The 54,651-nt window shown below is 65.4% G+C and carries 54 protein-coding genes and 1 pseudogene (1 of these 55 only partly in view); 30 read left to right on the forward strand and 25 right to left on the reverse strand.

The window, feature by feature from the left end:
- Positions 1-121: 121 nt before the first annotated feature.
- The 4 genes from ACYVH8_RS00570 to ACYVH8_RS00585 form a co-directional block, all read right to left on the reverse strand.
- The gene (locus ACYVH8_RS00570) at positions 122-892 is read right to left on the reverse strand and encodes a hypothetical protein (protein ID WP_460486932.1); all 771 of its coding nucleotides are present in this window, start codon (positions 890-892) and stop codon (positions 122-124) included.
- A gap of 4 nt (positions 893-896) precedes the next feature.
- Positions 897-3,671: a tyrosine-type recombinase/integrase gene (locus tag ACYVH8_RS00575; RefSeq protein WP_460487136.1), complete on the reverse strand. Its 2,775-nt coding sequence runs from the start codon at positions 3,669-3,671 to the stop codon at positions 897-899.
- Positions 3,668-5,698, reverse strand: coding sequence for a hypothetical protein (locus ACYVH8_RS00580; protein WP_460486933.1), 2,031 nt, complete (start codon positions 5,696-5,698; stop codon positions 3,668-3,670). Before ACYVH8_RS00580 ends, ACYVH8_RS00575 begins: the two co-directional genes overlap by 4 nt.
- 568 nt (positions 5,699-6,266) lie before the next feature.
- The gene (locus ACYVH8_RS00585; RefSeq protein ID WP_460486934.1) at positions 6,267-7,046 is read right to left on the reverse strand and encodes a GntR family transcriptional regulator; all 780 of its coding nucleotides are present in this window, start codon (positions 7,044-7,046) and stop codon (positions 6,267-6,269) included.
- Between the two features lie 99 nt (positions 7,047-7,145).
- Here ACYVH8_RS00585 and pruA point away from each other — a divergent pair, with 99 nt between their 5' ends.
- Both pruA and ACYVH8_RS00595 read left to right on the forward strand, forming a co-directional pair.
- Positions 7,146-8,867, forward strand: coding sequence for an L-glutamate gamma-semialdehyde dehydrogenase (gene pruA / locus ACYVH8_RS00590; RefSeq protein WP_460486935.1), 1,722 nt, complete (start codon positions 7,146-7,148; stop codon positions 8,865-8,867).
- The gene (locus ACYVH8_RS00595) at positions 8,864-10,153 is read left to right on the forward strand and encodes a Glu/Leu/Phe/Val family dehydrogenase (RefSeq protein WP_460486936.1); all 1,290 of its coding nucleotides are present in this window, start codon (positions 8,864-8,866) and stop codon (positions 10,151-10,153) included. The genes pruA and ACYVH8_RS00595 overlap by 4 nt, the downstream gene beginning before the upstream one ends.
- Here the strand turns inward: ACYVH8_RS00595 and ACYVH8_RS00600 are convergent.
- Both ACYVH8_RS00600 and rsmI read right to left on the reverse strand, forming a co-directional pair.
- Positions 10,144-10,629 (reverse strand): low molecular weight protein-tyrosine-phosphatase, encoded by a 486-nt coding sequence (locus ACYVH8_RS00600; RefSeq protein ID WP_460486937.1) that lies wholly within the window; start codon positions 10,627-10,629, stop codon positions 10,144-10,146. The two genes, ACYVH8_RS00595 and ACYVH8_RS00600, sit on opposite strands and share 10 nt — an antisense overlap.
- Positions 10,626-11,540 carry a 16S rRNA (cytidine(1402)-2'-O)-methyltransferase gene (gene rsmI / locus ACYVH8_RS00605; RefSeq protein ID WP_460486938.1) on the reverse strand — a complete coding sequence of 305 codons (915 nt, stop codon included), beginning with the start codon at positions 11,538-11,540 and terminating at the stop codon, positions 10,626-10,628. Before rsmI ends, ACYVH8_RS00600 begins: the two co-directional genes overlap by 4 nt.
- Between rsmI and ACYVH8_RS00610 the strand changes: the two genes are divergently transcribed.
- From ACYVH8_RS00610 to ACYVH8_RS00620, 3 genes are read left to right on the forward strand one after another with little or no spacing between them, the layout of a single operon-like run.
- Positions 11,540-11,932, forward strand: coding sequence for a YraN family protein (locus tag ACYVH8_RS00610; RefSeq protein ID WP_460486939.1), 393 nt, complete (start codon positions 11,540-11,542; stop codon positions 11,930-11,932). The genes rsmI and ACYVH8_RS00610 overlap by 1 nt on opposite strands.
- 55 nt (positions 11,933-11,987) lie before the next feature.
- Positions 11,988-12,587 carry a phosphoheptose isomerase gene (locus ACYVH8_RS00615; protein WP_460486940.1) on the forward strand — a complete coding sequence of 200 codons (600 nt, stop codon included), beginning with the start codon at positions 11,988-11,990 and terminating at the stop codon, positions 12,585-12,587.
- Positions 12,584-13,249 (forward strand): BON domain-containing protein, encoded by a 666-nt coding sequence (locus ACYVH8_RS00620; protein WP_460486941.1) that lies wholly within the window; start codon positions 12,584-12,586, stop codon positions 13,247-13,249. The genes ACYVH8_RS00615 and ACYVH8_RS00620 overlap by 4 nt, the downstream gene beginning before the upstream one ends.
- A gap of 35 nt (positions 13,250-13,284) precedes the next feature.
- Here the strand turns inward: ACYVH8_RS00620 and ACYVH8_RS00625 are convergent, their stop codons facing one another.
- The 3 genes from ACYVH8_RS00625 to ACYVH8_RS00635 form a co-directional block, all read right to left on the reverse strand.
- Positions 13,285-14,190, reverse strand: coding sequence for an NAD(P)-dependent oxidoreductase (locus tag ACYVH8_RS00625; protein ID WP_460486942.1), 906 nt, complete (start codon positions 14,188-14,190; stop codon positions 13,285-13,287).
- Between the two features lie 70 nt (positions 14,191-14,260).
- On the reverse strand, positions 14,261-15,397 hold the full coding sequence (locus ACYVH8_RS00630) for a PilT/PilU family type 4a pilus ATPase (protein ID WP_460486943.1): 1,137 nt from the start codon (positions 15,395-15,397) through the stop codon (positions 14,261-14,263).
- 70 nt (positions 15,398-15,467) lie between these two features.
- Positions 15,468-16,511 (reverse strand): type IV pilus twitching motility protein PilT, encoded by a 1,044-nt coding sequence (locus ACYVH8_RS00635; protein WP_460486944.1) that lies wholly within the window; start codon positions 16,509-16,511, stop codon positions 15,468-15,470.
- A 49-nt stretch (positions 16,512-16,560) separates the two neighbouring features.
- On the opposite strand from ACYVH8_RS00635, the gene ACYVH8_RS00640 reads away from it, so the two are divergent.
- The 4 genes from ACYVH8_RS00640 to ACYVH8_RS00655 all read left to right on the forward strand — a co-directional run bounded on the left by ACYVH8_RS00640 (position 16,561) and on the right by ACYVH8_RS00655 (position 21,329).
- Complete coding sequence (locus tag ACYVH8_RS00640; RefSeq protein WP_460486945.1) at positions 16,561-17,265, forward strand: YggS family pyridoxal phosphate-dependent enzyme; 705 nt, start codon at positions 16,561-16,563, stop codon at positions 17,263-17,265.
- 88 nt (positions 17,266-17,353) lie between these two features.
- Positions 17,354-17,836 carry a prepilin-type N-terminal cleavage/methylation domain-containing protein gene (locus ACYVH8_RS00645; RefSeq protein ID WP_460486946.1) on the forward strand — a complete coding sequence of 161 codons (483 nt, stop codon included), beginning with the start codon at positions 17,354-17,356 and terminating at the stop codon, positions 17,834-17,836.
- Between the two features lie 19 nt (positions 17,837-17,855).
- Complete coding sequence (locus ACYVH8_RS00650) at positions 17,856-20,681, forward strand: putative bifunctional diguanylate cyclase/phosphodiesterase (protein WP_460486947.1); 2,826 nt, start codon at positions 17,856-17,858, stop codon at positions 20,679-20,681.
- A 27-nt stretch (positions 20,682-20,708) separates the two neighbouring features.
- Positions 20,709-21,329 carry a phosphoribosyltransferase gene (locus tag ACYVH8_RS00655; RefSeq protein WP_460486948.1) on the forward strand — a complete coding sequence of 207 codons (621 nt, stop codon included), beginning with the start codon at positions 20,709-20,711 and terminating at the stop codon, positions 21,327-21,329.
- Between the two features lie 86 nt (positions 21,330-21,415).
- Here the strand turns inward: ACYVH8_RS00655 and ACYVH8_RS00660 are convergent, their stop codons facing one another.
- Positions 21,416-22,057, reverse strand: a complete 642-nt coding sequence (locus tag ACYVH8_RS00660) for a dienelactone hydrolase family protein (RefSeq protein ID WP_460486949.1) — start codon at positions 22,055-22,057, stop codon at positions 21,416-21,418.
- 149 nt (positions 22,058-22,206) lie between these two features.
- On the opposite strand from ACYVH8_RS00660, the gene ACYVH8_RS00665 reads away from it, so the two are divergent.
- Positions 22,207-24,189: a methyl-accepting chemotaxis protein gene (locus ACYVH8_RS00665; RefSeq protein WP_460486950.1), complete on the forward strand. Its 1,983-nt coding sequence runs from the start codon at positions 22,207-22,209 to the stop codon at positions 24,187-24,189.
- A 406-nt stretch (positions 24,190-24,595) separates the two neighbouring features.
- On the forward strand, positions 24,596-27,622 hold the full coding sequence (locus ACYVH8_RS00670) for a PAS domain-containing protein (RefSeq protein ID WP_460486951.1): 3,027 nt from the start codon (positions 24,596-24,598) through the stop codon (positions 27,620-27,622).
- Here the strand turns inward: ACYVH8_RS00670 and ACYVH8_RS00675 are convergent.
- From ACYVH8_RS00675 to ACYVH8_RS00685, 3 genes are all read right to left on the reverse strand, one after another.
- On the reverse strand, positions 27,619-28,347 hold the full coding sequence (locus ACYVH8_RS00675; RefSeq protein ID WP_460486952.1) for an LrgB family protein: 729 nt from the start codon (positions 28,345-28,347) through the stop codon (positions 27,619-27,621). The genes ACYVH8_RS00670 and ACYVH8_RS00675 overlap by 4 nt on opposite strands.
- Positions 28,348-28,467: 120 nt before the next feature.
- Positions 28,468-28,824, reverse strand: a complete 357-nt coding sequence (locus ACYVH8_RS00680; RefSeq protein ID WP_460486953.1) for a CidA/LrgA family protein — start codon at positions 28,822-28,824, stop codon at positions 28,468-28,470.
- A gap of 168 nt (positions 28,825-28,992) precedes the next feature.
- Entirely contained in the window at positions 28,993-30,495 is a 1,503-nt protein-coding gene (locus ACYVH8_RS00685) for an FAD-linked oxidase C-terminal domain-containing protein (RefSeq protein ID WP_460486954.1), read from the reverse strand.
- A gap of 92 nt (positions 30,496-30,587) precedes the next feature.
- Here ACYVH8_RS00685 and asd point away from each other — a divergent pair, with 92 nt between their 5' ends.
- The 3 genes from asd (at position 30,588) to ACYVH8_RS00700 (ending at position 33,364) form a co-directional block, all read left to right on the forward strand.
- Positions 30,588-31,436: an archaetidylserine decarboxylase gene (gene asd, locus ACYVH8_RS00690; RefSeq protein ID WP_460486955.1), complete on the forward strand. Its 849-nt coding sequence runs from the start codon at positions 30,588-30,590 to the stop codon at positions 31,434-31,436.
- 11 nt (positions 31,437-31,447) lie between these two features.
- The gene (locus tag ACYVH8_RS00695; RefSeq protein WP_460486956.1) at positions 31,448-32,602 is read left to right on the forward strand and encodes an aminotransferase class V-fold PLP-dependent enzyme; all 1,155 of its coding nucleotides are present in this window, start codon (positions 31,448-31,450) and stop codon (positions 32,600-32,602) included.
- 144 nt (positions 32,603-32,746) lie between these two features.
- A complete protein-coding gene (locus ACYVH8_RS00700; RefSeq protein WP_460486957.1) occupies positions 32,747-33,364 on the forward strand; it encodes a hypothetical protein in 618 nt (205 codons plus the stop codon).
- A gap of 231 nt (positions 33,365-33,595) precedes the next feature.
- On the opposite strand, the gene ACYVH8_RS00705 is transcribed toward ACYVH8_RS00700, so the two are convergent.
- On the reverse strand, positions 33,596-34,255 hold the full coding sequence (locus ACYVH8_RS00705; protein WP_460486958.1) for a Rossmann-fold NAD(P)-binding domain-containing protein: 660 nt from the start codon (positions 34,253-34,255) through the stop codon (positions 33,596-33,598).
- A gap of 131 nt (positions 34,256-34,386) precedes the next feature.
- Between ACYVH8_RS00705 and ACYVH8_RS00710 the strand changes: the two genes are divergently transcribed.
- Entirely contained in the window at positions 34,387-34,662 is a 276-nt protein-coding gene (locus tag ACYVH8_RS00710; RefSeq protein WP_460486959.1) for a BrnT family toxin, read from the forward strand.
- Positions 34,619-34,918: a BrnA antitoxin family protein gene (locus ACYVH8_RS00715; RefSeq protein WP_460486960.1), complete on the forward strand. Its 300-nt coding sequence runs from the start codon at positions 34,619-34,621 to the stop codon at positions 34,916-34,918. The genes ACYVH8_RS00710 and ACYVH8_RS00715 overlap by 44 nt, the downstream gene beginning before the upstream one ends.
- A 69-nt stretch (positions 34,919-34,987) precedes the next feature.
- Here the strand turns inward: ACYVH8_RS00715 and purU are convergent, their stop codons facing one another.
- Positions 34,988-35,836 (reverse strand): formyltetrahydrofolate deformylase, encoded by an 849-nt coding sequence (gene purU / locus ACYVH8_RS00720; RefSeq protein ID WP_460486961.1) that lies wholly within the window; start codon positions 35,834-35,836, stop codon positions 34,988-34,990.
- 62 nt (positions 35,837-35,898) lie between these two features.
- Positions 35,899-36,267: a divalent-cation tolerance protein CutA gene (gene cutA / locus ACYVH8_RS00725; protein ID WP_460486962.1), complete on the reverse strand. Its 369-nt coding sequence runs from the start codon at positions 36,265-36,267 to the stop codon at positions 35,899-35,901.
- A gap of 53 nt (positions 36,268-36,320) precedes the next feature.
- Between cutA and ACYVH8_RS00730 the strand changes: the two genes are divergently transcribed.
- A complete protein-coding gene (locus ACYVH8_RS00730) occupies positions 36,321-37,373 on the forward strand; it encodes an AbrB family transcriptional regulator (RefSeq protein WP_460486963.1) in 1,053 nt (350 codons plus the stop codon).
- On the opposite strand, the gene ACYVH8_RS00735 is transcribed toward ACYVH8_RS00730, so the two are convergent.
- From ACYVH8_RS00735 to ACYVH8_RS00745, 3 genes and pseudogenes are all read right to left on the reverse strand, one after another.
- Positions 37,370-37,666 carry a BTH_I0359 family protein gene (locus ACYVH8_RS00735; protein ID WP_460486964.1) on the reverse strand — a complete coding sequence of 99 codons (297 nt, stop codon included), beginning with the start codon at positions 37,664-37,666 and terminating at the stop codon, positions 37,370-37,372. The genes ACYVH8_RS00730 and ACYVH8_RS00735 overlap by 4 nt on opposite strands.
- Positions 37,667-37,741: 75 nt before the next feature.
- A complete protein-coding gene (locus tag ACYVH8_RS00740; RefSeq protein WP_460486965.1) occupies positions 37,742-38,521 on the reverse strand; it encodes a DUF3108 domain-containing protein in 780 nt (259 codons plus the stop codon).
- An 11-nt stretch (positions 38,522-38,532) separates the two neighbouring features.
- Positions 38,533-38,631: pseudogene (locus ACYVH8_RS00745) on the reverse strand (IclR family transcriptional regulator); the annotation flags it as partial.
- A 67-nt stretch (positions 38,632-38,698) separates the two neighbouring features.
- Between ACYVH8_RS00745 and ACYVH8_RS00750 the strand changes: the two are divergent.
- The gene (locus ACYVH8_RS00750) at positions 38,699-39,709 is read left to right on the forward strand and encodes a fumarylacetoacetate hydrolase family protein (protein WP_460486966.1); all 1,011 of its coding nucleotides are present in this window, start codon (positions 38,699-38,701) and stop codon (positions 39,707-39,709) included.
- Positions 39,710-39,774: 65 nt separating this feature from the next.
- Here the strand turns inward: ACYVH8_RS00750 and ACYVH8_RS00755 are convergent, their stop codons facing one another.
- Positions 39,775-40,143, reverse strand: coding sequence for a hypothetical protein (locus tag ACYVH8_RS00755; RefSeq protein ID WP_460486967.1), 369 nt, complete (start codon positions 40,141-40,143; stop codon positions 39,775-39,777).
- Positions 40,144-40,425: 282 nt separating this feature from the next.
- Between ACYVH8_RS00755 and ACYVH8_RS00760 the strand changes: the two genes are divergently transcribed.
- The 4 genes from ACYVH8_RS00760 (at position 40,426) to ACYVH8_RS00775 (ending at position 44,220) form a co-directional block, all read left to right on the forward strand.
- Positions 40,426-40,785: a DUF2946 domain-containing protein gene (locus ACYVH8_RS00760; protein ID WP_460486968.1), complete on the forward strand. Its 360-nt coding sequence runs from the start codon at positions 40,426-40,428 to the stop codon at positions 40,783-40,785.
- A gap of 70 nt (positions 40,786-40,855) precedes the next feature.
- Positions 40,856-43,153: a TonB-dependent receptor gene (locus ACYVH8_RS00765; protein ID WP_460486969.1), complete on the forward strand. Its 2,298-nt coding sequence runs from the start codon at positions 40,856-40,858 to the stop codon at positions 43,151-43,153.
- 10 nt (positions 43,154-43,163) lie between these two features.
- On the forward strand, positions 43,164-43,706 hold the full coding sequence (locus ACYVH8_RS00770; RefSeq protein WP_460486970.1) for a YcnI family copper-binding membrane protein: 543 nt from the start codon (positions 43,164-43,166) through the stop codon (positions 43,704-43,706).
- A 46-nt stretch (positions 43,707-43,752) separates the two neighbouring features.
- A complete protein-coding gene (locus ACYVH8_RS00775) occupies positions 43,753-44,220 on the forward strand; it encodes a copper chaperone PCu(A)C (RefSeq protein WP_460487133.1) in 468 nt (155 codons plus the stop codon).
- A gap of 83 nt (positions 44,221-44,303) precedes the next feature.
- Here ACYVH8_RS00775 and ACYVH8_RS00780 read toward each other — a convergent pair whose 3' ends face one another.
- The gene (locus tag ACYVH8_RS00780; protein ID WP_460486971.1) at positions 44,304-45,023 is read right to left on the reverse strand and encodes a FadR/GntR family transcriptional regulator; all 720 of its coding nucleotides are present in this window, start codon (positions 45,021-45,023) and stop codon (positions 44,304-44,306) included.
- Positions 45,024-45,154: 131 nt separating this feature from the next.
- Here ACYVH8_RS00780 and ACYVH8_RS00785 point away from each other — a divergent pair, with 131 nt between their 5' ends.
- The 4 genes from ACYVH8_RS00785 to ACYVH8_RS00800 all read left to right on the forward strand — a co-directional run bounded on the left by ACYVH8_RS00785 (position 45,155) and on the right by ACYVH8_RS00800 (position 49,117).
- Positions 45,155-46,036, forward strand: a complete 882-nt coding sequence (locus ACYVH8_RS00785) for a fumarylacetoacetate hydrolase family protein (protein ID WP_460486972.1) — start codon at positions 45,155-45,157, stop codon at positions 46,034-46,036.
- Between the two features lie 115 nt (positions 46,037-46,151).
- Positions 46,152-47,129, forward strand: a complete 978-nt coding sequence (locus ACYVH8_RS00790) for a tripartite tricarboxylate transporter substrate binding protein (RefSeq protein WP_460486973.1) — start codon at positions 46,152-46,154, stop codon at positions 47,127-47,129.
- A gap of 127 nt (positions 47,130-47,256) precedes the next feature.
- Positions 47,257-47,820, forward strand: coding sequence for a PhaM family polyhydroxyalkanoate granule multifunctional regulatory protein (locus ACYVH8_RS00795; RefSeq protein ID WP_460486974.1), 564 nt, complete (start codon positions 47,257-47,259; stop codon positions 47,818-47,820).
- 46 nt (positions 47,821-47,866) lie between these two features.
- The gene (locus ACYVH8_RS00800; RefSeq protein ID WP_460486975.1) at positions 47,867-49,117 is read left to right on the forward strand and encodes an FIST signal transduction protein; all 1,251 of its coding nucleotides are present in this window, start codon (positions 47,867-47,869) and stop codon (positions 49,115-49,117) included.
- A gap of 11 nt (positions 49,118-49,128) precedes the next feature.
- Here the strand turns inward: ACYVH8_RS00800 and ACYVH8_RS00805 are convergent, their stop codons facing one another.
- Positions 49,129-49,602: a GNAT family N-acetyltransferase gene (locus ACYVH8_RS00805; protein ID WP_460486976.1), complete on the reverse strand. Its 474-nt coding sequence runs from the start codon at positions 49,600-49,602 to the stop codon at positions 49,129-49,131.
- A gap of 9 nt (positions 49,603-49,611) precedes the next feature.
- A complete protein-coding gene (locus ACYVH8_RS00810) occupies positions 49,612-50,343 on the reverse strand; it encodes a helix-turn-helix domain-containing protein (RefSeq protein WP_460486977.1) in 732 nt (243 codons plus the stop codon).
- Between the two features lie 133 nt (positions 50,344-50,476).
- Here ACYVH8_RS00810 and ACYVH8_RS00815 point away from each other — a divergent pair, with 133 nt between their 5' ends.
- The 3 genes from ACYVH8_RS00815 to ACYVH8_RS00825 all read left to right on the forward strand — a co-directional run bounded on the left by ACYVH8_RS00815 (position 50,477) and on the right by ACYVH8_RS00825 (position 53,462).
- Positions 50,477-51,241 (forward strand): hypothetical protein, encoded by a 765-nt coding sequence (locus tag ACYVH8_RS00815; RefSeq protein WP_460486978.1) that lies wholly within the window; start codon positions 50,477-50,479, stop codon positions 51,239-51,241.
- A 15-nt stretch (positions 51,242-51,256) separates the two neighbouring features.
- Positions 51,257-53,194, forward strand: coding sequence for an MFS transporter (locus ACYVH8_RS00820; protein ID WP_460486979.1), 1,938 nt, complete (start codon positions 51,257-51,259; stop codon positions 53,192-53,194).
- A gap of 67 nt (positions 53,195-53,261) precedes the next feature.
- Positions 53,262-53,462 carry a hypothetical protein gene (locus ACYVH8_RS00825; RefSeq protein ID WP_460486980.1) on the forward strand — a complete coding sequence of 67 codons (201 nt, stop codon included), beginning with the start codon at positions 53,262-53,264 and terminating at the stop codon, positions 53,460-53,462.
- A gap of 402 nt (positions 53,463-53,864) precedes the next feature.
- On the opposite strand, the gene ACYVH8_RS00830 is transcribed toward ACYVH8_RS00825, so the two are convergent.
- Both ACYVH8_RS00830 and ACYVH8_RS00835 read right to left on the reverse strand, forming a co-directional pair.
- Entirely contained in the window at positions 53,865-53,990 is a 126-nt protein-coding gene (locus tag ACYVH8_RS00830) for a hypothetical protein (protein ID WP_460486981.1), read from the reverse strand.
- Positions 53,987-54,301: a hypothetical protein gene (locus ACYVH8_RS00835; RefSeq protein ID WP_460486982.1), complete on the reverse strand. Its 315-nt coding sequence runs from the start codon at positions 54,299-54,301 to the stop codon at positions 53,987-53,989. The genes ACYVH8_RS00830 and ACYVH8_RS00835 overlap by 4 nt, the downstream gene beginning before the upstream one ends.
- Before the next feature lie 273 nt (positions 54,302-54,574).
- On the opposite strand from ACYVH8_RS00835, the gene ACYVH8_RS00840 reads away from it, so the two are divergent.
- A protein-coding gene (locus ACYVH8_RS00840) for a cation:proton antiporter domain-containing protein (RefSeq protein ID WP_460486983.1) crosses the window boundary here: on the forward strand, positions 54,575-54,651 show its start. 1,645 nt of this gene lie beyond the right edge of the window; 77 of the gene's 1,722 nt are visible here — the first part of the coding sequence; the start codon lies at positions 54,575-54,577; its stop codon lies off the right edge, out of view.

Below are 54,651 nucleotides of genomic sequence, written 5' to 3' on the forward strand. Positions count from 1 at the left end.
ATCTGAGCGAGCTGCACACGACCGCACGCAACAAGCTCAAGAGCGCGCAAAAGCGCCCCTCGATCATCGCCGCTTGCTGGATGCAGGCTACGCTGTGGTGATGTCATGAATTATGAAAGCCTCAATAGACGGCCCGCACGCGAATCGATTCAAGCAGCAAAGACTTGGCCACGCCGTCACGGTTGTCGATCACCCTGCAACTGGCCCACATCCAAGTGCAGGACTTGGCCGCCTGGAATAACTGATCGGCAAGACCGCCAGCGGTCTCATCCCCAAGATGCAATTTAATCTGGCGCAATCGGCCAGACACAGTACGTCGTGAGCTCCTGCTCAGTTGGACCAAGGCCTCTTTCACACCAACGGACAACGGCCTAAACTGAACTTCAACCAGATCCGATCGCAAGGAGCTGAATCCACGTTTGGGCAAGACCGTTGAGGAAAAGGATCCATCTGGAGAGCGCAAAGTCAGCTTGCCTAGATCATCACCCATCTGCCGACCTGACCGGGCAAGCGATTGACGTTCGACCAGATCCAGGAAGTCGTTGGCCGACCATTGATGTTTGGTCTGAAGAAGCGTCAGCAAGGTGAACGACTGGCGGACCCTCGACGCGGCAGACTCTGCTTCGATGTCGAGATCCGTCTGATTTCGCCCTAGAGAGCGTTCCAATTCAGGCAGCAAGCTGCGTTGACGCCCCTCTTTAATATAGACGTCGAGCCACTCGTCTCCCTCATGACCGAATTGCTTCACCAGCTGGATTTCGTTGCCGCGAACAATCGATTGAAGCAAGCTAGTGATGCCTCGTTCAATACGCAAGGCCCGCCGGAGATACGGCGCAAGCTCGGTCGGCATGTTAGTGCTTGAAAGCAAAACGCTAAAGATTTCTTTGCTCATTTTGCTAAACCCCCCTTCGAAAAGCGTGAAATACAGAAAGAGAAAAAAGCAAGCCGTGAAACTCGTGCGTTCGCACGGCCGCTGAAGGCGCACACGTGCCGGCTGAAATCTGTGAGCAAGTCACTACCAAGTACCCCAGCGGATGGCCCCGACGAGGGCGAACCCGCTCGATTCGAACCGAGGCGCCAAAGCCCGAGAAAAAAACGTCCCGAATATCCTTGACTGCAGCATTGGTACGCAAAAGACTATCAGTGTTTTGCTCACCGTCCTGAATGCGAATCACGAGTGAGTCAGCTGGGACCCCAGCTTCTTTGAGAAGCCGAAGTAGCACCCGCGTCGCTGCGGGGTCATGCAGCGAAAGAACCTTGTGCTGCCACATCGATGACCAGGCTAGGGCGGCTTCCACGGACAGGGAGTCCTGCGCGTGACGCTCCAGGTACCGTGCCAAATTGATCAACTGCGCGTTCGAGCCCTGCCCAAAACGAAGCTGATGCTGTGCGACCTGCTGTTGTACCCACTGCAGGGCGTGCTCGGTGCTTGCATGCGCAAGGAGTAAGCCAGAAGAACGATCTCGGATCGTGCCTCTCCGAAGTCTTAGCGCCTGCTGAACTGCCAGACATAAGGTGTGGATCTCCCCGGGCTGGCAAGACAAGCGCAGACATACCGCTTCAAGCGAAACCCCGCGAGATACTGCGGCAAGCGCCTGACGTACCCAGCGCAGATCCCTTGGCGTCTCGATCGAAGGCGGCGCGATCGCAGGGACATGAAAAGAGGGAAACTGCAAACGGTTGTTCAGTACAGAAGGGTCTGCGCCCGCCTTCTGCGTGAGCCACTGGCTGTAGAAGTCATTTGAGGTACTGGCCCCGGAAACTGCTCGCGACGCCCGTTGGCGCAATGTGGCCGGCGTGATATCCAGCCAACTTGCAGTCTCATCCGTTGAATATCGCCTGACTGCCTCGATACGATCGCTGGCCGCGCGCAGAGCGAACTCGGGTAAGTGGAAATAGGTCGACCAGAGAGTGTCACGAGAGGAGTGTCCAAGCTCATGGCAAAGCTCGTCCAAAGGCGACACTGCCTTGGCCGGCTGAGGCTGCGTGAGCAGAGAGTAGGCGCGAGCCGAGGCACCGGCATGCCGTAACGAATGGAAGGACACTCGGTCGTCCCCGGTGGCGCGACGCAGCAGTTCATTGACGAGTCGTACGCACTGTCCAATACGATACAGCTGGCGTGGCGAATGCGGATCTCCAAAAAAAAAGAGGGGTGCACCTAAATTCGACTCGGATTCCAATACCCTATGGTCACGCCACCGCAAGATCAAACTGATTAATGCGGGGGCATGCACCTTAACGACACGTCGCGCAGCCCGACTCTTGCCGCCATGGAGTCCCCGGCCTGGATTCACGTGAATTCGAAGCGAGTCACCGTCTAGTACAAGGTCACTCGTGAGAAGCCCATGAAGCTCACCGATCCGAAACAGTCCACCAGCACCCAAAGCCAGCAGCACCTGCACTTGTTGAGAAACCCGCTCATCAAGAGAAACAGCGTTTGCATACTGCAGAGCACGTTGCTGCTCATGCGGCCAAACGAGATTGGCGTGAACCCGGGTTGCCTCGACGGCTTGAAACATCACATCCGGCATCGGATCACAACCGTAGGTGCGTACTGCCCAACTGTGCAAAGAGGCCAAAGCAGCGGAGTGTTGACCAGTGCATGCGCACTGGCGCAGCAAATCAAAGAGCCTGTACCAGTCTTCCTGCGAAAAGCAGGCCGGGGGGTACTTCAGCTCGTAAAGTGCATCGGCGAGTGGCTCGAGTAGCGACGTCATATATGCCGAGATCGTCGAGACCGCGGGATTGACTTTTCGAATGCTTCCCACCGTAAGGAGATGAAGCGCCCAGCTAAGCAATACGGCGGCGATCCATCCCTCCGATCGGATCATCTCGGTTACCAGCGTGAGCTTGTCACGAAGCTCCTTGCTGTTCAGGTGGTTGGCCAAGCGAAGACCGGTCTGGTTGACCGTGACAGAAAAGAACGACTGGATCAATGCGAGTGTTTGAGGTGTTACGCGTGGAGCGTCGCTGGATGAGTGAGACAAGAGACGGTCACCGACATGATCATGAGCCTGGTCAAGAGCAGGGTCGGCAAGCAGCGACTCGATGATCAAACCGGTTGGCTGGTCTTCGATTCGGCATAGCACCTGTTCATCAAGTATTGGTATCCGAAATGCGCCCCGGACATGGGAGTAAAGACAAAGAGGCAAGTGCAGATACCACCATGTCCTTGCATCTGTCAGTGCAAGATCGAGCGCGGTCGTGTGGAGAGCTGAGTCGATATCTGGATAGATATCCTGCAGGAGGCGCTCGAGCTCCGCAGCAGAAGCTGCCCAGTCAATGTCGTTTGCAAGCCGGCGGCCTGCCAGTCTTGTTCGAACGGAAAGACAGCGCGACTCCGTGTGCCGAAATCCCTCGCGATCAGAAGTCCACGTGATCCGGACGCCTGGATCGAAGGACGGTGTGTTGGAGATAGCTTGCGCTAAGGCGATGAGATCCGGCTCGTTGAGCACACAGTCATACCCAATCACACACAAAAGAAAACTGAGAGCAGGCGGGGCGTTGAGCAGATACCCAGGTAAATCCTTCACAAAACGATCGAAACGACTGGCCGCCGCTGCGGACCAAGGATTGAGCATCCAAACTGCTTCGCCAGCGCCCTGACGCAAACTGGGGCCACGGTCACGTTCGAGATTGGCGCAATCTATGGGTGATTCTGATCGCTTCATGCTGATGCTCCGGCAAGTCCAGGCAGCGGACGGATGTCTAGCGCGAGCAGGATCGAATCAATAGCCAGCGACGTGCCAAGCAGCCGATCGCCCAGGATCTCAATACCGCTAGCGCTTTGTGGATTGATGCCACGACCCTGATGCCGCAGGAAAAGATGGACATCGGCAAGCGGGCGCTCCTCAGCAATGAGTTTGGTTGCCAGCAGATGTCTGCCCCAGTCCCGGTTCAGCTCGACGCCCTTTCCCGTGAAGAGATGCTCTGTTTTCAGCTGTTGAGGTTTGCCCTCGCCATCAAGGAGAAAAAGAAGTGGGACAGCCAGGTTTTTCCTGATGGCGTCGATCAGAGAATGCGCAGCATTCGCTTTGTGGCCAAGCTTCTTGCTTAACCGGTCTTGCAGGCTCGTGATGTGGCGTTGCCACAGCTTCAACTGCGCACGAGCTGCAGGGGAGATCGGGATGGGGGTACGACTTTGAGCAATGCCGACGCTTTTGTCGTCCAAAAACCCAAATGGTGAGCTATCCGGCCATGCCGAAGCCAAGAACTCGGTCGTCGCTGATGCCCGCGCACCCGAGACGAAATGTAGGAACATTCCGACGCGCTTTGCGTATCGGTTGTGGTGCTCAATCAAGTTGGGAAGGCTGTAGCTACGGCCAACCTTAATTTCCGCAACAGCCAGATCAAGATCGGCAAAGATTGCGCGCGCAGTCTGCTCTTGGGCTGTGCGGGCAGACCCAACGCGACGAGCTGCCGGATCGTCAACAATCACCGAATCGCCAAGGCCAGCAGCGTCAAATACTTGAGCCCTAAGGCTCCAGATCTGATCTTCGGAAATATTGATGTACGGTAGGTCGGAGTGATCGAGCAGGTGAAATGCGAGAAACGCATAGGCGGCCACTGCCCTGTTTCCGGTCAGCCGGATGGCTGAGGAGGGACCAGATCGTAAAAACTTGCTTCTGACAGAAGCCGAGCGAGCGTCGTCAACCGTGCTGGTTGGAAACGACCGTTGATCCACAAGATCGCCCACCCGCTGAGCCGATGGACGCATGGTCCACGCCAGCTTCAGTTGCTCAGCGACGAACTTAGGCAGCGGCAGTCGGAGCATGTCGCTCGTCACCTCACATCCCGGAATGGGTTGTCCGAGGTCTCGAAGTAAGGGGCGTATGTCCAAGTGCGCCACGCCCCGCGTGCCATCCAACCAAAGAATGTGCCCTTCACCCTGGTCATCACTCCGTAGCGGGACCTGACAAAGAAGATCCCATTGAAAGTTGAGGCTGAACCCAAGCAGCATGCCGAGCGCATCGGCGTCCCCGGCGGTCGTCTCATTCTTGAGCTTGGAGACTGTATCGAATAGCGCTGTTCCAGATAGAAACTTCCGGACGTCGGCGTCACGCTGCACGACGGGGTGAGCACTCGACACCTCTGATCGCAGATGGTTGATCAGCTGGCTGTTGAATCGCAGGACGGATTTGTCCTGGGTCCGGACATGCTGGTTGAGAACCTCTGCGAGATCGGCGCTGCTGCGGCTGAGCAGAGCCCCAAGAGTGCGCGTCTGTTCCTCCGACAGGCTGGGCTCGTCAAGGACAGCGCGGCAGAGTGTGCTGAGACTTTCAAAGCGCTGCTTGGGCAGAGGAAGGTCGGTCAGCAAGCTACTGATCAGCAGATTGCCTACCGTGCGAAGGAGCGGATCCGGAGCTCGCTCCGGAAGTCTCGACAGCACACGCAAAGCCAGTCGGTTGGGTGGCATAAATCCCGCCGCTCGGCCAGGATTGGGCAGTTGCTGGCTAGTTAGTTCTCCGATGGCAGCATCTAGGACGTGACAGATTTCGGCCATTGGCTCACGAGCCGACGGCAGTTGGCTGATAGTGTGGTGTAGGCAGCGCTGAACGTTCTTCAGCACCAGCAGCGCAGAAAATTCCAACGAATCGACCTCGAGCAAAGCGGAAAGCCTTGAGATGAGTGAGGCCGTTTCTTCGGTAATAGAAACATTTAGAACGACTGAGCGTGGGTCTTCAAATAACGTGGGCATCGCAACTCCAAAGAAAAAAGCCCGCTTGCGGCCTAGCGGGCGGTTATCCGGTGCGGGCTTGGGCGTAAAAAGGTGGTGGTGACAGCCGGCTGCCGGTGCCGCTGCGGGGGATACCGAGAGTAAGTGGCTCCGGGACGATCCCCGGGGAAATGCCGGGGACCGATCAAAAGCCGGATTCGGGGTCCAGCTGCCGTGTGTGGTCCGCGAGAATGGGAATGCGGCTACAACAAGACAAAGTTGACGGCTGACGCTTGATCAGCGAATGCACTGCTTGGCAGTGCGATTTGAATTTTGCTCGCCTGTGTCAAAGGCGTCAAAAGATCCGGACCAGATTGGAGTGAGCCCTGGGTCGATTGGATAACCGGGCATGGTCCCTAAACCGACCAATAGTCAGCTTTTTGGCAACGCAAACTTGCCAGCGATAAGGGGCATCTTTGGCATAGAGCCGTGACATGGCGTCTCGATCGGTGCAAAGCGGTGTTTGCGAAAGCACCGAAAAAACATAACTAAATCAAAGACTTGATGACGAATGACGCCGAATGTTGCGGGGTAAAGGCGGTTAATGCATTTACATGCGCATCAATTTTTTAGCTCTCCGAAGCCATCGTGGGTTCGATCCCCGCCAGCCGCACCAATCTCCCCGTATTCCTTCCTGTTCACGCCATTGTCGGCGTGGGCCGCGCCAGCGTGGGCCGGTCGTCACCGGCCCGGGCGATGGCCAGCAGCTCGCGTTTGGTCTCGGTGATGTGCTCTTCCAGCAGTGTTGGACCACTGCCGGCACATCGCGCCGGCGGCAGGCCTCCAGGATGCGGTAGTGGTCGGACTGCGGGCCTTCCTTGCCCGTGGCCTTGGACATCAGCACATGGGTGTAGCGGTCGGTGTTGAGGCAGAACTCCTCGATCAGGCGGCGCAGCCGGCGGTTGTTGGAGGCCGAACCCAGCGCCAGGTGGAAACGCCGGTTGTACTCGGCCCATTCCTGCACGGACTCTGCTTTGGAATAGGCCTCCAGGATCTTCTCCATGGTCTGGAAGTCCTGCTCGACCATATTGGGAACGGACAGCTTGGCCGCATGGCACTCCAGGGCGATGCGGATGTCCAGCATCTCGAAGATCTGGTCCATGCTCATGCCCGCCACCACCGCGCCACGGTTCAGGTGGTGCACCACCAGCCCCTCGGACTCCAGCTGGCGCAGGGCTTCGCGCACGGGGATGCGGCTGGCCTTGAAGCGCTGGGCCAGCGCGTCCTGCTTGAGCGGCTGGCCCACGGGCAGGATGCCGCTGAGGATTTCATAACGCAGCTGGGTGCGGATGGTCTCGTGCAGGGCCTTCTGGGCGGAGGTGGTGGTCATGGCTCCGGGCTTTTTCTGAAAATGATTGGATACAGGATTGTCCATCTGAATCCGATATCTTATAATTGGATCCAATTTATGTACTTATGGATTAAATAAATGGAAACCCTGAAATCCTTCAAGGCAGGCAATGAGTCCGTGCTGTCCTATCTGCCGGGATCGGCCGAATGCATGGGTCTGGAGCAGGAGCTGGCGCGCCAGCTTGAGCAGCGTGTTGATATTCCGCTGGTCATCGGCGGCAAGCGCATCTACACGGTGGAGCGCGAGCAGGTGGTCTGCCCGCATGAGCATCAGCATGTGCTGGCCACGCTGAACCAGGCCACGCGCCTGGAGGCGCAGCAGGCGATCGATTCGGCCGTGGCTGCCCAGCGGGAATGGTCGTGCTGGACGCTGGAGGAGCGCTCGGCGGTGTTCCTGAAGGCTGCCGATCTGCTGGCCGGCCCCTGGCGTGCGCGGCTCAATGCCGCCACCATGCTGGGCCAGAGCAAGACGGTGCAGCAGGCCGAGATCGATTCGGCCTGCGAACTGATCGATTTCCTGCGCTTCAATGTGCAGTTCGCGCAGGAGCTGGTCAGGCAGCAGCCGCTGTCCAGCACGGGCGTGGCCAACCGCAGCGACTACCGACCGCTGGAAGGTTTCGTTTACGCCATCACCCCCTTCAACTTCACGGCCATCGGCGGCAACCTTGCGACTGCGCCCGTGCTCATGGGCAACACGGTGGTGTGGAAGCCCTCGGCCACGGCGGCGCTGAGCAACCACCTGGTGCTGCAGCTGCTCGAAGAGGCCGGCCTGCCGCCGGGCGTGATCAATTTCGTGCCGGGTGAGCCTGTGGGCGTGAGCGCGGCCGTGCTGGCCAGCCCGCATCTGGCGGGCATCCACTTCACCGGCTCAACGGCCGTGTTCGACCGCCTGTGGCTGCAGACCGCGCAGAACCTGACCAGGTACCGCTCCTACCCTCGTCTCGTGGGTGAGACCGGCGGCAAGGACTTTGTGCTCGCGCACGCCTCGGCCGATGTGGACGCGCTGGCCGTGGGCCTACTGCGCGGCGCCTTCGAGTACCAGGGTCAGAAATGCAGCGCGGCTTCGCGCGCCTACATTGCTGCTTCGCTCTGGCCACGCGTGAAGGCGCGCCTGTTGGAGATGCTGGCCACGGTGCGCATGGGCGATGTGCGCGACTTCCGGACCTTCATGGGCGCGGTCATCGACAGGAAGGCCTATGAGCGCATCAAGGCGTATATCGACGCGGCGCAGGTCGACCCGGGCTGCAAGGTGATCGCGGGCGGTGGCTGCGATGACAAGGTGGGCTACTTTGTCACGCCCACGGTGATCGAGGTAGGCAACCCGGCGCACGCGCTGATGTGCGAGGAAATCTTCGGCCCCGTGCTGACGGTCTGCGTCTACGGGGACGGCCTATGGGATGACGTCCTGCAGCGCGTGGACCAGACCAGCCCTTATGCGCTGACCGGTGCGGTCTTTGCGCAGGACCGCGCGGTGATTCAGCAGGCCATGGAGGTGCTGCGCTTTGCTGCCGGCAACTTCTACATCAACGACAAGCCGACCGGGGCCGTGGTGGGACAGCAGCCCTTCGGTGGCGCGCGGCGCAGCGGCACCAATGACAAGGCGGGATCGGCCCTGAACCTGATGCGATGGGTGTCGCCGCGGACCGTGAAAGAGACCCGTGCGCCGCCAAGGACTACACCTACGCGCACATGCAATAGCGGGACTGTGCGGGCTGGCCTTGAAACGGATCCAGGAATAAAGTGGCGTGCCCGCCTTGCGGCGCACGTCCTCATCGCATGCATCCACAGGAGCCGACCATGAGCAGCAGCCCGAACGCCCTTCCTTCCTACCTGAACCCCGACGATCTCGGGCCTTGGGCCACCTATCTGGAGCAGGTTGACCGCGTGCTGCCGCACCTGGGCCGGCTCAGCGTCTGGGCCGACACCCTGCGCCGGCCCAAGCGCGCGCTCATCGTCGATGTGCCCATCCACATGGACGACGGCACGGTGCATCATTTCGAGGGTTACCGCGTGCAGCACAACGTCTCGCGCGGGCCTGGCAAGGGCGGGGTGCGTTACCACCCGGGCGTGACCCTGTCCGAAGTGATGGCCCTGGCCGGCTGGATGACGGTGAAAAATGCCGCGCTCAACCTTCCCTATGGCGGCGCCAAGGGCGGCATCCGTGTGGATCCCAGGCAGCTGTCGCTGAGCGAGCTGGAGCGCATCACGCGGCGTTACACCAGCGAGATCGGCATCATCATCGGGCCCGACCGCGACATCCCCGCACCCGACGTGAACACCAACGAGCGGGTCATGGCCTGGATGATGGACACCTACTCGATGAATGTGGGTGCGACCTCGCCCGGCGTGGTCACCGGCAAGCCGCTGACTCTGGGTGGCAGCCTGGGCCGGCGCGACGCCACGGGGCGCGGCTGTTTCGTGGTCGCGCGCGAGGCCATGCAGCGTCTGGGCATGGAGCTGAAGGGCGCGCGCGTGGCGCTGCAGGGTTTCGGCAATGTGGGCAATGCGGCGGCGAGGGTGTTTCACGACCACGGCGCGCGCATCGTGGCCATCCAGGACGTGGCCGGCACCATCTACAACCCGGCGGGCATCGACCCCCATGCGCTGGGCAAGTTTCTGGCCGCAGGCAGGGGCACGCTGCTGGATTTCCCGGGCATCGAATCCATCGATCCCGCGAAGTTCTGGGAGGTGGCGTGCGAGATTCTGCTGCCGGCCGCGCTGGAAAACCAGATCACGGCCGCGAACGCCGGGCGCATCCGCGCCAGGCTCATCGTCGAAGGCGCCAACGGGCCGACCACACCGCAGGCCGAGGACATCCTGCTGGCGCACGGCGCCATCATCCTGCCCGATGTGCTGGCCAATGCCGGTGGTGTGACGGTGAGTTATTTCGAGTGGGTGCAGAACGCCTCGTCCTTCTTCTGGACCGAGGCCGACATCAACGCCCGCCTGGACCGCGCGCTCAGCGAGGCCTTCCGCGCCATCTGGGACCTGGCCCAGGAGCGCAAACTGCCATTGCGCACGGCGGCCTTCGTGATCGCCTGCACGCGGGTGCTGGAAGCCCGGGAGCTGCGCGGCCTCTACCCCTGACGCAATTGCGTCAGCACGTGTTGCAGCAGGCCCGTGCAGGCATCTTCCACCAGGTCCAGCACCTCCTCGAAGCCTTGTGCCCCCTCGTAATAGGGGTCGGGCACCACTTGCGCCTTGTGCTGCTGACAAAACTCGGTGAGGCGGCGCAGCTTGTGCACCTGGCCGGGTGGGCAGAGTTCGCGTGCGTGCCTGAAGTTCTCATGGTCCATGACCAGGACGAGGTCGTGCTGCTCGAAATCCCGCGGCAGCAGTTGCCGAGCCCGCAGGTCCGACAGGTCGTAGCCACGTTGGGCCGCGTGCTCCTGGGAGCGCTCGTCGGGCGGGCGGGCGGCGTGGTAGCCGTGCGTGCCGGCCGAATCGACCCGCACCCGGTCTGCCAGACCGCCTTCGACCAGCCGGTGGCGGAACACGCCGTGTGCGGTCGGGCTGCGGCAGATATTGCCCATGCAGACGAAAAGGACGGCGTAGGCCTTCATGTGGCCTCGTCCTTCTTGAGCTGCAGCGCGGCCTCGTACAGGGTGTTGCGCGGGCTGCCCGTGATCTCTGCCGCCAGGCGCACGGCCGTCTTGAGCGGCAGCTCGGCCAGCAGGAGGGTGAGCACGCGCAGGTCGGGGCCGCGCTCGCTTTTCTGCGCCTGCAAGGGGTGCAGCACCAGCACGAACTCTCCGCGCTCGTGTTTCTCGTCGGCTGCCAGCCAGGCCCCCAGTTCCGCGGCAGGCAGGGTGACCAGCTGCTCGAACTGTTTGGTCAGCTCACGTGCAACCGTCAGGGGGCGCGTGCCCAGCGCCGCCAGCGCACCGGCCAGGGCGCCCATGCGGTGCGGAGCCTCCAGCAGCACCACGGCCCGTGGCTCGCCGGCCAGGGCCTGAACGGCGACTGTGCGCTCACCGGCCTTGGCGGGCAGGAAACCGGCGAAGACAAAGGCGCCGGCCTCATCGACCACCCCCGCCACACTGAGCGCGGCAGTGATGCTGCTGGCGCCGGGTAGGGGGACGATGGGCAGGCCGGCGGCGCGCACCGCGGCTACCAGGCGTGCCCCGGGGTCGCTGATGGCGGGGGTGCCGGCGTCGCTGACATAGGCCAGGCGCTGGCCGGCCTGCAGCCGGGCGACGACCTGCTGCGCGGCCTCGGCCTCGTTGTGCTGGTGCAGGGCGATCAGGGCGGCCGAGGGGCGCTCGATGCCATAGGCGCGCAGCAGGCTCTGGGTGTGGCGCGTGTCCTCGCAGGCCAGGGCGTCGACCCGTTGCAACACATGCAGGGCGCGCAGCGTGATGTCGGCCAGATTGCCGATGGGGGTGGCCACCACATAAAGCGCGCCCTGCGGATAATGCTGGGCAGCGGCCGCGTCATGCGCGGCGGTCAGGGCGGAGGCGTAAGTAGCGTTCAATGGTGTTCCCCAAGTGGCTGGCAGCAGCCGGCAAACCCAGCACGCGGCAGGCCGGTGAGGTCGCCGAGGCGCAGGCCCTGCGGCATCTGCAGGCGGCCGGCCTGCGTCTGCTGGAACGCAATTATCGGACGCCCGGACGCGGCGGCGGCGAGATCGACCTGATCATGCGTGCGGCCGACGGCACCCTGGTCTTCGTGGAGGTGCGCCAGCGGGCCGGGGGGCAGCACGGCGGCGCGGCGGCCAGCGTTGGCGCCACCAAGCAGCGGCGCATCGTGCTGGCAGCGCGTTTTTACCTGCAGCGCTGGCAGGTGCCGCCACCCTGCCGGTTCGACGTGGTGGCCCTGGACGGCGAGGCCCTGCAGTGGCTGCCGGCGGCCTTCGACGCGGGCTGAAAGGCCGTGGCCCCGGAAATGCCGGGGATGGCGGGCGGCGGTTATCATAGACACCATGCTTGAGCAACGCATTGAACAACACTTCATCGACAGCGCCGACCTGAAATACCAGGCCGCGCAGGTCCTGAGCAAACCTATCGCGGCGGCTGTGCAAGCCGTGCTGGCCTGCGTCACCAACGGCGGCAAGGTGCTGGTTTGCGGCAACGGCGGTTCGGCCGCCGACGCCCAGCATTTCGCGGCCGAGTTTGTCGGCCGCTTCGAACGCGAGCGCCCCGAACTCGCCGCCATCGCGCTGACCACCGACAGCTCCATCCTGACGGCGATCGCCAACGACTACGATTTCAATGTGATCTTCTCGCGCCAGGTGCGCGCCCTGGGCCAGCCCGGCGACGTGCTGCTGGCCATCTCGACCAGCGGCAACTCGGCCAACGTGCTGGCCGCCATCGATGCCGCGCACGAGCGTGAGATGGTGGTGGTGGGTCTGAGCGGGCGCAACGGCGGCAAGATGGCCAGTGCCCTGCGCGAGACCGACGTGCACATCTGCGTGCCGCACGATCGCACGGCGCGCATCCAGGAAGTCCATCTTTTGACGCTGCACTGCATCTGCGATGCGGTCGATCACCAACTGCTCGGAGAACAGGAAAACAAGTCATGACGCATGAAGTCCGCCGCCTCACCCTGGTCCTGCTGCTGTCACTGCTGACGGTAGCCGGCCTGGGTGCCTGCGCCCCCCTGCTGGTGGGCGGCGCCGTCATGACGGGTCTGACGGCGGCCGATCGCCGTACCGCGGGCTCGCAGCTCGAGGACGAGCGCATCGAGTCGCGTGGCGCGGCCCGCCTGCGCGAGCACCTGGGCGAACGCGTGCACATCAACATCACCAGCTACAACCGCCAGGTGCTGCTGACCGGCGAAGTGCCCAACGAGCAGGACAAGCAGCTGGCCGAGCAGGTGGTCTCCCGCATCGAGAACGTGCGTTCCATCGTCAACGAACTGGCCGTGCTGGGTCAATCCACGCTGACGCAGCGCTCGTCGGACGCGCTGGTCACCGGCCGCGTCAAGTCCAACCTGATCGACGCCAAGGACATCAGTGCCAGCGCCTTCAAGGTGGTGACCGAGCGCGGTGTGGTCTTCCTGCTGGGGCGCGTGACCGCACGCGAGGCGGACCGGGCCACCGATCTGGCGCGTCGTAGCAGCGGCGTGCAGAAAGTCGTGCGCCTGTTCGAGATCATCACCGAGGAAGACCTGCTGGAGATGCAGTCCCAGCCCACCAGCTCGGGTGGGCAGTCACCCTCGTCGGCCAGCGGCCGGGCCATGTAGGTCCGGCCGGCCGGGTCTGCAAAGGACCGGCGGTTTTACTTGCGCAGGCGGCGCACCAGACTGGACGTGTCCCAGCGCCCGCCGCCCATCTCCTGCACATCCCCGTAGAACTGGTCCACCAGGGCCGTGATCGGCAAACGCGCGCCGTTGCGGCGCGCTTCGTCGAGCACCAGGCCCAGGTCCTTGCGCATCCAGTCCACGGCAAAACCGAAGTCGAACTGGTCGGCCACCATGGTCTTGCCGCGGTTGTCCATCTGCCAGCTCTGCGCCGCGCCCTTGCCGATGACCTCCAGCACGAGGTTCATGTCCAGACCGGACTGTTGACCGAAAGCCACGGCCTCGGCCAGGCCCTGGATCACGCCGATACAGCAGACCTGGTTGACCATCTTGGCCAGCTGGCCGGCCCCGCTGTCGCCGATGCGCGTGAAGGCGCGCGCATAGGCCATCGCGGCCGGCCTGGCCGTCTCAAAGGCCGCCGCATCGCCGCCGCACATGACGGTCAGCATGCCGTTCTGCGCGCCGGCCTGGCCGCCCGAGACCGGGGCATCGACGAAATGCAGGCCGCGCTCGCGGGCCAGGGCATGGAGCTCACGCGCGACCTCGGCCGAGGCCGTGGTGTGGTCGGTGAAAACCGCGGCGGCCTTCATGCCGGCATACGCCCCATCCGGCCCCAGCACCACGCTGCGCAGATCGGCGTCATTGCCCACGCAGGCGTAGACGATGTCAGCCCCTGCGGCGGCCTCGCGCGGCGTTGCGGCCGCCGCACCGCCGAACTCCCGCACCCAGGCCTGCGCCTTGGCCGGCGTACGGTTGTAGACGGTCACCTGATGTCCGGCCTGGGCCAGATGCCCGGCCATCGGAAAACCCATGACACCCAGGCCGAGGAAAGCGACTTTGCGGCTGGGCGTGGTTTCGTAGCTTTTGGGGTTGAGGCTGGGCATGGGACGCTCCTGAAAAAGAAAGTGGTCTGATGCGCGACGCATCAGACCACGGGACGGGCTGAAACAGGCCTTAGACGATGGCGAGGTTTTCTGTGCCGGCGGCGAGGTCCTGCGACTTGCCGCGCTGGCTGTTGAGCTTGATCTGCAGGCGCAGATCGTTGAGCGAATCAGCGTTGCGCAGCGCGTCTTCGTAGGTGATCTGATTGCCTTCGTAAAGATCGAAGAGAGCCTGGTCGAAGGTCTGCATGCCGATGTTGCGGCTCTTTTTCATGATCTCCTTGACCTCCGAGACCTCGCCCTTGAAGATCAGGTCGGAAATCAGCGGGGAGTTGAGCAAGACCTCCACGGCCGCGACCCGGCCCTTGCTGTCCTGCTTGGGGATCAGGCGCTGCGAGACCAGGGCGCGCAGGTTGAGCGACAGGTCCATCAGCAGTTGCGGGCGGCGCTCTTCGGGGAAGAAGTTGATGATGCGGTCCAGGGCCTGGTTGGCGCTGTTGGCGTGCAGGGTGGCCAGGCAGAGATGGCCGGTTTCGGCGAAGGCCACGGCGTGTTCCATGGTCTCGCGGTCGCGGATCTCGCCCATCAGGATCACGTCGGGCGCCTGGCGCAGCGTGTTCTTGAGCGCGATTTCCCAGCTGTCGGTGTCCAGGCCCACTTCGCGCTGCGTGACCACGCAGTTCTTGTGGGGGTGCACGAACTCTACCGGATCTTCGATGGTGATGATGTGGCCCTGGGAGTTCTCGTTGCGCCAGTCCACCATGGCGGCCAGCGTGGTGGATTTGCCCGAGCCGGTGGCGCCCACCATGATGCACAGGCCGCGCTTGGCCATGGTCACTTCCTTGAGCACCTGCGGCACGCCCAGGGTGTCAATGGTCGGGAGTACGGCTGGGATGACCCGCAGCACCAGGCCCACCTTGCCCTGCTGGATGAAGGCGTTGGCGCGGAAGCGCCCGACGCCGGGCGGCGAGATCGCGAAGTTGCACTCCTTGGTGCGCTCGAATTCGGCAATCTGCTTGTCGTTCATGACCGAACGCGCCAGCGCCATGGTGTGCGCCGAGCTCAGGGGCTGGGGCGAGACCTTGGTGATCTTGCCGTCCACCTTGATGGCGGGCGGAAAGTCAGCGGTGATGAAGAGGTCGCTGCCGTTGCGGCTGATCATCAGCCGCAGCAGGTCGTTGATGAATTTGGTTGCCTGGTCGCGCTCCATGAGAGCACCTCCTTCCTGGTGCGTCCCGCCTCAGCGGCGAGACGCGTGGGTTGCTCGTACTCCCGCGGCTTCAGCCGGGGAAGTTCTCCGGGATCTTGGCCTTGCCGCGGGCCTCGGCGGCGCTGATGATGTTGCGCTTGACCAGGTCGGTCAGGTTCTGGTCCAGCGTCTGCATGCCCACACTGTTGCCGGTCTGGATGCTGGAATACATCTGCGCCACCTTGGCCTCGCGGATCAGGTTGCGGATGGCCGGCGTGCCCAGCATGATCTCGTGCGCCGCCACGCGGCCGGCGCCGTCCTTGGTCTTGCACAGGGTCTGCGAGATCACGGCCTGCAGCGACTCGGACAGCATGGCGCGGACCATTTCCTTTTCCTCGGCCGGGAACACGTCGATGATCCGGTCGATGGTCTTGGCGGCGCTGGAGGTGTGCAGGGTGCCGAAGACCAGGTGGCCGGTTTCGGCCGCCGTCATGGCCAGGCGGATCGTCTCCAGGTCGCGCATTTCGCCCACCAGGATGGCGTCCGGGTCTTCGCGCAGTGCGGATTTGAGGGCGGCGGCAAAACTCAGGGTGTGCGGGCCGACCTCGCGCTGGTTGATCAGGCACTTCTTGGATTCGTGCACGAACTCGATCGGGTCTTCCACCGTGAGAATGTGGCCGAACTCGGTTTCGTTCAGGTAATTGACCATGGCCGCCAGCGTGGTGGACTTGCCCGAACCCGTGGGGCCGGTCACCAGCACCAGGCCGCGCGGCTTGAGCGCCAGGTCGCCGAAGATCTTGGGCGCGTTGAGCTGCTCCAGCGTCAGGATCTTGCTCGGGATGGTGCGGAACACGGCGCCGGCGCCGCGGTTGTGGTTGAAGGCGTTGACGCGGAAGCGCGCCAGGCCGTCGATCTCGAAGGAGAAGTCGACCTCCAGGAACTCCTCGAAGTTCTTGCGCTGGGTGTCGTTCATGATGTCGTACACCATGGCATGCACTTCCTTGTGCCCCAGGGCGTCGACGTTGATGCGGCGCACGTCGCCGTGCACGCGGATCATGGGCGGCAGGCCGGCGGAGAGGTGCAGGTCGGAGGCCTTGTTCTTGACGCTGAATGCCAGCAGTTGGGTAATGTCCACGTGTCCCTCTATCCTTTGGGTCGTCTTTTGCTACGCTTGCACAACAATTATGACCGTGATTGACGCCCAGCTCCAAGCCGTTCATGCCCGCATCGTGGCCGCGTGTCATGCGGCAGGTCGCGACCCGGCGGAGGTCCGCCTGCTGGCGGTTTCCAAGACCTTCGGTTCCGAAGCGGTGCGCGCGGCCCATGCGGCCGGCCAGACGGCCTTTGGCGAGAACTACATCCACGAGGCCGTGGACAAGATGGCGGCGCTGGCCGGTCTGCCCCTGCAGTGGCACTGCATCGGCCCGATCCAGAGCAACAAGACGCGCCTGGTGGCCGGGCATTTCGCCTGGGCCCAGACGGTGGATCGGCTCAAGATTGCGCAGCGGCTCAGCGAGCAGCGCCCCGCAGGCCTGCCGCCCTTGCAGGTCTGCCTCCAGGTCAATGTCGACGGCGGCGCCACCAAGTCCGGCGTGGCGCCGGCCGATGTGCTGGCGCTGGCGCGTGCGGTGGCCGTGCTGCCGCACCTGCAGCTGCGCGGCCTGATGTGCATCCCCGACCCGCAGCCGGACTTCGAGGCCATGAAGGCCGTTTTCCTGCGGGCCCACGCGCTTTATGAGGCGCTGCGTAGTGCGGGCCTGGCGCTCGACACCCTGTCCATGGGCATGACAGCCGACCTGGAGGCCGCCATCCATGCCGGCAGCACCCTGGTGCGGGTGGGCACGGCCATCTTCGGCGGCCGGCCGGCAGGGGGCCATAACGTGGAATAAGTCACGGCTTTGCAAGCCGGCGAGGTATGGAGGGTTGACCCGCTGGGCAGGGGCGTACTTGTTACATAAAATTACAGACAGGCCCATCATGTACCCCAAGCTTGCCGCCCAGGCTCCCTGCAGACTGTCCGGAATGACCATCATCGAGCTTTTGCTCGTGCTGGCCATGATCGGTGTGCTGGCGGCCCTGGCGCTGCCCAAGTACCAGAGTTACCAGGAACGGATCAGGCAGACCCAGGCCATCCAGGACATCATGGTTCTGCAGGCCCTGATTCAGGACCATCGCCTCAACAGCGGCAGCTATCCGGCGACGCTGGCCGAGGTCGGCAACGCCGACCGGCTGGACCCCTGGGGCCGTCCCTACGTCTATCAGGAACTGGCCAGCGTCCAGGGACATGGCAAGGCGCGCAAGGACCGCAAGCTCAACCCGCTCAACTCGGATTTCGATCTGTACAGCGTGGGCAAGGACGGCGACTCGAAGACCCAGCTGACCAACAAGGTGAGCCTGGACGACATCGTCCGTGCCAATGACGGCGCGTTCATCGGCCTGGCGGCCGATTACACGGACTGACGGAAATCTGGCGCCCGCCATGCTGCCCCTGCTGAAGCTCCCCATACAAGGCCTGTTCCTGCGCAGCCAGGTGGCCCGGCGGGTGTTTCTGCTGTTCCTGCTCTCGGCCCTGGTGCCGGCCCTGCTGCTGGCGGGGCTGGCCTACAGCCATATGCGCACCCTGGACCGGGAGCACGTGCAGCGCCAGCTCGCCCTCGAGGGCGGCAATTTCGCCAGTGGCCTGTACGAGCGGCTGCTGGGTGCGCACTTCATGCTGAGCGTGCAGGCGGCCGGCCTGCGCCAGGGACTTCCCGTGCTCCAGGTTGATTCGGAACTGACGCGCAAGGTGTTCCGGCGCATCGACACGCCTGCGCAGGCGCAGGCGCCGGCGGCAGGCGCCGAAACTTCCACGCCGGACCCCCTGCTGCGTGAGCCGCAGCGGCAGGCCCATCTGGCGCGCGGCGAGAGCGTGCTGCTGGTGCGCCGCGACGCCAGCCCTGCCCGCCTCGAACTGGTGACCGCCATCGATCCGGCGCAGGCGGCAGCGGGCCTGCTGCTGGCCGAACTGGCGCCCGCGCATGTGTGGGGCGATTCGGAAGAACTGGCCTTCGGGACCCAGGCCTGCGTGCTCGATGCCAAAGGGCAGGTCCTGTACTGTTCCGACCCGCAGCTCGCGACGGTCGCTGCCGAGGCCGTGGCGCGAGGCCTGGAGCAGGCGATCAGCCAAAGCGGCGAGTGGCAGTACCACATCCGCAGCCTTTTCCTGCGGGCCCGTTTTGCAGAGGACGACTGGGCCGTCGTCACCCTGCGCCCTCGCGGGCCCAGTGATGCCGGCCTGAGCCGCCTGGCTTATGTCTTCCTGGGCATCGTGGTGCTGACCCTGCTGCTGGTGGCCCTGCTCAGCGGGGTGCAGCTGCGGCGCACGCTGGTGCCGCTGGAGCGGCTGATCGAGGGCACGCGGCGTATCGCGCGCGAGCAGTTCAACCAGCCGGTCGTGGTGAGCCGTGACGACGAGTTCGGCCAGCTGGCCCATGCGCTCAACCGGATGGCCGCGCGGCTCGGCCGGCAGATCGGTACGCTGCGCGCCCTGGGGGAGATCGACCAGGACATTCTTTCGCGCGTGGACATGGAGCGTGTCATCACCCGGGTGCAGGAGCGCCTGCACGAGCTCTGGCCGAACGCCGTGACCAGCATGGTGGTGTTCGACCAGCAGGCCGCCGACTTCGGCATCGTGCACCTCCACGCCGGCGAGCAGGAGATGACGTCCAAGATGCCCAGCAAGCTGGAGCCCTGGCTGCTGGAGCAGCTGGTGCGCGATTACGACGGCATGTGGTTCGATGTTGGCGGTGGTGATTTGCCGGATTTCCTGTCCATGGTGGCCGATGCCGGCGCACGGCGCATCCTCGTGCTGCCCATCTTCTGGCGCGAGCAGATCAGCGGCCTGCTGGCCATCGGCCTGATGGAATCGCGCGAGTTCAGCAACGAGCTGGTGCAGCAGGCCCGCGATCTGGTCAACCGCATCGGCGTGGCCCTGGCGGCCCATGCCCGCGACGAGCAGCTCAAGTTCCGCGCCTACCACGATGCACTCACCGGCCTGCCCAATCGTCCGCTGCTGGTCGAACGCCTGAACCAGGAGATGGCGCACACGCGCCGCAACGGCAAACAACTGGCCGTGCTGTTCATCGACCTAGACCGTTTCAAGAAAATCAACGACAGCCTGGGTCACGACGGCGGCGACCGGCTGCTGTGCCAGGTGGCAGAACGCCTGAGCTCCTGCACGCGCGAAGGCGACACGGTGGCCAGACTCGGGGGCGACGAATTTGTCGTGCTGCTGCCCGGCCTGGGCAACACCCAGCAGGCCGCGCGCCTGGCCGGTGAGATGCTGGGGCTGATGGCCGAACCTTTTTTGATCGGCGGCGGCGGCAACTACATCAGCGCAAGCATCGGCGTGGCCATCTTCCCGGACGATGGCAGCCTGGCGAGCGAACTGCTCAAGAAAGCCGACATGGCCATGTACCGGGCCAAGGCCATGGGGCGTGGCCGCATCATCTTCTTCGAAGAAAGCATGAACCTCACGCAGCAGGAGCAGTCCGTGCTGGAGCGCGAGTTGCGACTGGCCATCGCGCGCGACCAGCTCTCCTTGCGCTACCAGCCGCGCGTGCGCCTGGTCGATGGCAAGTTCTCGGGGGCCGAGGCGCTGCTGCGCTGGCATCACCCCGAACTGGGCTGGGTCCCGCCGGAGAAGTTCATCCCGCTGGCTGAAGAGGCCGGGCTGATCGACGAATTGGGTGGCTGGGTGCTGCGCCAGGTCTGCGAGCAACTGGGGCGTTGGCAGTCGGCCGGCTATCGCACCACCATCTCTGTCAATGTCTCGGGCCGCCAGCTCAAGTCCGGGCGTCTGGTTCAGCAGGTCCAGCAGGCGCTGGATGCCAGCCAGGTGACGCCGGCGGCGCTCGAACTCGAGGTGACCGAAAGCACGCTGATCGACAACATCGAGCAGGTGAGCGAGCAGCTCGGCCAGATCAAGCAGACCGGGGTGCTCATCGCGCTGGACGATTTCGGCACGGGTTACTCCTCGCTGAGTTATCTGCAGCGCCTGCCCATCGACATTCTGAAGATCGACCGCTCGTTCACGCGCGAACTCGGCCGCGACGATGGAGCCGGCAGCATTGTGCATTCCATCATCGCGCTCGCGCATGCCCTGGGCAAGACGGTGGTCGCCGAGGGCGTAGAACACGAGCAGCAGGCCGAGCTGCTGCGCGTCTGGCAATGCGAACAGGCCCAGGGTCATTACTACAGCGCGCCCATCACGGCCGATGAACTGGAAGACCTGCTGACGCCTTCACGCCCAGCCGAGATATTCTGAAGGGGGAACCCCCTGCGGGAGACCGCCATGTTCCATGACCGACTCGATGCCGCCGGCCAGCTGGCCGAGCGACTGGCGGCCTGCCAGGGCCGGCAGCCGCTGGTGCTGGCCATACCGCGCGGCGCCGTGCCCATGGCCCGGCGCATCGCCGAACGCCTGGGGGGCGACTTCGATGTGGTGCTGGCGCACAAGCTGTGCGCGCCCACCCAGCCCGAACTGGCCATCGGTTCCATCGACGAGCATGGATGGACCTACATCGCGCCCTTCGCTGCATCGGCGGGGGCGGACGCCGCCTACCTGGCCGAGGAACAAGGCCGGCAACTGCAAACGCTGCGCCGGCGGCGCGCCCTGTACACGCCTGTCCGCGCTCCGCTGGCCCCGGCCGGCCGGACCGTGATCGTCGTCGATGATGGCCTGGCCACGGGGGCCACCATGGTGGCTGCGCTGCACGCCCTGCGCGAGCAGCAACCCGCCAGGCTGCTGTGCGCGGCGCCGGTGGCCTCGCCCGAGGCCTTGCGCAAGATCCGGCCGCTGGCGGACGAGGTGGTGTGCCTGCTGGCGCCCCCGGGCTTCCAGGCTGTGGGCCAGTTCTACCGCAACTTTCCGCAGATCGAGGACGAGGAGGTGATCGCCCTGCTGCGGGGCTGAGCGTCATCAGGCATGTTTTCCATGTTCATGACACCTTGCCGTTCAGGCTCAGGGCGAACGGGTGCTCCTCATGAGCCATGAAAGTTTCAGCAGGTCCAGTGCCGCGCGAACCAGGCAGCGGCCTGCCGCGCTACGTCCTCCAGTGCGCCGGGCTCTTCGAAGAGGTGGGTGGCGTCGGGAATCACGGAGAGTTTTTTCTCGCAGGACAGCCTCGCGCAGGCCTCGCGGTTGAGTCGCAGGATCTCGCTGTCGGCGCCGCCCACCAGCAGCAGGGTGGGTGCGCGCACCTTGGCCAGCGCATGGAGGCCGGCCAGATCCGCGCGGCCGCCGCGTGAAACCACGGCCTGTACGTCCTCGCCGAGAGCCGCCGCGGCCTGCAGCGCGGCGGCCGCGCCGGTGCTGGCGCCGAAAAAGGCGATGGGCAGGTGGCGGCTGGCCGGTGTGTGCAGGCGCACGAAACGCGTGGCCACCAGCAGGCGGTGTGTCAGCAAGGGGATGTCGAAACGCGTGCGGTAGTCCAGCTCCTCGCCCAGCGTCAGCAGGTCCAGCAACAGCGTGCCGCTGCCCTGCGTGTGCAGCACACGGGCCACATGGTTGTTGCGCGGGCTGTGGCGGCTGCTGTCGCTGCCATGGGCGAACAGCACCAGGCCGCGCGCATCGGCCGGCAGTTCCAGCAGGCCTTCGATGTGCACGTCATCGACCGGGATGCGCAGCAGTTCTTGGGACATGGTCACCTGGCGCCTCGGGCGTACGGTACTGCGTGTCGAGCGGCACGTCAACTTCGGTTCCTGGGCAGGGGCGGGTCGGAGCGCATGGACAAAAAGTCGCCTCGATGCACAATGCCTCCTATGGATTCAACAACTCTCGAGGAGGTGTGATGCAACCCGCACAAGGTCTCATGGCTCGCTGGCTCAACCTGAGCCTGTCGATCCGGCTGGCGATCGGTATCTTTGTGATCATCAGCCTGATATTCCTGATTTTTGTCATGACCATCAGTTATTCGACGATGCGTTCCTTCGAGCGGCGTGGGGTCGCGGATCTGAACATCCAGACCCGGCTCATCGCGGACCTCATCGACGCCTCGGACAAGGATCTGCGCGTGCGCGCGGCCGCGCTGGCCCAGGCTTTCCAGGCCCGTCTCAAGGGGCAGTTCGAGCTCGATCCCGCGATCACCGAGGTCAACGGCAAACCCGCGCCCACGCTCAAGCTGGACGGGCGGGTGCTCAACATGAACTTCGAGACGGCCGACGGTTTCACGTCGGGCACCGGGGCCGTGGCCACGGTCTTTGCCAAGACCGGCCAGGATTTCATCCGCATCACGACCTCGCTCAAGAACGACAAGGGCGAGCGCGCCATCGGCACCCTGCTGGACCAGGCCCATCCCGGCTACAAGGCCACGCTGGAGGGCAAGACCTACGCCGGGCCGGCCGTGCTGTTCGGCAAGCCCTATATCACCCAGTACGACCCGATCCGCAACGCGCAGGGCCAGGTCATCGGTCTGTCCTTCATCGGGCTGGACTACAGCGATTACCTGAACCAGCTCAAGACCACCATCCGCAGCCTCAAGATCGGCGAAACCGGCTACTTCTACGTCATGGATTCGCGGCCCGGCCCCAGCTACGGCCGTTTCATCATCCACCCGGCCTCCGAAGGCAAGATCCTGCTCGACAGCAAGGACGCCAGCGGGCGCGAATTCCTCAAGGAAATCCTGGAGCGCAAGAACGGTGTCATCCACTACCCCTGGCTTGACAAGGAGCGGGGCGAGACGCAGGCGCGCGACAAGGTTGCGGCCTTTGTCCACTTCCCGGGCTGGGAGTGGGTCATCGCCGGGGGCACTTATGTCGAGGAGTTCACCGCCGATGTACGCAGCCAGCGCCTGCTTTATGCGCTCATGGGCGTGGCCATGGTGTTGCTGATCTCGGGTGCGCTTTATGTCCTGATCCGGCGCACCGTCATCCGGCCCCTGGGGCAGGCGAAGGCCATCGCCGACGCTCTGGCCGGGGGCGACCTGACGGTGCGCGTGGACAACACGCGGGGTGACGAGTTGGGTCAGCTCATGAGTTCGATGAACCGCGTTGGCAGCGGCCTGGCCGAGGTGGTGCAGACCGTGCGCCAGGGCAGCGAGGGCGTGGCCACGGCCAGCGCCGAGATCGCCCAGGGCAACACCGATCTTTCGTCGCGCACCGAAAGCCAGGCCAGCGCACTCGAACAAACGGCGGCTTCCATGGAGCAACTCGGTTCCACCGTGCGCCAGAACGCCGACAACGCACGCCAGGCCAACCAGCTGGCCCAGCGCGCCAGCACCGTGGCGGTGCAGGGCGGTGAGGTGGTGGCCCAGGTGGTCGACACCATGAAAGGCATCAACATCAGCGCGCGCAAGATCCACGACATCATCAGCGTGATCGACGGCATCGCCTTCCAGACCAACATCCTCGCGCTCAACGCCGCGGTCGAAGCCGCACGCGCGGGTGAGCAGGGGCGTGGCTTCGCCGTCGTGGCTTCCGAGGTGCGCAGCCTGGCCGGGCGCAGCGCCGAGGCGGCCAAGGAGATCAAGAACCTGATCACCGACAGCGTGGAGCGGGTGGAGCAGGGCAGCGCCCTGGTCGATCAGGCCGGCGCCACCATGAACGAAGTCGTCACGGCCATCAAGCGCGTGACCGACATCATGGGCGAGATCAGCACCGCCAGCGGCGAGCAGAGCGCCGGCGTGGCGCAGATCGGCGAGGCCGTCTCCAACATGGACCAGACCACGCAGCAGAACGCCGCGCTGGTGGAAGAGATGGCCGCTGCGGCGTCCAGTCTCAAGAACCAGGCCCAGGAACTGGTGCAGGCCGTCAGCGTCTTCAAACTGACGCGCTGAGAACTCGCGAATCAATCTGCTGCGCGACCCGATCGCCGCGTTGGGCGGTGCGCGCCATCCTCACGTACAGGAAGGACGTTCCGGCGGCTGTGCTCGGGCCGCTCGCGCGCGATGGCGTCGGCGCCGCCGCCGGGCGGGAGGCCGGCCATGAGCAGGGCGGCGGCCCTGGCCCAGGGTGCGGCGTTTGAGATTCATGACAACACTCCGGGAGGGCAAAAGGATCCGGCGGTTTTGTACCAGTGCGATGCCTGACTTGCTGACGTGAAAATGACGCCTGCGGGGCGAGGAAAGCTTTTAAACTCACCCGACGATGTCCCCGGTCGTCGGGCGAGTGCCGGCATGGCCGATGTCGGGTCCGGAAAAAATAAAAATGGGGAGTGACAGTTTTGAGCCGTATTGCCTATCTATGTCCCTGTTCCCGGATCACGCTCCGTCCGAGCCCAAGCCCTCCGATTCACCGTTCCTGAGGACTGCTTCCGGGCGAGCGCAGCGGCGGCTCTGGCGGACCGAGGGGCTGGGCCTGTACAGCCTGGTGGGCCTGATCCTGCTGACGCTCTGGGGCCTGGTCATCGGCGTCTCGGCGTTCCAGAAGCAGCGCCTGGTCAATGATGCGCAGCGTGAGCTGGGCTATCTGCGCAGCGCCGTGGCGCAGCATACCGAGAGCGTGCTCCGCTCGGTCGAGACGAATCTGCGCGTGGTGGACCGCTGGCTGCAGGACCGCCCCGGCATCGACCCGCTGCGCGACCCCGGCTTCATCAGCCTGGTGGAGGAGATGCGCAAGTCCTCGGCCGGGCTGATCGATCCGCGCATGGTCTCGACCCGGGGGCAGCTGCACTACCTGCCCACACGCGACGGCCGGCCGCTGGCCGATGTCAGCGACCGGGCCTACTACCGCGAAGCGCTGAAGCTCGACGCCGGCCAGCTCTACATCGGCGATCCGGTGCTCAGCCGCGTGACCGGCAAATGGGGCATCCCGGTTTCCATGCGCCTGCGCAAGCCGGTGGGGGGCATGCAGGTGGTGTTTGCCGCGATCGAGCTGGACCGCCTGCAGGCCTTCCACGAACAGTTTCGCGTGCAGCCCGCGGGCGCGGTGTCGCTGATGCGGCGCGACGGCGTGTTCCTCTCCCGCACGCCCTTCGAGGCCAGGCTCATCGGCCGCGATTTCTCGGACCAGCCCTGGTTTGCGCTCATGCGCCAGCAGGCGCGCGGCGCCTTCATCACGGACGGCAGCCTGACCAACAACCCGCCGCGCCTGCAGAACTTCGAGCAGTTGAACGACTATCCGCTGATCGTGATCGTGAGCCGCAATGTGGACGATGTGCTGGCCCACTACTACGAACGCCGCGGCATCATCGTCGGGGTGGTGGCGCTGATCACCGTGCTGGGCCTGTTTTTCTCCTGGCGCCTGCACCGGGTCCAGCATGAACGGCACCGGGCGGCCGCCATGCTCATAGCCGCCGGGGATGCCTCCCCCCTGGGCCAGTTCCGCACCGACGCCCGGGGCCGCCTGGTGGCGGTGAACGAGGCCTGGCGCCGCATCCATGGCGTCGCGCAGGACCTGCCGATCCAGGATGGGTCCTTCTCCGCGGGCCTGGCCCCGGCGCTGGCGGCCCAGATGGCCTTGCCGGCCTACCTGTCCGAGGGCGAGCACACGCTGCACCGCGCCGATGGCCGCGAGCTGCTGCTCAAGGTGCGGCGCGCCGACATCGTGGTCGACGGCGCGGTGCAGGGCTGCAGCGGCACGGTGGAAGACGTCACCGAGCGGCGTGCCAACCAGAAGGCGCAGCGCATGCTGACGGAGGTCTTCGAGCTCAGCACCGACCTCGTGGTGCAGAGCGATCGGGACGGCAACTGCCTTTACGCGAACCCGGCCTTTCGCCGTTTCATCGGCCATGCGCTGCAGGCGCCCCTGGGCGCCCTGAGCCTGCGGAGCATCCTGGGGCCGGAGCAATTCGCGCGCCGCGAGCGCGAGGTGCTGCCCACGGCCTTGCGGCAGGGCTACTGGCTGGGCGAGACCGCGGCCCGCGACGCCCAGGGCGATGAGCGCGTCCTGAGCCATCTGGTGATCGCGCACCGCTCCCCGGATGGCAGCGTCCAGCACTTCTCGGCCATCCTGCGGGACATCACGAGCGACAAGCTGGCCAAGCAGCAGTTGCAGGCCAGCGAGCAGCGGCTGCGCGATATCGCGGACAACGTGCCCGCCCTGATCGCCGAGACCGGGGCCGATCTGCGCTTCCGTTTCGTGAACCGCCGTTACGAGCAATGGATGGGCCTGGACCGCCGGACCCTCATCGGCCAGCGGGTCGAGCAGCTCTTCCCCGAAGCGGTGGTCGAGGCCGTCATGCCCAGGCTGCAGGCGGCCCTGCGCGGCGAAGAGGTCGAGTACGAGCGCCAGATCTCGGAAGTGGCCGACGTGCGTCTGGTGCAGTTCCACCTGGTGCCGCGCAAGGATGCGCAGACCGGCGCGGTGCTGGGTTTCTACACCCTGGGCTTGGACATCACGGCCGCGCGCCAGGCCGAGGCCGCCTTGCACCAGAACGAAAGGCTGCTCACCAGCATCACGGACCGCATGCCCATGCGCGTGTCCTTCGTGGACCATGAGCAGCGCTATCGTTTCGTCAACCAGGCCTACGAGCAGGCCTTTGCCCGGCCGCGCCAGGCCTGGTACGGGCGCACGGTGCGCGAGATGCTGGGCGATGCGGCCTACCAGAAAGTCGAGCCCTTCGTCCTGCGGGCGCTGCAGGGCGAGGCCGTCAGCTTCGACGGTGAACTGACCACGGCCGAGGGCTACCGCAGCTACCGCTCCGATTACGTGCCGCAGTTCGCCGAGGACGGCCACAGCGTCGTCGGCTTTGTCTGCATCGTCATCGACACCACGGGCCAGAAGCTGGAGGAGCGCCGCCTGCTGGCTCTGAGCGAGCGCGACCCCCTCACCGGCCTGCTCAACCGCGCGGGCTTTGACAGCCGGCTGCGCGGGGCGCTGCGTCACGCCCAGGACCGGCAGACCGGCCTGGCCGTGATGTACCTGGACATCGACCACTTCAAGCAGATCAACGACAGCCTGGGCCATCTGGTGGGAGACCTGCTGTTGCAGGGCTTCGGCGGCCGGCTCTCCAAGTCCCTGCGCGCCACCGACACGGTGGCCCGGCTGGGCGGCGACGAGTTCGCGATCCTCCTCGAGGAGCTCGACAGCCCGCAGCCCGCGGCGCGCGTGGCGGCCCATATCGTGCAAGCCATGCAGGAGCCGTTCGCCCTGGACGAGCGCAGCGTGTCCGTCACCACCAGCATCGGCGTGACCGTGCAGATGCAGGCCGGCGCAGGGCGCGTCTTGCCGCAGGATCTGATGCGTCGCGCCGACGAGCAGCTGTACGCAGCCAAGGGCGCGGGGCGCAACCGCTACCGAATGGAAGAGGAAGAAACAGGCCCTGCCTAGCCCCAGAGCCGGAACACCAGCGGGATCAGCAGCGAGGCCAGCACCACCTGCAGGCCCATGGCCAGGCCGGCGTAGGCGCCGGCGTCGGCGTTGACCTGCAGCGCGCGCGCCGCACCCAGGCCGTGCGAGGTGGTGCCCAGGGCAAAGCCGCGCGCCATCCAGCCGGCTTGGGTGGTGGGGATGCGCAGCAGCTCGAACAGGTATTTGCCGCTGAGGGCGCCGATGATGCCGGTCAGCACGGCGAACACCGCCGCCAGCGCCGGGATGCCGCCGATCTTCTCGGCCACGCCCATGGCCACCGGCGCCGTGACCGACTTGGTGGTGAGCGACTGCACCACGTCGGCCGGCAGACCGAAGGCCTGGCCCAGCAGCCAGGCCGAGCCGGCCGCCGCCGCGCCGCCGATGAGCGCGGCCAGCAGCAACCGCACCCAACGCGCGCGCAACTCCACGCGCCGCTGCCACAGCGGCCAGGCCAGGGCCACCACGGCGGGCCCGAGCAGGAAGTGGATGAACTGCGCGCCCGCAAAATAGGTCGGGTAGGGCACGCCGGTGACGAGCAGGACGGCCGCGATCACCAGCACGGTCCACAGCACCGGGTTGGCCCAGGGCGCCTGGCGGCGATGGGTGTAGAAGGCATGGGCCAGCACGTAGACCGCCATGGTGGCCGTCAGGCCGAACAGCGGCGTGCTGGAAAGGTAGACCCAGAGCTGGACGAAGTTCTGCATGGTGTCCTATTGATTTTTTCTTTATTCATGACACCTTGCCGTTCAGGCTGAGCTTGTCGAAGCCCTTCGACAAGCTCAGGGCGAACGGGCGTGAGGTGCCCGTCATGATTGATGAAAGTCTCAATTGTCCTGCCGGGGCTGGCGCCGCATCAGCGCGCGCAGCACCAGGGCCGTGACGGCCAGGCCGATCCAGGTCGAGAGCCCGATGACGACCAGCATGCGCAGGCCGTATTCGCCGATCAGGCCCAGGTGCGTCATCACGCCCACACCCACCGGCACGAAGAGCAGCGAGAGGTGGGCCAGCAGGAAGTCCGCGCAGGCGGCCACCGGCGTGCGCACGGCTTCGAAGCGCAGCGCGGCGAGCAGCAGCACCAGGCCCACGACCGGGCCGGGGAAGGGCAGGCGCAGGCCGTGTGCGAGCAGTTCCCCGGCGGATTGCAGCACCAGCAGCCAGGCAAATCCGCGCAGGGCGTTCATTTCAGTGGCTCGGGTGAAGCTTGTCAGAGCCCTTGTGGCACCGGCGACGTCTGAAGCGGGCCAAGCGGGGAACGCCGTGGAACCGGCTTTGCCGGGCCGCTGGCGTTGCCCCCTGCAAGGGGGGTGGCGAAGCGACACGAAGTGCGCGTAGCCTGGGGGTGCGTCATATCAGAACCGCGGCAGGTCGGGGTGGCTGATCTGGCCGGCGCGCACCAGCATCTTGCCGTACTCGGCGCAGCGGTTGTGCGTGGGGATGACCTTGCCGGGGTTGAGCAGGCCCTGCGGGTCGAAGGCGCGTTTCAGACCCAGCATCTGCTCGTTTTCGGAGGCAGAGAACTGCACGCACATGGAGTTGAGCTTTTCCACGCCCACGCCGTGTTCACCCGTGACCGTGCCGCCCATGGCCACGCTGGTCTCCAGGATGTCGGCGCCGAAGAGTTCGCAGCGGTGCAGCTGGTCGGGGTCGTTGGCATCGAAGAGGATCAGCGGGTGCAGATTGCCGTCGCCCGCATGGAAGACGTTGAGGCACTTCAGGCCGTACTTGCCCTCCATCTCCTGGATGGCCAGCAGGATGTCAGCCAGGCGCGCGCGTGGAATCGTCGAGTCCATGCACATGTAGTCGGGCGCGAGGCGGCCGCTGGCCGGGAAGGCGTTCTTGCGCCCGCTCCAGTACTTCAGGCGCTCGGCCTCGTCGCGGCTGACCGCGATCGCGGTGGCGCCGGCCTGGCGCAGCACCTCGCTCATGCGGCCGATCTCCTCCTCCACCTCTTCGGGTGTGCCGTCGCTTTCGCACAGCAGGATGGCGGCGGCGCTCAGGTCGTAACCGGCGTGCACGAAATCTTCCACCGCCGCTGTCATGGGCTGGTCCATCATCTCCAGCCCGGCCGGGATGATGCCCGCGGCAATCACCGCGGCCACCGCGTCGCCCGCCTTGCGCACGTCGTCGAAGCTGGCCATGATGCAGCGCGCCAGCTGGGGCTTGGGCACCAGCTTGACCGTCACTTCCACGGTCACGGCCAGCATGCCTTCGCTGCCGATGAAGACGCTCAGCAGGTCGTAAGCCGGCACGTCCAGGGCTTCGCTGCCGAATTCGACGGGCTCCCCCTCCACCGTGTAGCCGCGCACCTTGAGCACGTTGTGCACGGTCAGGCCGTACTTGAGGCAGTGCACGCCGCCCGAGTTCTCGGCCACGTTGCCGCCGATGGTGCAGGCGATCTGGCTCGACGGATCGGGCGCGTAATAGAGCTTGTGGGGCGCGGCGGCCTCGCTGATGGCCAGGTTGCGCACGCCGGCCTGGACCAGGGCGGTGCGGCTGACGGGGTCGATCTTCAGGATCTGGTTGAACTTGGCGAGCGACAGGGTCACGCCCATGGCGTTGGGCATGGCCCCGCCCGACAGGCCGGTGCCCGCGCCGCGCGCCACCACGGGCACGCCCAGGGCATGGCAGGCCTTGAGCACACCCTGCACCTGCACCTCGGTCTCGGGCAGGGCCACGACCAGGGGGCGTTGGCGGTAGGCCGTGAGACCGTCGCACTCGTAGGGGGTGGTGTCTTCGGCCTGCCAGAGCAGGGCATGGGCCGGCAGCACGGCCGAGAGGGCGTGCACGACCTGGGCCTGGCGCTGGCTGCGCTGCAGGGCGTCGATCTGGGGGGCCGAGGCAGGGGCGTTCATGCCGGCCATTCTAGGCCCAGCCCAGGCCCGGCGCTCTACCCGCTTCCCTATAATTTGCCTCTTCCCCACTCATGCTCCTGCGGTAGCTGCCCATGTCCGATCGTCTTGCCGTGCTGCCGCAGTACCTGCTGCCGAAAAAAGCCATCAATGCCTTCTCCGGTCTGGTCGCCGGCTCTGAGATGGGCGCCATCACCACCGGCATCATCCGCCGTTTCATCCGCCGCTACGACGTCAACATGGCCGAGGCGGCCAAGTCCGATCCGGCCAGCTACGCCAGCTTCAACGCCTTTTTCACACGCGCCCTCAAGGACGGGGCCCGCCCCCTGGCGCAGGCCTCCTGGGTCTGCCCCGTGGACGGCGCGATCAGCCAGTTCGGTGCGATCGAGCGCGACCAGATCTTCCAGGCCAAGGGCCACCGTTACAGCACTACGGCCCTGGTGGGTGGGGATGCCACGCTGGCCGCGCAGTTCGAGAACGGCCATTTCGCCACCCTGTACCTGAGCCCGCGCGACTACCATCGCATCCACATGCCCTGCGAGGGCACGCTGACCCGCATGATCTACGTGCCGGGGGATCTGTTCTCGGTCAACCCCACCACGGCGCGGGGTGTGCCCGGCCTCTTCGCCCGCAACGAGCGGGTGGTCTGCGTCTTCGACACGGCGCGCGGCCCCATGGTGCTGGTGCTGGTGGGCGCCACCATCGTGGGCAGCATGGCCACGGTCTGGCACGGCGTGGTCAACCCGCCGCGCCGGCCGGTTGTGACCGAATGGCACTACCAGGGGCAGGGGATCACCCTGGCCCAGGGGGCCGAAATGGGCCGTTTCCTGCTGGGCTCCACCGTCGTGATGCTGTGGCCGAACACCGCCATCCGGTTTAACCCCGACTGGACACCCGCCCGCCCGATCCGGCTTGGTGAGAAAATGGCCGATTCACTGTCTTAAACGGAGTTTTTATGCCCGCACTTCTGCCCAACGTGGATCCCGATGGACTGCTCGAGTTCTCGGTGGTCTACACCGACCGAGCGCTCAACCACATGTCCAAGCGCTTCCAGGGCGTGATGCGGGACATCTCCGGCATCCTCAAGGAAGTCTACAAAGCCAAGTCCTCGGTGCTGGTGCCCGGCAGCGGCACCTTCGGCATGGAAGCCGTGGCGCGCCAGTTCGCCACCGGCAAGAAGACCCTGGTCATCCGCAACGGCTGGTTCAGCTACCGCTGGACCCAGATCTTCGAGATGGGCAACATCCCGGCCAGCTCCACCGTGCTCAAGGCCCGTCGTGTCGGCACGGGCTCCCAGGCCCAGTGGATCCCCTGCCCGGTCGATGAAGTCGTGGCCCGCATCAAGGCCGAGAAGCCCGACGTGGTCTTCGCCCCGCACGTCGAAACGGCAGCCGGCATGGTCTTGCCCGACGACTACCTGAAGAAGGTGACCGACGCCGTCCATGACGTGGGCGGCCTCTTTGTGCTGGACTGCATCGCCTCCGGCTGCCTGTGGGTGGACATGCAGGCTACGGGCGTGGACATCCTGGTCAGCGCCCCGCAAAAGGGCTGGAGCGGTTCCCCCGCCTGCGCCATGGTCATGCTCAGCGAGCGCGCCCGCAAGGCCATCGACGGCACGACCAGCACCAGCTTTGCGGCCGACCTCAAGAAGTGGCTGCAGATCATGGAGGCCTATGAAAACGGCGGCCATATGTACCACACCACCATGCCCACCGACGCTCTGGGGCGCCTGGACGAGGTGATGCGCGAGACCAAGGCCTACGGCTTTGAGAAAGTCAAGCAGGAGCAGATCACCCTGGGCACCAAGGTGCGCGATCTGCTGGAGGCCCGTGGCTTCGTCAGCGTGGCCGCCGAGGGTTTCAAGGCCCCGGGTGTGGTCGTGAGCTACACCACCGACCCCGAAGTCCAGAACAGCAAGAAATTCCTGGCCCAGGGCCTGCAGACCGCCGCCGGCGTGCCCCTGCAGTGCGACGAACCCGCCGACTTCAGCACCTTCCGCATTGGCCTCTTCGGCCTGGACAAGCTGCACAACCCCGACCGCAGCGTGGCCCAGCTGGCCGCTGCGCTGGATAAATTGGGGTATGTGGAGAAGGTGGCGCAGGCGGCCTGATTTTCTTCGCTCCAAATAAGAAAGCCCCGACTCGAGAGAGTCGGGGCTTTTTACTTGTGAGCCGTAGTCGACCTTCTGCTGATAAAGGGCTGTTGTCGGCCAGAATCAGTCATCCGAATTGTTCCCAGAAAGCGGCCCATCGCCATGCAAAAACATTTTTTATCAGAAGATTTATTGAGTCGAGATGAAACATACAGGGAATTCACTCTGATTAGAGGGCAATGCCTTGCTGCATATGCTTTCCTGGAAAATTCATTGGTTAGTCTTTTTGCTCATTTAATGGGAACCTCTAGAGATTTCGCAGGGGTGTCATTCTTCAAAATGAATAACGCCAGGGCTAGAAATGCAACGCTGGAAAGGTTGTTGAAGAAGAGACACGGCTCAACTCACAATATCTTTTGGAACTCATATAGCGAACAATTACGTGGACTTGATGCAAAAAGAAATAACATCGTTCATTGGGCTACGATATCTGAATACATAAGTGGCCCACCGATTTCAAAGGTTGTTTTAGTTCCACCAAATTACGAGGATGGCGATGAAAATACCCCAGAAATTCGACTTGAAAACCTCATAGAGTTTATTGAAAGATGCGACTTCTTAGCTCGTTTAACTGAGATGTTCTTGTTTATTCTTGGCAGCCGATTGGCATTCGTTAATCGCGATGAGGCAAACAAGATTTTGCCAACATGGATAGAAATATTTCAGAATCCAATAGCCTATCCGCCCCCAGAGGCGCATCCGTTATGCCGGAAGCACTGAGGCTTAAAAAGCCAGTCTCAATCATTTCATCCGTGATGTTGAACGTCAGCTTTCTGCCGTGATGTACACCCGTTTTGGGTCGCAAGCAGTCCTAGGGTAATAGCCGTCAGTTGGCCTTAGGTAACGAAAAGCTCCGAGTTTCTAGGCGTCGGGGCTTTTGTTTCTACGTCGAGATTGTCTACTTGAGGATCGTCGTCTCACGCGCGTTGAGCAGCACGCGGGTCGTCCCACTCATGAACGGATGCCGTCGCGCCTCATCATGCCGGAAAGCAGGACCGAGCGAGTTCTGGCGTTCGGAACAGCCGCGAGCAGGGCCTGCGCGACGACAGATGCCGGAATGGGTTTGTAGTTGGCGGGGATGAGGAAGCCCAGAACCCGTGCGATCGCAGCGCCGATCACTTCGCCGGACCGCTTGGGCTGCCCCAGGACCTCCCGGTCGCCGATCAGCAATGAGGGACGGGCGATGACGATGCCCTCGAAGGGCAGCTTGGCCAGCGCGTCTTCCAGTTCGCCCTTGACACGGTTGTAAAAAATCTTCGAACGGGCGTTGGCGCCCATGGCGCTCACCAGGCCCACCTTTTTGACACCAGCGGCGAGGGCCGCCTGGGCCACCGCCAGGTTGGTGTCGTGATCGATCGCACGGAAGGCGGCCTGGCTGCCGGCGACCTTGATCGTTGTGCCGAGCGCCAGGTACACCTCGTCGGCGGGTGGCAGCGGCGGCAGTGCGGCGAAGTCGACGACGTGGGCTGTCAGCTTGGGATGCTGCGTGGCCGGCGTTCGACGCCCCAGGCTGTGCACCGCGCTCACGGTGGGGTCGGCCAGCAGGCCCTGGAGGATCTCCCGGCCCACCAGACCGGTGGTGCCTGCAAGGATGACGGTTCGGTTGCTCATGCGCGGATTCTCCCTCGCTTCTCCGCAGATACCCAGCGCTCTCTTGTTTGGCCGCACCGGGCCGGTCGCGCGCACAAAAAGAGAGAGGCCAGGCGCTTGCCGGGCCATGTTTTTGTATCTACAATAACTCCGTGCGTATCACCTACGATCCGGCCAAACGTGACAAGACGCTCGCGGACCGGGGGCTGGACTTCGAGGATGCCCTGGAGGTTTTCCAGGGGCTCACCGTTGAGCTGGAAGATACGCGCAAGGACTATGGTGAACGCCGCATCCTCTGCTTCGGTCTGCTTGAAGGCCGGATGGTGGTGGTCGGTTACACCCCGCGTGGCGCGGTGCGCCACATCTTCAGCATGCGAAAGGCCAATGACCGTGAGCAAACCCGCCTCGCGCCGTACTTCGGGCTCTGACCTGGCTCGCGTGGATGCCCACGTGGTCAAGCCTGCAGAGTACAAGGAGCTGCCCGAACTCACCGACGAGATGCTGGCCCGGGCCGTCGTCAAGCGCGGCGGCCGTCCGCGCGCTGTGAATCCACGTCAGCTCATCAGCCTGCGTTTGCCAGCCGAGGTCATTGCCCGCTGGCGCGCCACCGGGCCGGGCTGGCAGACCCGCATGGCAGAGCGTCTTGCCAGGGCGCCCGTGTCACAGGCTAGAACTGACAACTGACGCGATAACCATTCAACAAAAAGCCCCGGGTCGCTGGACGCCGGGGCTTTTGTTTGTGAGGGCAGCCGCTTACTTGAAGATCACCGTCTTGTGTCCGTTGAGGAGCACGCGGTGTTCGCTGTGCCACTTCACGGCGCGGGCCAGCACCTGGCTTTCGGTGTCACGGCCGATGGCGGTGAGGTCTTCCACGGTCTTGCTGTGGTCCACGCGGGCCACGTCCTGTTCGATGATGGGGCCTTCGTCCAGGTCGGCCGTCACGTAGTGAGCGGTGGCGCCGATGAGTTTCACGCCGCGGTCATGCGCCTGGTAATAGGGCTTGGCGCCCTTGAAGCTGGGCAGGAAGCTGTGGTGGATGTTGATGGCCTTGCCAGACAGCTTGCGGCACAGGTCGTCGCTCAGCACCTGCATGTAACGCGCCAGCACCACCAGTTCGGCGCCCTCGGCCTGCACCACCTCGTACTGCTTGGCTTCGGCCTGGGCCTTGGTGGCGGCCGTCACCGGGATGTGGTGGAAGGGCACGTTGTAGCTGGCCGCCAGCTGGTAGAAGTCGCGATGGTTGGAGACGATGGCGCGGATGTCGATGGGCAGCAGGCCGATCTTCCAGCGGAACAGCAGGTCGTTGAGGCAATGGCCTTCCTTGCTGACGAAGAGCACGGTGCGCATGGCCGTGGCCGTTGTGTGCAGGCTCCACTGCATGGCATAGGGCTCGGCGAAGAGCTTGAGCTGGACCTGCAGATCCTCGTAGGTCACCTGGCCGCAGGAAAACTGCACGCGCATGAAGAACAGGCCGGTGGCGTGGTCGTTGTACTGGGCGGCTTCTTCGATGTTGCCGCCGCGTTCGAGCAGGAAGCCGGAGACGGCGTGCACCAGGCCCAGGCGGTCGGGACAGGAGAGGGTGAGGATGTAGGCTGGGCTCATAAGGTCACTTGTGGCTGGAGTGTGGGTTGATGCCTGCGGCCCGCTTTTGACGGCCGCAGACTTCAATTGTCGCCATTTTCCGGATCTGACCCGGGCCCGGGGCCCCAGCCGGTGTTCTGGTCCACCCAGGCCAGGTAGACCGCGCTGCCGGCAGTGATGGGCAGCTGGATGATCTCCGGTGTTTCGTAGGGGTGGCGCTCGCGGATCCAGGCTTCCAGCGCCGGGTAAAGCGCGCTGCGCGTCTTGATGCTCAGCAGCCATTCGGGCTCGTCGTGAGCCTGCGCCTGCCAGACGTAAAAGCTCCGGATGGCCTGCAGCTGCACGCAGGCGCCCAGGCGGGCCTGCACGATGGCGCGGGCCAGTTCGGCGGCCTGGGCTTCGCTGGGCAGGGTGGTCTGCACCACGCAGTGCGGGGAGGGTTCGTCACGCATGTGTCGGGGTTCCTCGTTGGATGCGGCGATACTACGCCCAGCTTTTCCTCCGTATGCGCTTCACTTCCTCTGTACGTACCGTGGCCACGCTGCTGCTGGCGCTGGCGGCCGCCCTGCTCTGTGTCTGGCTGCGCACCCCGCTGCCCTGGATGATCGGCCCGCTGCTGGCCACGGGCGCGGCCTCCGTGCTGCGCGCGCCCACCCGGAGCTCGGCGCCGCTGCGCAATATGGGGCAATGCACCATCGGCCTGGCCCTGGGCCTGTACTTCACGCCGCAGGTCGGCGCCATGGTGCTGAGCCTGTGGTGGGCGGTGCTGCTGGGTGTCATGTGGGCCATGGTGCTGGGCTGGCTGTTCGATCTGTGGCTGCAGCGCGTGAACGCGCATCGCCTGCCAGGCCTGGACCGGGCCACCACCTGGTTTGCCGGCGCCATCGGCGCCGCCTCCGAGATGACCCTGCTGGCCGAACGCGCCGGCGGCCGCACCGACCTGGTGGCCGCGGCGCACAGCATGCGCCTGCTCATCGTGGCCGTGCTCATTCCTTTTGCCCTGCAGTTCAGCGGCCAGCACGGGCTCGACGCCTCGTTCAACAGCATCAGTGCGCGCTTCGACGTCGGTGGCCTGTTGTGGCTGGCCCTGGCGGCCAGCGGTGCGTCCCTGCTGCTCGACCGCATGGGCCGGGCCAACCCCTGGTTCATGGGCCCCATGCTGGTGGCCATGGGCCTGACCCTGGCCGGCATCGAGTTCTCGGCCATCCCGTCCTGGCTCTCCAGCGCCGCGCAACTGCTGATCGGCGTGAGCCTGGGCGTGCGTTTCACGCCGGCCTTTGTGCACACGGCGCCGCGCTGGCTGGCCACGGTGGCCCTGGGGACCCTGGTGCTGATCGTGCTGAGCGCAGCCTTTGCGTGGCTGCTCTCCCTGGGCACCGGCCTGCATCCGGCGACCATGGTGCTGGGCACCGCGCCCGGCGGCATCGCGGAGATGTCCATCACCGCCAAGGTGTTGCAACTCGGCGCGCCGGTGGTGACGGTGTTCCAGATCTGCCGGCTGTTTGCGGTGCTGCTGCTGGTGGAGCCGCTGTACCGCTGGCGGGTCGCAGCTTCTTAGTGCATGTTCAGCGGCAGGGTCGCCAGCTCGGTGTACTGGGCCAGCGTGTCTTCCACCTCTTCCTGTGACGGTGTCGTGCGCTGCCATTCGGCCAGGCGCTGCTGGAACAGCTCGGCCCAGGAACCGTCCAGGTAGATGCCCTTGCCGGCGCGTTTGTCCACGATCTCGAAGCCGTGGCGCAGCAGGGTCGGCAGATTGCCGTCGCTGTCCTCGACCGCCTGGGTGGCGGCCGGCTCGGCCGTGGCCTGCAGGTGGTTCACGATGTAATCGTCGGAGTTGTAGAGGGTGTGCATGGGGGGAAGGCCAAGGGGGCCTGTATCCCAGTTGGCGCTGCCGCGGCCGATTTCAAGGGCCGGGCGGCGGGCTGCTCAGGGCGGCTCGCTGCCGCGCCACTGCTGGTCGATGAAGTCGCCGTTGTCCTGCGACAGGCGGATGCGCGCCGGCAGCCAGCCCAGGGCCGGGGCCAGCCAGAGCTCGGCGTTGGGCTCGTCGCTGCGCGTGGCCGCGCGCGTGAGCTTGACGGTGGCCTGCTCGCCGCCGGGCAGGTCGATCTTCTCCTCGCCCGCCACCACAAAACGCCAGCTCTCCGGCCCGTAGATGCCCATGGCGGGGAAGGTGAGAGCCGTGCCGACCGGGTAACGCTGCCGCGCCGCGCCGATCAGGCCGCCCAGCTGCATGAAAATACTCAGATGGTCCTGCGCGCCCTCGGGCAGCGGCACGGGCTCCGTGCCTTCACTGAAGCGGATGCGCCCGGCCGCGTAGTCGAAATCCACGCTGCGGTCCTTGTTCACGCGGTCAACGAAGCGCTGCGGTTGCAGGCCGGCCGGGGTGAGCTGGCCCTGGCTGTGCTGCACGCGCGAACCCAGCAGGAAGAGGTTGACCTCCATGCGGGCCTGGTAGGCGCGGCCGTCGTGGGTCCAGAGCAGTTCACCGCCGGCGCGGTAAGGCAGGAAACCGACACGCCCGCGGATGGCGTATTGCAGGCGCAGCGGCGCGGGCAGGGCCAGGGTGGGCACAGGGGCCGCAGTCGGCGTGCTGGCCGCGACCGGGGGTGCAGGCGATGGGGGCGCAGGCGATGGGGGCGCGGCCAGGGCCGCGCTGCACAGCCAAAGCAGCAGGCCCGCAGAAATCACAGACGGTGTCTTCAAATTGTGTGCCCCAGGTCGCGCAGCATCAGCGGCCCGCTGGCGCGCGCCAGCGCGTCGACGAGGGCAAAGCCCACCTCGACCGACTGGATGCCTGCGCGTGTCTTGTCCATGATGTAATTGCAAGGAAACCTGTTTCGACAGGCGTACTTTAACGATACGTCATCCGAGTAACCATCGATGAAGCTTGCCACCTACAAGGACGGTTCGCGCGACGGCCAGCTGGTCGTCGTCTCGCGCGACCTGAGCACGGCGCATTATGCGACCGGCATCGCCTACCACCTGCAGCAGGTGCTGGACGACTGGAACTTCCTCTCGCCGCAGCTGCAGGACCTGTATGTCGCGCTCAACCAGGGCAAGGCGCGCCACGCCTTCCCCTTCGATCCGGCGCAATGCATGGCGCCGCTGCCGCGCGCCTACCAGTGGGCCGACGGCTCGGCCTACATCAACCACGTGGAACTGGTGCGTCTGGCGCGCAAGGCCGAGGTGCCGGCCAATTACTACACCGAGCCGCTGATGTACCAGGGTGGCAGCGACGACTTCCTGGGCCCGCGTGACGACGTGGTGTGCGTCAGCGAGGCGCACGGCATCGACTTCGAGGCCGAGGTGGCCGTGGTCACCGCCGACGTGCCCATGGGCGCCACGCCCGAGCAGGCGCTGGACGGCATCCGCCTGCTGATGATCGCCAACGACGTCAGCCTGCGCCACCTGATCCCCGACGAGCTGGCCAAGCACTTCGGCTTCCTGCAGAGCAAACCCGCCACCGCCTTCGGCCCGGTGGCCGTCACGCTGGACGAACTCGGTGATGCGTGGCAGGGCGGCAAGCTGCACCTGACCCTGCAAAGCGTATGGAACGGCCGTACCGTGGGCATGTGCGAGGCCGGCGAGGAGATGACCTTCCACTTCGGCCAGCTCATCGCCCATCTGGCCAAGACACGCAATGTGCGGGCCGGCAGCATCATCGGTTCGGGCACGGTCAGCAACCGCGCCACCGAGGCGCATGGCAAGAAGGAATGGAGCAAGGGCTACAGCTGCATCGCCGAGAAGCGCGCCATCGAGACCATCCAGGACGGCCAGCCCGTCACCGATTACATGAAGTTCGGCGATACGATCCGCATCGAGATCAAGGGCAGGGACGGCCAGTCTGTTTTCGGGGCCATCGATCAGAAGATCGTGCCGCTGGGCAAGTAAGACGCTCTCTGCCGATGAAAAAGGGCGACCCGCGGGTCGCCCTTTTGTTTTGCCTGAGGGGCAGTTCAAAGCTGGCGGTTCATCTGGTCGTATTTGAGAAAGTACTGCTTGGCCATGGCCACCAACTGGCCGTCGCTGGGGTGGTCGCTGGTGATCACGCCGACGATGGCTTTGTCGATGTCCTGGTCATGGCGTGCGCAATGCGCCTTGAACTCGTCCTTGGCCTGGGCCGGGCCGGTGATCAGGATCTCGTGCACGTCCTTGAGAGCCTCGGCGATCGAGTGGTGGTAGCTCTCGTCGCCGCTGCTGTGGCCGCCGGTGGCCTTGTGGTGGCTGCGAGACTTGATCTTCTGCGCGGCGATGTGCTCGCGGTCGAAGAGGATGACGTGGGCTTCGGAGCGGTCGAGCCAGACGATGGCGTGGAAAGCGGGCATGGTGGCTTCTTTCCAGGGGTCGTGTGGGGGTGAGCGGCGGGCTTCAGGCGCGCCGTCCGTGTCCGAGCTTGTCCTGGCAGGCGATGCGGCACGGCCTCGACGGCGTCGAGCTCGGTGCTCTCGCGGGCATCGAGCGTGAACTCCAGGTCGCGCTCGGTCTCCAGCTGGGCGCATGAATCCTCCTTCTGCCCGCCGAAGTGCTCGTCCGAGGCCTGCGCCCCCACTCTGCGCCCGACTTTGATGCAGGTCCAGGCCGGCGCCGGTGAGGGATAATGCGAACCTATGCAGACCCTGCGCCACGCCCCTTACATCGCCCGCCTCGTGCTGGCGTGTTTCGTGCTGTCGCTGGGTGTGGCCGTCGCCTCGCCCATCGTGAAGCCGCAGTCCATCGAGCTGGTCTGCGCCAGCGGCGGCGCCATGAAGCTCATCGTCAAGAATGCCGACGGTGGCGCCGATGAAGTCCGTGGCCACACCCTGGACTGCCCCATGTGCCTGCCCGCGGGTGCGCCGCCTGCGCTGGCGCAACCCGAGCCCTTCGTCCCCTCGGTCCTGGCGCACGCCCTGCGCCCGCTGGCGGCGGCGCACATCGCCGGCCGAACGGCCGCACCCCTTCCCCCTCGCGGTCCTCCCGCCTTCTCCTGATCCATCGCGTCAGCCTGCCCGGTGCCTGCACCGGCCCGGCTGTGTTCCCTGATGTTTCCGGAGAATATTCATGCGGAAGAACCGCCTGGTCATGGCCTTGGCCCTGGCCTTCCCTTTGGCCTTTGAGGCTTCGGCCCGGAGCGTCGCGGCACAGGCCGAGACCGACACACCGGCGAAATCGCTCGGTGTGGTCACCGTCAACAGCGGCCAGCCCACCTCGCTGCCCACGCAGATCCCCGCCACCATCGAAGGCGTGACGCGCGAGCAGATCGCGGAGACCGTCAACGCCACCGACAGCGAGGACGCGCTCAAGTACTTCCCCAGCCTGCTGGTGCGCAAGCGTTATGCGGGTGATTACAACCACGCCGTGCTGTCGAGCCGCGCCTCGGGCACGGGCAACAGCGCGCGCTCGGCGGTGTACGCCGACGGCATCCTGCTCTCCAACTACCTGGGCAACGGCGCCACCTACGCGCCGCGCTGGGGCATGGTGAGCCCCGAGGAGATCGAGCGTGTGGACGTGATGTACGGCCCTTACTCGGCGGCCTATCCCGGCAACTCCGTGGGTGCGGTGGTGGACTATGTGACGCGCATGCCCACCCGCTTCGAGGGTTCGGCCAGCCTGGGCGCCTGGAACCAGAACTTCAAGCTCTACAACAGCAGTGCCAGCTACGGCGGCACCCAGGGCAGCGCCTCGCTGGGCAGCCGCAGCGGCGACTGGTCCTGGTGGGTGCATGTGAACCACACGGACAGCACGGGCCAGCCCCTGGTGTTCGCCACCAGGCTGCTGACGGCCACGGCCGGCGCGGGCACCACACCCGTCACGGGCGCCGTGCGCACCCTCAGCACCACCAACGCGGACAACTACATCCTGGGCACCAACACCCAGTACCACACCGTGCAGGACCAGGCCCGGATCAAGCTGGCCTACGACTTCTCGCCCACGCTGCGGGCCAGCTACACCCTGGGCAGCTGGGCCAACACCGCCGAAGGTAAGCCGCAGAGTTATCTGCGCGACGCGGCGGGTTATGCCGTGTACTACGGGGACGTGCAGATCAACGGCCAGAACTACAACGTCAACAACGCCTTCAACGCCTCGCGTGAAAGCCTGGCCCATGTGATGCACGGCCTCTCGCTCAAGAGCAACACCAAGGGCGAGTGGGACGGGGAACTGGCCGCCAGCGTCTACGACTACGGCCGCGACCAGCTGCGCGCCGCCACGCTCTCGGCCGCTTCCACGCTCAGCGGCGGCGCGGGCACGATCACCGACCAGCAAGGCACGGGCTGGTCCACTGTGGTGGCGCGTGGTACCTGGCGGCCCCAGGGCCTGCAGGGCGCGCACATCGTGGACTTCGGCGCCCAGCAGGACAACCACCAGCTGCGCATCCTCAAGTCCAACATCACCGGCAACTGGCTCACTGACGAGGCGGGTTCACTCAACAGCGATGTCGGCGGCAAGACGCAGACCCAGGCCCTCTACGGCCAGGACAGCTGGGCTTTTGCCCCGCGCTGGAAAACCGTGCTCGGCGCGCGCGTGGAGCAATGGAGCGCCTCAGGCGGTTACACCCGACTCAGCGGCTCCACGCCGGTGGACTACGCCAGCCGCAGCGAAACCCATGTGTCTCCCAAGGCCGCGCTGGCCTGGCAGTGGTCGGCCGACAAGGTGCTCAAGGCCGCCACGGGCCGTGCCGTGCGCATGCCCACCGTGCAGGAGCTCTACGGTTCCACCTCCAACGCCAACCTCTCCTTCGTGAACGACCCGAATCTGGCGCCCGAAAAATCCTGGACCACCGAGCTCACCCTGGAGCAGGACCTGGGCCGCGGCCTGCTGCGCCTGACCCTGTTCAACGAAGACACGCGTGACGCGCTGTACTCACAGCTCATCCCCGGCAGCACCACCACCAGCCGCGTGCAGAACATCGACGCGGTCAACACCAAGGGCGTGGAGCTGGCCTACAACGGCAGCGACGCGCTGCTCAAGGGGCTGGAGCTGTCCGGCAGCCTGACCTATGCGGACTCGCGCATCGTCAGCAACCCTGCGAACCCGGCCAGCGTGGGCAAGTACCAGCCGCGCGTGCCGGTCTGGCGCGCCACGGCCCTGGTCAACTACCGCTTCGACGAAAAACAGAGCGGCTCCTTGGGTATGCGCTACAGCGGCAAGCAGTATTCCACGCTCGACAATTCGGACGTCAATGGGGATGCCTACACGGGCGCCAGCAGCTACCTGGTGACCGACCTGCGCTGGCGCTACCGCCTCAACCCCAAGGCCGTGGCTTCGCTGGGCATCGACAACCTGACCGACGAAACCTACTGGAGCTTCCATCCCTACCCGCAGCGCACCTACGTGGCGGACCTCAAAGTCAATTTCTGAAAGATCCCGTATGAAACATCTCAATGCCTTCTTGCGCGCCGCCGCCCTGCTGGCGAGCGCCACCACGGCTTCGGCCCACGTGGTCCTGGAAGACCAGGCCGCGCTGGCCGGCAGCAGCTACCGCGCGACCTTCCGCGTGGGCCACGGCTGCGACGGCAGCCCCACCACGGCCATCCGTGTGTTCCTGCCCGTAGGCGTGCGCGGCGCCAAGCCCAGCCCGAAGCCGGGCTGGACCCTGGCCGTGCGGCGCGAGACCCTGGCCCAGCCCTACAGCAGCCACGGCAAGACCGTGCGCGAAGACGTGGTCGAGGTCAGCTGGACGGCCAGCAGCCCGGCGTCTTTCCTGCAGGACGACTGGTATGACGAGTTCGTGCTGCGCGCCACGCTGCCCGAGCAGGCCGGCGCCCTGTGGTTCCGGGTGGAGCAGGGTTGCGTCCAGGGCCGGCTGGACTGGGCCGAGATCCCCGCGCAGGGCACTTCGACCCGCGGCCTCAAGGCGCCGGCCGTGCTGCTCGAGGTGCTGCCCTCGGGCGCACCGGCCCACGCGCACTGAGTCCTTTGAATTCCCCTTATAGTTTTGAATCAGGAGTACCACCATGATGTCCTTCAAGAACCTGGCTGCCCTGCTGGCCGCCTTCACCGTCCTGGCCGCCCAGGCCCAATCTGTCGAGGTGCGCGAGGCCTGGGCCCGTGTCACCGTGCAGGGCCAGAAAGTCAGCGGTGCTTTCATGAAACTCACCGCGAAGGAAAACACACGCCTGGTCGGCGTGTCCTCGCCTGTGGCCGGCATCACCGAAGTGCATGAGATGAAGATGGACGGTGACATCATGCGCATGCGTGCCGCTCCGGATGTCGAGCTGCCCGCTGGCAGGACCGTCGAGTTCAAGCCCGGGGGTTACCACGTCATGCTGATGGACCTCAAGACCGCCCTGCGCAAGGACGGCACCATTCCCCTGACCCTGGTCTTCAAGAATGCCAAGGGCGTGGAAAGCAAGCTGCAGGTGCAGCTGCCGGTGCGCACGGCGGCCCCGGGTGCCGATGCCCACGGCGCCGGCATGAAACATTAGGAGCCTGGGAAACTCGTGAAGCAATCGTAGCGAGCACCGTCCAACGACGCGATCGGGTTGCGCAGTGGATTGATGCGCGTGTTTTAGCGCCCCAGCAGATTGCGCTGCACATGGATCAGATGGCCCCGCGTGCAGTCCAGCGCGCGCTCCAGGTCGCGCTCGCGCAGCGCGGCGACCAGCTGGCGGTGTTCGCGCTGGTAGGCCTCGCGCCGCTCGGGTGTGACGCTGCGGCGCTTGAGCATGCCCCATTCGCCCTGGGCGCGGGCCTGGTTCATGAGCTTGAAGACCTGGCTCACGAAGCTGTTGTGCGCGGCTTCGGCGATCACCTCGTGCAGCAGGCCGTCCCAGTGCTCGAAGTCTTCCAGGGTGTGGGCCGCTTCGGCGCGCTCGCAGCACTGGGTCATGCGCGTGAAGTCGGCCGGCGTGGCATTGCGCACCACCATCTCCACGATGGCCGGCTCCAGCGCCATGCGCACTTCCATCAGCTCGGACGGGCTGACCGCCGCCGTGGCAGCGCTGGACTCCAGCGCCGGCAGCAGGGTGGCGATGCGCTCGCTCACATAGGTGCCGCTGCCCACCGTCTGCGTGATCAGCCCGGCCTCCTTGAGCTGCCCCAGCACGCGGCGCACGGCCGAACGGCCCAGGCTGTACTCGGTGCACAGCGCGCGTTCGGTCGGGATGCGATGGCCGGCGCGCCAGATGCCGGACTTCAGCTTTTCAAGCAGGGTTTCACGCAGCAGGGCGGTGGGGTCCATGGGTCGCAGGGCAATGGTGGAGGGTTGGGCCGTGTCGCGATCGATCATAGACCAAATGAGACCAATGAGCGGGCGGGCTACGTGTTTCCCCCGCGCGTAAGAATGACAATGAGCCTCTATAATTTCCTACCAAGATAAACCAATTGCAACCAATAGCCGGTTGCCTCTCAGGAGTCCGCATGAAAATCGCGCGTGTGCAAAAAGACGGCCAGATTCACCTGGCCCTGGTCGATGAAGCCAAGCAGGAAGTCGCCCTGCTCGGCGGCCCGCTGGCCCAGCACCCCAACCCGGTGCTCAACGTCATCCAGCTGGGCGTGAGCGCCGCGCAGCTGCAGGCCGCCGTGACGGCGCGCGTGCCCATGGTCCAGGTCAGATTCCTGGCCCCGCTCTCGGCCTTCCTGCGCAACCCCTTCGCCGTGGGCAAGAACTACCACGATCACGCCATGGAGTTCGACAAGAGCGGTTTCAACGCCACCAGCGGCGCCGCCTCGGCCATCCCCGCCTTCCCGCAGATCTTCACCAAGGCCACGTTCACGCTCAACGGCCCCACCGACCCCATCCAGTACAACCCCAAGCACACCCAGTCGGTGGACTACGAGGGCGAGATCGGCGTGGTCATCGGCGCCACCTGCCGCAACGTCAGCAAGGACGACGCCATGAAGCAGGTCTGGGGTTTTGTCGCCATGAACGACGTCACCGCGCGCGACCTGCAGAAGAACCACGCGCAGTGGTTCCTGGGCAAGTCCCTCGACGGCTTCTGCCCCATCGGTCCCTGGATCACCACCACCGACGAGGCCCCCACCGACATGCGCATGCAGACCTGGGTCAACGGCGAGCAGCGCCAGAACGCCCACATCTCGCAGCTGATCTTCGACGTGCCCACCCTGATCGAACAGATGAGCGCCGCCATGACCCTGCTGCCCGGCGACATCATCGCCACCGGCACCTCGGTGGGCGTGGGCGTCGGCTTCAATCCGCCCAAGTTCCTGAAGCACGGCGACGTGGTGCGTGTGGCCATCAGCGGCCTGGGCGAGCTGAACAACCCCGTCCAGGAAATCTAGGCGAGGCGAACCGGAACAGCCGTTCGCCCTGAGCTTGGTCGAAGGGCCCTTCGTCCTTGCTCAGGACAGGCTCGGCCCGAACGGTAGGATGTACCAACACAACGAGGAGACCCCCATGACCCAACGCCGTGAATTTCTGCAACTGAGCGCCGCCGCGCTGGCGGCCGCCGGCCTGCCCGCCCTGGCGCAGGACGTCTACCCCAGCAAACCCCTCACCATGCTCGTGCCCTTCCCGCCGGGCGGCGTGGCCGATACCGTGGGCCGTCCCGTGGCCGAGGCCATGGCGCGCGCGCTGGGCCAGCCCATGGTGGTGGAAAACAAGGGCGGCGCCGGCGGTGGCATCGGCATGGCGCAAGTGGCCAAGTCGCGTGCCGACGGCTACAGCCTGCTCATGTCGCTTTCCTCCGTTGTCGTGCTGCCCGAGGCCGACAAGATGCTCAAGCGCAACCCGCTCTACACCCTGGACCAGCTCAAGCCCGTGGCGCGCTTCACGGCCGATCCCACCGCCCTGGTGGTGCGCGCCGACAGCCCCTGGAAGACCTACCAGGACTTCATCAACCATGTGAAGAGCAAACCCGGCCAGGTGACCTTCGGTTCCTCGGGCAACTACGGCACCATGCACGTGCCCATGGAGCAACTCAAGGTCGCCACCGGCACCTTCATGCTGCACGTGCCCTACACCGGCGCGGGCCCGGCCGTCATGGCCCTGCTGGCCGGCCAGATCGACGCGCTGTCCACCGGCCCGTCCAGCGTGATGCAGCACGTGCGCGCCGGCAAGCTGCGTGTGCTGGCGCATTGGGGTGAAGGCCGCCTGGCCGCCCTGCCCGAGGTGCCGAGCTTCAAGGAGCTGGGCGTGCCCATCAGCTACTCGCAGTGGTCCGGTCTCTTCGTGCCCGCCGGCACGCCCGAGGCCGTGGTGACCCGGTTGCGCCAGGCCGCCAAGGCCGCCTCCGAAGATGCGCGCGCCAAGCAGTCGCTGGTGGCCGCGGGCACCTCCTTCATGTACCAGGACGCGCCCGAGTTCGAGCGTTTTGTGCAGACGGATGCCAAGGCCATGGCGGCGCTGGTGCAGCGCATCGGCCGCGTCGAGTAAACGCCCGCAGCCCCTTTATGCCCTGTGACCGGCCCGCCACGCGGGCCGGTTTCTTTTTGGGGGGATGCGGCGCGCGGGCCCGCCATGCGGTAAGCTGTTTCCCAGTGAACCCTGCAGGAGCGGCTGGATGAGCAAACCGTCAGACCCCACAGGCTTCGGCCAGTTCGTGCCGGGCTTCGATTTCCTGCAAAAACTCGCCCAGGGCGGCAAGACCCCCATGGCCGGCTGGGTCGCTCCCACGCTGGACCCCGAGGCGCTGGACAAGCGCATCAGCGAACTCAAGGCCGTGCAGTTCTGGCTGGACCAGAACGCCGCCGCACTCAAGGCCACCATCCAGGCGCTCGAAGTGCAGAAGATGACCCTGGCAACGCTCAAGAGCATGAACGTGCCCATGCCCGGCGCCGGCATGGCCTGGCCCATGTCGGGCGCTGCGCCCGCAGCCCAAGCCGCAGCGGCGCCGCAAGCCAAGGCGCCGCCCGCCTCCTCCGCAGAACAAGCAGCCGCCAGCGCCACACCGATGGCCGACCCCATGCAGTACTGGGGTGCGCTGACCCAGCAGTTCCAGCAGATTGCCGGCCAGGCCATGAAAGACGCGGCCGCGCGCAGCGCTGCGGCGGCCAAGGCCGCGCCAGCGCCCGCCGCCAAGCCTGCGAAAAAAACCGCTCCGCGCAAACCCAAGCCCAGCGCCTAGGGTCTGTTCGCACTTGAGAAATCAGTGAAACAGGCCCACGACCGTGATGAAAAACTTTCCCCTGGCCCACGCCACCCACCCGCAATGGCGCATGGCCGCCGCGCTGGTGCTGGCCCAGTTGCGCGCGCAGCTGGCCCTGCCCGGTGCGGGCAGCCCCACGCTGGCCCTGCTTTACATCAGCGACCACTACGCCGCCGAGGCCGAGGCCATCCTCGCCCATCTCAGCGCCGAACTGCCCGAGGTGACCGACTGGGCCGGCACCGTGGGTGTGGGCATAGCTGCGACCAACGTCGAGTACTTCGACGAACCGGCCATGGCCGTTTTGCTTTGCGACCTGCCCGCCGACCAGTACCGTGTGTTCTCCGGCGTGGCGCCACTGGGCCTGGGCTTCGATGCGCACACCGCGCTCGTACACGCCGACGGCCGCACGCCCGAGCTGTCCGAACTCCTCAGCGAGATGGCCGCGCGCACCGGCAGCGGCTACCTCTTCGGCGGCCTGGCCGCCAGCCGCGGCGAGAGCGTGCAGTTCGCGCTGGGCGGTGACGGTTTCATCCGCGGCCAGGGGCGCTCCACCGGTGTGTTTCACGGAGGGCTCAGCGGCGTGGCCTTCGGCGAAGGCGTGTCTGTGGTCTCGCGCGTCACCCAGGGCTGCTGCCCCGTGGCCGGCAGCCACACCATCACCGAAGCCGAGCGCAACGTGGTCTACCGGCTCGACGGTGAGCCCGCCCTGCAGGTGCTGCTGCGCGAGCTGGATGTGACGCTGGACGAACCCGAGCAGGCCCTGTCCGCCGTGCGCGCCACGCTGGCCGGCCTGGTGCATGCGCAGGACGTGGCCGCGGACGGCCGCGCCATCAGCCGCACCGGCAACTTCGGCAGCGACGTGCGCGTGCGCCACATCATCGGCCTGGACCCGCAGCGCGGCGGCGTGGCCCTGGCCGAGGTGGTGGAAGAGGGCATGCAACTGGCCTTCTGCCAGCGCAATGTGCAGGCCGCGCGCGCCGACCTCATGCGCATCTGCGCCGAGATCCGCGAGGAACTGGAGCCCGAGGAACTGCCGCTCACCGTGACCGCGGCAGGTGTCGATGCTGCGCCTGCCACCCGCCGCATTGCCGGCGCGGTCTATGTCAGTTGCTCAGGCCGCGGCGGCCCGCACTTCGGCGGCCCCAGCGCCGAGCTGCAGATCCTGCGCCATGCGCTGGGCGAGGTGCCCCTGGTGGGTTTCTTCGCGGGCGGTGAGATCGCGCGGCATCATGTGTATGGCTACACGGGGGTGCTGACGGTGTTTCTGGCGGATTGAGGCTTTGACCCTTAGCGGGAACCCAGCGTTTTTCGCATAAAGACCCTTGTGTAAGGACCTTCGGTACGACGGTCGTACATGACGTACCGGACCTTCTCATAGAGATCTATGTTGCGGACCATTTTTTCGTGCGTGTAGAGGTGAATCGAGGCATGGCCATCCGCGATGGCTTCTTGCTCCGCCAGCAAGAGAAAGCGGTGCCCGAGCCCTTGCCCGCTGAAATCCGGGTGGACCGCGACGTTCTCAAGGATGAAGCCCTCGCTCGTTCCGGCAAGGATCAGCAAGCCGACAATCCTTCCGCCATGTTCACTGACGAAGACTTTCCGCGAGCGCAGGACTTCGGTGTAGTTTTCGAGCATGGGCCCCGGTTGCGTGCCGATCACTGATATCCAGGGCGAATACGCAGCCAGAACGCAAGCTTCGATGCGCGACAAGTCATCCGGCCGTGCGCGTCGAATGGTGGACAAAGGTTCTGCTGCAGACATGACATCGACCTATCGTCGCAGTGCGGCAAAGGCCTCGAATTCCCAGCTCCGCATCGCCAGCAGCAGGGTGAAACCCTCGCGGTCCTTCTCGGGCAGTTTCTGGTCGGCCTGATGTTGCTGCGCAAAGTCCTGGGCCACGCGCTGCAGGCGTTCCATGAAAGCGGGCGCCAGGCTGCGGCTGATGCTGCCGTGCACCAGCAGCAGGCCTTCGCCGTGGCCGTCGAAGCCGCCGCTGTAATAGTCCAGCAGGGCGTGCTCGCGGAAGTAGTCCATCACCGGCCCGTGCGCTCGCCAGCGGAAGGTCTTGGCGAGTTTGAGGCGGTAGCGGTTCAGCGGCCGCAGCTCGATGATGCCGATGCGGTCCAGCTGGGCCAGGTACTTCACGCCCTCGGCCTCGCTCAGGCGGTAGCTCGCCACGATCTGCTCCAGGGTCCACTGGCTCAGCACGCAGATCGCCACGAGCAGCAGCTTCTTGTCGGCCACCACGGCCTTTTCCTGCGCCTGCGTCAGTTCGGCCAGCAGGGGCTGTGCGTCGGCCACGCGGCGCGCGAGTTCGGCGAAGTCCAGCTTGAGCGCGCGGCAGATCGCGTCGATGCGCGACAGCGGCATGTCCCCCCTGGCCAGCATGCGCTTGACGCTGCTCTCGGCCATGCCCAGCTTTTTTGCCAGGCCGGCGTAGGTCAGGTGGGCGGCCTTGAGTTCTTTCTTGAGGACCAGGACGAGGTCGGCGGTGGTGCTCATGCGGGGGCGTCTCCTGGGTATCGATTATCGATACTCCGGGTAGACAGAATCCAGAATCGCACAAGTCGCGTGAAATGACCTGATCTGTGATGCATGCCCCTACAGTGCGGCCATCACCACCCCGGAGTCATTCATGCCTTCATCGTTCTCCCGTGCCGAAGCCGGCCTGCCGGGCGCCGTGCTGCTGCTGGCCCTGGCGGCCGTCGTCGCCCCGCCGCTGGCGCAAGACCCGCACTTCCACGACTTTGCCGACCAGCGCGCCTGGCTGGGCATCCCCTGCGCGCTCGACGTGCTGAGCAACCTGCCCTTCGCCCTCTTCGGCCTGCTGGGCCTGCGCGTGCTGCGTCGGGTGCCGGTTGCTGCGCTGACCGCAGCGCAGCGCCAGCTGGCCGCGCTGTTCTTCGCCGGCCTCATCCTCACGGCCCTGTGCTCGGCCTGGTACCACTGGCAGCCCGACAACGCGGGCCTGGTCGTGGACCGCCTGGGCATGACGGTGGCCTTCGCCGGCTTGCTGGGCCTGGGCGCAGCTGTTGCCATGAGCGTGCGCGCCGGGCAATGGCTGGCCCTGGCCGTACTACTGGGCGGGCCCCTGAGCGTGTGGGTCTGGCTGCACAGCGGCAACCTGCTGCCCTGGGCCCTGTTGCAGGGTGGCGGCATGGTGCTGCTGCTGGTGCTGGCTGTCATGCGACCGCTGCCCGGCGCGCTGGCCCTGCGCTGGGGCGCCGTGATCGGCATCTACGCCGTGGCCAAGGCGCTGGAGCGGTACGACACAGCGGTCTTCCAGTGGACGGGGCAACTGGTCTCGGGCCACAGCCTCAAGCACCTGGTGGCCGCGTTCGCCGCCTGGCCGGTCATCCAGGCCCTGCGCTCGCTCGTGCAGAATGCCAATCAGCCATAAACGGAGGAGACAGCCTTGAACGACAACAACGCCTCGTCGAACGCCGGCGCTCAGCACGACGCGCACCCCAACCAGTTCGCCCTGCTGCGCCAGCGCCGCTTCGCGCCCTTCTTCTGGACGCAGTTCAGCGGCGCGGCCAACGACAACCTCTTCAAGTTCGCCTTCACGGTGATGGTGACCTACCAGCTCAGCGTGGGCTGGCTGCCACCGGCCATGGCGGGCCTGGTGATCGGCGCGCTTTTTATCCTGCCCTTTCTGCTCTTCAGTGCCACCAGCGGCCAGCTGACCGACAAATTCGAGAAGACGGTCATGATCCGTTTCGTCAAGAACCTGGAAATCGCCATCATGGGGGTGGCGGCCTGGGGTTTCATCATGGCCAATGTGCCGGCCCTGCTGCTGTGCACCTTCATGATGGGCCTGCACTCCACGCTCTTCGGGCCGGTGAAGTTCGCCTACCTGCCGCAGGTGCTGAGCGAGCGCGAGCTCACGGGTGGCAACGGCATGGTGGAGATGGGCACCTTCGTGGCCATCCTGCTGGGCAATGTGGTGGGCGGCCTGATCGTCGCCATTCCCGAGGTGGGCCATCAGAGCGTGGCCTACGCCTGTGTGGGCCTGGCCGTGGCGGGCCGCCTGGTGGCCGGGCGCATTCCCAGCGCACCGGCGACCGACCCCGGTCTGAAGATCAACTGGAACCCGGTCTCCGAGACCTGGCGCAACCTCAAGCTCGCGCACGGCAACATCGTGGTCTACCGCTCGCTCCTGGGCATCAGCTGGATGTGGTTCTTCGGCGCGGTCTTCCTCAGCCAGTTCCCCAGCTTCGCCAAGGAGGTGCTGCACGGCGACGCGCACGTGGCCTCGCTGCTGCTGGTGGTGTTCTCCATCGGCATCGGCATCGGCTCGCTGATGTGCGAGATGCTCAGCCGCCGGCACGTGGAGATCGGCCTGGTGCCCCTGGGCGCGATCGGCATGACGGTGTTTGCCATCGATCTGTACTTCGCTTCACGCAGCCTGCCGGCCGCCGAGATCATGGGCCTGGCCGCCTTCCTGGCGCAGAGCGCGCACTGGCGTGTCATGGCCGATCTGCTGCTGCTCAGCCTGTTCGCCGGCCTCTACAGCGTGCCCATGTACGCGCTGATCCAGCTGCGCAGCCCGGCCACGCACCGTGCGCGCATCATCGCCGCCAACAACATCCTCAACGCCCTGTTCATGATCGCCAGCTCGCTCATCGCGGGCGCGCTGCTGGCCATGGACGTCACCATTCCGCAGATCTTCTTCCTCGTGGGCCTGGCCAATGCCGTGGTGGCGCTCTACATCTTCCTGCTGGTGCCCGAGTACCTGCTGCGTTTCGTGGCCTGGATCGTGAGCCACTTCGTCTACCGCTTCAAGGTCACGGGTGACGAGCACATCCCCACCACCGGCCCCGCCATCCTGGCCTGCAACCACGTGAGCTTCGTGGACGCGGTGCTGCTCATGGCAGCCAGCCCGCGGCCCATCCGCTTCATCATGGACCATCGCATCTTCAGGATCCCGGTGCTGGGCTGGCTCTTCAAGCTCGGCAAGGCCATCCCCATCGCCCCGCGCGCCGAAGACCCCGAGGCCTACGAAGCCGCCTTCAAGGCCGCCGCCCAGGTGCTCAAAGAAGGCGACCTGCTGGCCATCTTTCCCGAAGGCGGCATCACGCACGACGGCACGCTGCAGGAGTTCAAGGGCGGCCTCATGAAGATCCTGGAGTTGCAGCCCGCCCCCGTGGTGCCCATGGCGCTCACCAATCTCTGGGGCTCCTACTTCAGTCGTGCCGAGCTCGTGGGTGGCAAACCCACGGCCATGGCCAAGCCCTTCCGGCGGGGGCTGTTCAATACGGTGGGCTTGAATGTGGGGGCGCCGCTGGCGGCGGGAGAAGTACAGCTGGAGGGGTTGCGGGAGAAGGTGGCGGGGCTGCTCGCGCAGGGGTGAGGCGCTTGCGGCATATCAGCGACTTGCCGCATACTTGGCATTGTCGCGTCGCAATGGGAGCCCCAGCATGGGAAACGTGAAGTCAATTGAGAAGGCGGTGGAATCACTGCCCGCTGCGGAACTGGCTGAATTCCGGCGCTGGTTCGCCGAGTTCGATGCCGCTGCGTGGGATAAGCAAATCGAGCAAGACGCCGCTTCCGGAAAGCTGGAAGGACTGGCGGCGGAAGCGCTTGCCGACTATCGCGCCGGCATGGTGCGAGAACTTTGAAACACACGGCGTCAAAGCGTTTCTGGCAGTGCCTCGACGCGTTGCCAGCCGACGTGCAAGCCCTGGCGCACCGAACTTTGCTCTGCTCAAGAGCGAGCCGGCGCACCCGTCGCTGCATTTCAAAACCATAGGAAATGGCCGGTATCACAGCGTGCGAGTCGGCCTCTACTACAGGGACAGGGCGCTCGGCCTGCCTGTGCCAGGCGGCGTCCATTGGTTCTGGATCGGCACGCATGGCGAGTATGACAAGCTCATCGGGTAAAGAGAGCCCGGTCGATGGGCCATTTACGGAGACTATTTTTCAGAGGGCGGCAGGTCCAAAACGTCAGGGAGAAAATCTGTGAAGCGCCTTTCCATGTTTTCGCGGCAACCAGATGTGAGGACGTGCAGTCGTGCGGATGCCTATGCAGGCACTTCGCCACCGGCTTCTTCCGCCACCTGCGTCTCCGACACCCACTTGCGCCGCGTCTCCCGCACCACGATGCGCTGATTCAGCAGGTGCTCCACGGTGCTGATGCGTTCGATCACCTCGCTGATCTTGCATTGCCCTCGAGCTTCTCGGCGGCCTGCGGCACCTTGCCGGTGCGCTCACACAGGCTGACGGATTGTTCGGTGGCGCCCAGCAGTTTGCCCAGCCTGCCCTGGGAGAGGCCCATGGCCACGTGCAGGAACTTCAGCTCCTTGCCGTTGAGGCGGCCCTGCTTGGCGACCAGCTCCAGGGCTTGGTGCAGGCCGTCCGCATCCTCGACAGCCACGGCCTGACCATAGGCGGTCTTCTTCCCCTTGTAGCCGTTCTCCAGCCACACGTTGTCCAGTCCGCACTGGGTGTAGTGATACATGCTCTGCTCCGATCAACCCACGCTGAATACCGTTACCACCACCAGATCGGGGTCTTCGTCGCACAAGGCCACGATCACCGCCAGCTCCCGCCCCGCCACATAGCGCTTCATGCGGCACTCCAGGTTGCCCCTGCAGGGGTTGGGTTCGGGCACGCGCTGGCAGGGTGCCCTGGCGCAGGCATTCCAGCACCTCCGCGCTGCTCACCTTGCGCTTGCGCAGCCGGCCGCTGACGCAGCATGGGGTATCTTCGGGGTAGACACTTTTTTCTGCCCATGCCCCACGACGTCACCCTCATCGCCACCATCGCCACCGGCTTCGGCCTGGCGATGATCCTCGGCCTGCTGGCCAT

It is taken from the genome of Curvibacter fontanus, assembly GCF_054780335.1.

Bases quoted from the DNA above. Each gene is read 5' to 3' on its own strand.
- ACYVH8_RS00570 (WP_460486932.1), bottom strand. From the start codon at position 892: ATGAGCAAAGAAATCTTTAGCGTTTTGCTTTCAAGCACTAACATGCCG.
- ACYVH8_RS00575 (WP_460487136.1), bottom strand. From the start codon at position 3,671: ATGAAGCGATCAGAATCACCCATAGATTGCGCCAATCTCGAACGTGAC.
- ACYVH8_RS00580 (WP_460486933.1), bottom strand. From the start codon at position 5,698: ATGCCCACGTTATTTGAAGACCCACGCTCAGTCGTTCTAAATGTTTCT.
- ACYVH8_RS00585 (WP_460486934.1), bottom strand. From the start codon at position 7,046: ATGACCACCACCTCCGCCCAGAAGGCCCTGCACGAGACCATCCGCACC.
- pruA (WP_460486935.1), top strand. From the start codon at position 7,146: ATGGAAACCCTGAAATCCTTCAAGGCAGGCAATGAGTCCGTGCTGTCC.
- ACYVH8_RS00595 (WP_460486936.1), top strand. From the start codon at position 8,864: ATGAGCAGCAGCCCGAACGCCCTTCCTTCCTACCTGAACCCCGACGAT.
- ACYVH8_RS00600 (WP_460486937.1), bottom strand. From the start codon at position 10,629: ATGAAGGCCTACGCCGTCCTTTTCGTCTGCATGGGCAATATCTGCCGC.
- ACYVH8_RS00610 (WP_460486939.1), top strand. From the start codon at position 11,540: ATGGTGTTCCCCAAGTGGCTGGCAGCAGCCGGCAAACCCAGCACGCGG.
- ACYVH8_RS00615 (WP_460486940.1), top strand. From the start codon at position 11,988: ATGCTTGAGCAACGCATTGAACAACACTTCATCGACAGCGCCGACCTG.
- ACYVH8_RS00620 (WP_460486941.1), top strand. From the start codon at position 12,584: ATGACGCATGAAGTCCGCCGCCTCACCCTGGTCCTGCTGCTGTCACTG.
- ACYVH8_RS00625 (WP_460486942.1), bottom strand. From the start codon at position 14,190: ATGCCCAGCCTCAACCCCAAAAGCTACGAAACCACGCCCAGCCGCAAA.
- ACYVH8_RS00630 (WP_460486943.1), bottom strand. From the start codon at position 15,397: ATGGAGCGCGACCAGGCAACCAAATTCATCAACGACCTGCTGCGGCTG.
- ACYVH8_RS00640 (WP_460486945.1), top strand. From the start codon at position 16,561: ATGACCGTGATTGACGCCCAGCTCCAAGCCGTTCATGCCCGCATCGTG.
- ACYVH8_RS00645 (WP_460486946.1), top strand. From the start codon at position 17,354: ATGTACCCCAAGCTTGCCGCCCAGGCTCCCTGCAGACTGTCCGGAATG.
- ACYVH8_RS00650 (WP_460486947.1), top strand. From the start codon at position 17,856: ATGCTGCCCCTGCTGAAGCTCCCCATACAAGGCCTGTTCCTGCGCAGC.
- ACYVH8_RS00655 (WP_460486948.1), top strand. From the start codon at position 20,709: ATGTTCCATGACCGACTCGATGCCGCCGGCCAGCTGGCCGAGCGACTG.
- ACYVH8_RS00660 (WP_460486949.1), bottom strand. From the start codon at position 22,057: ATGTCCCAAGAACTGCTGCGCATCCCGGTCGATGACGTGCACATCGAA.
- ACYVH8_RS00665 (WP_460486950.1), top strand. From the start codon at position 22,207: ATGCAACCCGCACAAGGTCTCATGGCTCGCTGGCTCAACCTGAGCCTG.
- ACYVH8_RS00670 (WP_460486951.1), top strand. From the start codon at position 24,596: ATGTCCCTGTTCCCGGATCACGCTCCGTCCGAGCCCAAGCCCTCCGAT.
- ACYVH8_RS00675 (WP_460486952.1), bottom strand. From the start codon at position 28,347: ATGCAGAACTTCGTCCAGCTCTGGGTCTACCTTTCCAGCACGCCGCTG.
- ACYVH8_RS00680 (WP_460486953.1), bottom strand. From the start codon at position 28,824: ATGAACGCCCTGCGCGGATTTGCCTGGCTGCTGGTGCTGCAATCCGCC.
- ACYVH8_RS00685 (WP_460486954.1), bottom strand. From the start codon at position 30,495: ATGAACGCCCCTGCCTCGGCCCCCCAGATCGACGCCCTGCAGCGCAGC.
- asd (WP_460486955.1), top strand. From the start codon at position 30,588: ATGTCCGATCGTCTTGCCGTGCTGCCGCAGTACCTGCTGCCGAAAAAA.
- ACYVH8_RS00695 (WP_460486956.1), top strand. From the start codon at position 31,448: ATGCCCGCACTTCTGCCCAACGTGGATCCCGATGGACTGCTCGAGTTC.
- ACYVH8_RS00700 (WP_460486957.1), top strand. From the start codon at position 32,747: ATGCAAAAACATTTTTTATCAGAAGATTTATTGAGTCGAGATGAAACA.
- ACYVH8_RS00705 (WP_460486958.1), bottom strand. From the start codon at position 34,255: ATGAGCAACCGAACCGTCATCCTTGCAGGCACCACCGGTCTGGTGGGC.
- ACYVH8_RS00715 (WP_460486960.1), top strand. From the start codon at position 34,619: ATGACCGTGAGCAAACCCGCCTCGCGCCGTACTTCGGGCTCTGACCTG.
- purU (WP_460486961.1), bottom strand. From the start codon at position 35,836: ATGAGCCCAGCCTACATCCTCACCCTCTCCTGTCCCGACCGCCTGGGC.
- cutA (WP_460486962.1), bottom strand. From the start codon at position 36,267: ATGCGTGACGAACCCTCCCCGCACTGCGTGGTGCAGACCACCCTGCCC.
- ACYVH8_RS00730 (WP_460486963.1), top strand. From the start codon at position 36,321: ATGCGCTTCACTTCCTCTGTACGTACCGTGGCCACGCTGCTGCTGGCG.
- ACYVH8_RS00735 (WP_460486964.1), bottom strand. From the start codon at position 37,666: ATGCACACCCTCTACAACTCCGACGATTACATCGTGAACCACCTGCAG.
- ACYVH8_RS00750 (WP_460486966.1), top strand. From the start codon at position 38,699: ATGAAGCTTGCCACCTACAAGGACGGTTCGCGCGACGGCCAGCTGGTC.
- ACYVH8_RS00755 (WP_460486967.1), bottom strand. From the start codon at position 40,143: ATGCCCGCTTTCCACGCCATCGTCTGGCTCGACCGCTCCGAAGCCCAC.
- ACYVH8_RS00760 (WP_460486968.1), top strand. From the start codon at position 40,426: ATGCAGACCCTGCGCCACGCCCCTTACATCGCCCGCCTCGTGCTGGCG.
- ACYVH8_RS00765 (WP_460486969.1), top strand. From the start codon at position 40,856: ATGCGGAAGAACCGCCTGGTCATGGCCTTGGCCCTGGCCTTCCCTTTG.
- ACYVH8_RS00770 (WP_460486970.1), top strand. From the start codon at position 43,164: ATGAAACATCTCAATGCCTTCTTGCGCGCCGCCGCCCTGCTGGCGAGC.
- ACYVH8_RS00775 (WP_460487133.1), top strand. From the start codon at position 43,753: ATGTCCTTCAAGAACCTGGCTGCCCTGCTGGCCGCCTTCACCGTCCTG.
- ACYVH8_RS00780 (WP_460486971.1), bottom strand. From the start codon at position 45,023: ATGATCGATCGCGACACGGCCCAACCCTCCACCATTGCCCTGCGACCC.
- ACYVH8_RS00785 (WP_460486972.1), top strand. From the start codon at position 45,155: ATGAAAATCGCGCGTGTGCAAAAAGACGGCCAGATTCACCTGGCCCTG.
- ACYVH8_RS00790 (WP_460486973.1), top strand. From the start codon at position 46,152: ATGACCCAACGCCGTGAATTTCTGCAACTGAGCGCCGCCGCGCTGGCG.
- ACYVH8_RS00795 (WP_460486974.1), top strand. From the start codon at position 47,257: ATGAGCAAACCGTCAGACCCCACAGGCTTCGGCCAGTTCGTGCCGGGC.
- ACYVH8_RS00800 (WP_460486975.1), top strand. From the start codon at position 47,867: ATGAAAAACTTTCCCCTGGCCCACGCCACCCACCCGCAATGGCGCATG.
- ACYVH8_RS00805 (WP_460486976.1), bottom strand. From the start codon at position 49,602: ATGTCTGCAGCAGAACCTTTGTCCACCATTCGACGCGCACGGCCGGAT.
- ACYVH8_RS00810 (WP_460486977.1), bottom strand. From the start codon at position 50,343: ATGAGCACCACCGCCGACCTCGTCCTGGTCCTCAAGAAAGAACTCAAG.
- ACYVH8_RS00815 (WP_460486978.1), top strand. From the start codon at position 50,477: ATGCCTTCATCGTTCTCCCGTGCCGAAGCCGGCCTGCCGGGCGCCGTG.
- ACYVH8_RS00825 (WP_460486980.1), top strand. From the start codon at position 53,262: ATGGGAAACGTGAAGTCAATTGAGAAGGCGGTGGAATCACTGCCCGCT.
- ACYVH8_RS00835 (WP_460486982.1), bottom strand. From the start codon at position 54,301: ATGTATCACTACACCCAGTGCGGACTGGACAACGTGTGGCTGGAGAAC.